Here is a 57,671-nt window from a genome sequence, read left to right on the forward strand (position 1 = left end):
GCTCCCGGCCCACCCCGATGGCGGCGGGCAACTGCAATTCGGTGCAGCGCACGGCCATGTGCGAGTTCGCGCCCCCGTACGCCGTGACGATGCCCGCCACTCCCAGCGCGAGCAGGCCGTCGTAGCCGGGGTCGGCACGCTCCAGCAGCACGATGTTGCCGCGCACGCGCTCCGGATCCGGCAGCCCGTCCGCGACCAGCACCGGCGCGCGCACGCACGCCTTGGTGACGAACAGCGGTTGCTCACCACTGCTCACGTGGAAGAGCAGGTGCGACGTGCGCACCAGGATGTCCGGCAGCTCGATGAGGTTGACGGCGGCGGCGTGCTCGCGAGCCTCTTCCACGGCGTCGCGGCACCACGACCGAGCCTCGTCCGGCGGGAGCGCCAGGGCGGTCTCCACCTGCTCCAGCGACAGGTGCGCGATGTCATCCCGGCCAAGCCCCAGCGGCTCTCCCCACCCGGCGAGGTGTTCGAGCACACCGCTGAGCGTCCTCGTGAACACGTGCTTGCCGTACTCGCGACCCGCGATGGCCGCGCCAAGGTGCCCGAGGAATGCGTCAGGGGTCAGCTTCAGCCCGGCGCTCCGGAGGCCCGCGCCGAGCCGCGCGTGGAGGCTGTGCGACAGGGGCGCCTCGTGCCTGGGCGGCTCCTCCCCTCCCGAGATGAGCGGGCCGAAGTAGCGCTCCGGATCCGCGCCGTAGCGCGGCATGCGGATGTCATAGGTGCCCGGGCGCAGGTGCCCGAACTCCGCGACGAGCGCCTCCAGGCCCAGCTCGCCCCGCCGCACTCGGAGCGCGTCCGCTTGCAGTTGCCCAGCCACCGTCCGGATGCGCTGGAGCACCTCGCGCTGTTCGCTCGCGTCGATCACGCCCTCGCGAACGAAGCTCTTGAGCAGCGCGGTCACCACAAACGCCGTCCGCGCCAGGTGCGCGAACGGAAGGGTGCCCAGCTCCCGCAGGCGCGCGAGGATGGGCCCCAGGCCGCCCTCGAAGCCCGGCGCGAACGGGTGGGCGCGAAGCCGCTCCACCTGCGCAAGCCACGCGGGCAGGTCGCCAAGCCCCTTGAGCGTAATGTCCCGCAGCGCGGTGGCCAGGGCGTCCAGCTCCCCTGCCTCCACCGAGGAAGCGTAGAGCCGCCGGAGCCGCTCGCGCAGGCCGAGGCTCGCGCAGGTGTCGGCGATCTCGAACTCCACCTTGTCGTGCAGCTCCGGGGCTTCCGCCAGCCGGGCGAGCTGGTGGGAGACCAGGACCTCCGCCACGTGCGACGGGGTCACGGCCGGGATGAAGGAGTTGAGCGAGGCCCGGACATCCACATAGGCATGTCCCGCGAAGTCGCGCAGCAGCGGCACGCCCCGCAGGTCGCGGTAGCCGTAACCCGCGCGCTGCTCCGCCCAGGTCCGGTCGGTGATGAGCGTGCCGTAGAGCGTCCGTGCGAGCGGAAGCGGGCGCCGGCCAATCATCTCCGCGGGGTTCCAGTCCGTCATCGTGCTGTAGACGGGCCCCTTTCCGACGACGGGGCCCTTCGGCAGCAGGAGCGCATGGTGGGCCTTGCAGGCCTCCGCGATCAGCATCGCCCGGCGGCCCTCGCTCGCCTCCGGCAGCGAAGTACCCCTGGCGATGGGACGCACCTGGAAGAGGTGGAAGTCGCCGCCCGCCAGCGCGAACTCGATGTCCAGCGCCTCCACCCCGATGAGCCGCACCAGCTCGCGGCCCACGGTGACGACGCGGCGGAGCGAGTCCGGCAACAGCCCCCTGGGCACGCCGTGCTCCACGTACGCGGAGGAGGGCTTCTCCAGGGCTCCGGAGGTGATCTGATCCGTGCGCCCGCTGTGCACGTCCGACGCCACCACCCAGTAGGAGGCCAGCGTCTCCGGGTGCCGCGCCATCAACACGCCGCTCTCGCTCACGGGATGGACGTAGGACTGGAGGAAGACCTTCTCCGACGCCGCCCCCGGGCCGTACGAATCGAACACCTCCGAGATGGCACCGCCGAGGGCCTTGGCGTCCCCCGCGTCCACGTCGAGCACCGACAGGAAGCGCCCGGCGTTCGACTCGGTCCACGCATCCTCCGCGGAGCAGGAGGAACGGACCACGACGCGCTCATCCCCGAAGCGCTCCCGCACGCGCTGGAGCACGTCGCCCCGGTCCCGGGCCCAGTCCTCGCCCCGCACGATGTGCGGTCGGGAGATGCGCCAGGGCCCGTGCAGCTCCGAGAGGATGTCCAGCGTGCGCGCCTTGTCCCCCAGGACGAGCCGTCCCACGGGAGCCAGGGGCTCGCTTGAGACCTCGTCCCCGCCCAGCTCGAAGCTCGCCACGTCTCCGGCCTGGGCGAGGCGGTCCACGGCCTCGTCCAGGTCCCATCCCTCCAGCACCTCGCGCACCGCCTGGGTCCTCCCCAGGATGAAGCGGCACTCACCCCGCCAGGTCGCGATGACGGCGGAGGACGCCTGGAGCAGCACGCGGAGCGCGCGCGGCCGAAGAAGCACCGTCCCCTTGAAGGCGAGCGTCAGCGGGACGCTGCCGTACGTCCGCGCGAGGGTGCCCAGGACGCACTCGGCCCAGACCCGCATGGAGGCGTGCACGGGGCCGACGCCGCGGATGCGGCAGTCGGGAGGACTTCCGACCGGGGAGGTGAGGCGAAGCGTCGCGGCGTCGCGGTCCAGGGCTGTCACGGGCAACCTCGTTCGAGCGGACGGGGTGCGGGGCGCGAGCGCGGCATCGCATTGTGGCCCCTGCCCACGTGTGGTGGATTCGATGCATGAGAACCTTCGCCACGGATGAGCGGCTGGCGTACCGCCGCGCGGGCAATGAGCTTCAGCCCCGCCCGTCCGAGGACCATGTCCTCTCCTACGAGTACCGGTTGATGCAGCTGCCGCTGGTGCGGCCCGACCACCCGGAGGTCGTGCCGTTCGACCTCAAGGCCGGCTACGACTGGCTGGGCACCTACCGCGCACCCCGCGTCTCGCTGGTGGGCTTCGTGGACTTCGGTGCCTTCGCCCAGAGCCCCCAGTTCAACCGCTTCATGAACGCCGTCGCCATGACCGCCGCGGCGCGGAAGATCGCCTGGGACATCGTTGAGCGGCGCAAATACAGACACCACTTCACCATCTGCAACGGACTCCACGAGCGGATGCCCGTGCAGGACATCGTCCCCTTCGTGAAGCAGCGGTTGGAAAACTTCCCCCGCTTCCGCATCCAGGTGAAGGGCGGCTGGTTCTGGGGCAAGAAGAACGGCCGGATCTACTTCCCCGTCTACCCGGAGCTGACGGAGGGCCCCAACCCCGTGGACCACCTCACCGAGGTCCAGACGCGCCTGGGCCACCCGCTCCACCCTGGCTTCTACATCGGCTGTTTGCAGTTGATGGACCACCTGCGCTTCAACTCCGAGCTGGACGTGCACGAGGCGGACGAACTCTTCGGCGTGCTGCGCGGCTTCCGGGAGACGACCCTCGTGGAGCTGGACGTGAGCGAGCTCTCCATCCTGCGCACGCACGACGACCTCATCCTCAAGAGCCGGGTCCTTGAACGCGTGCCGCTGACAGGGTGACGGGTTCATTCGAACTCCTGGAGCGCGCTGCGCAGGAGCACGCGCTCATAGGCATTGCGGACCAGCGCCCCCAGCGGGCCGATGAGCCGCGTGAGGTCCGTCTCGCGGTACAGCGCGGGGTGGTGCAGCAGCTCCAGCACCCCGGCGATGAGCGCCGGCTCCACGCGGTAGTCGAACATCCCGGGCCGACGCGGGTGCGCAAGCCCGGCCTGGACCGCGTCGTTCACCCACGCCGCCTCGCGGGCCACGACGCGCAGGTACACCTCGCGGGACGCCGCCGGTTCGGAGCGAAGCGCCGCGAGCTGGTCCGCGGCCTCGCGCCACGGCGCGGTCAGGTCGTCCGCGAACGGGGCGACGAGCTCCACCTCCTCCGCGAGGCGCAGGCGGAGGTGGACCAGGAACTCCATGGGCGAAGGCCGCCACGTCCGGCCCACGACCGCGCCCGGCAGACGCTGGACGGCCGAGGTGGCGCGCCGGGTGGGCTGTCCTTCCGACTCCAGGAGCCTGCGCAGCTCGCGGGGGTCGAAGGCCGTGGCGGCCTCTTCGAGGGTCGCGCGCGTGTCGTCCGAGGAGTGCATGAGGCTCAGCGCGCGCGTCGGCGCCTGAAGCCGGCTGCGCAGGTGGTGCGGTGAGCGCTTGCGCGGATCCGCGGAGCCCTTGAGCGCCTTGAACTCCGCGCTGGCCGACCGGCCCGGGGTGCGGAGGATGAGCGCGCAGGAGGACTCCAGCAGGTACACCTCGCTCGGGACGGCCCACGTCTTGTCCAGCGCGATGGGACGGTTGGGGCTGTACACCGCTTCGATGCTGCTCTGCGTGTACTGGACGAACCGCCGGTCCACGGCGTGGAAGCCCTCGCGCTCCAGGAACGCGAGCGCCTCCTCGGCGAGCCCCAGCCCGATGGCGTACGGGTCGAAGAACGTGAAGACGAACTCCTCACTCCCTGGGCGCGAGCCGAAGGTCTCCACGAGGTCGGACACACTGGCGGGGTTTCTCATGTGAGCTCTCCACTCCCGGGTTCCACGAGCCACAGCGCCTCGGCCGGCGCGAGCCGCACGTCCCCCCGGCCCTGACGTCCTCCGAGCAGGTCCCTCCACTCCGTCAGCGGCGCGGGGACGGACACGGGCTCCACCCCGAAGTTCACCAGCACGTGCAGGGGCTGACGGCCATGGCCTCGCACCAGATGGAGGACGTGCGGGGCTGGCAGCCGCGCTTCGCAGCCTCCGTCCTCCCGCAGCGCGGGCGTCTCTTCGCGCAGGCGGATGAGGCCCAGGAGGGACTTCAGGATGCGCGCGTGCACCGGCTGCCGGATCAGCGCGCGGAGGGTCTCATACGGGTAGCGGTGCCGGTTCGCGGCGCGGGGATTCGTGGGCTCGACGCCCACCGCGTCCGGCAGTCCAAAGAGCGTGGGGAAGTAGAGACAGGGCGTGGCGGGGAGCGCGAAGAGCAGCGCGTGCGCGGCCAGGTAGCGCTCGACGTCGAGCCCCGCCTCGGTGGAGAAGATGCGGTGCAGGGAGCTGTTGAGTTCGTAGGGCCGTGGCTCGCCTCCCACGTCCGCGTGGGACACCCGGACGTCGGCGCGCTCCAGCCGCGCGAGCACCCGCCCGAGCGTGGGTGCGTCGAGCGGTGGATCCATGGGGCGCAGGTGCACGCCGTCGTGCGTCTGGAGGAAGGCGTAGCCAGCACCGTGGTGCGCATCCGACGCGGACGCATTCACCCAGTCCACCAGGGGCCTGCCCTCGCCCACGAGGGCCGCCGCGAAGATGAGCAGCGGCACCGCGAGGTGGTTGTCGTGCTGCGCCAGCTCCGCGCCCAGGTAGCACCGCTCTCCGGCGCGATGGTCGGTCTCCGCGAGCAGGCGCACCGAGGGATCCACCAGGTCGGCCACGGCGCGCAGCGCTCGCACCAGCACCTTCGCCTCCGGCTGGTGGGGGCCGCCGGGTACGCGCTTCCACACGTGGGGGATGGCATCCAGGCGCACGACCCGCGCGCCCGCCTCCATCAGGCGCAGCAGCGTCCGCGCCATGGACAGGAAGACGTCTGGAGAACCGTGGTTCAAGTCCACCTGTGAGCGCCCGTACGTGCACCACGCCCACACCGGGCGGCCCTGCGTCTCGAAGCGCTGAAGGAGGGAGGAGGTCCGCACCCGCGTGCCCCACTCGATGGCCCGTGGCTCGGAGAAGAGGTGGAAGTCCTCCGGCCGCCCCTCACCTCGCAGCACGTCCCGGAACCCCGGGTGCGAGGTGGACACGTGGTTCATCACCAGGTCGAGCATCAGCCCGCCGCCCACCTCGGACAGCCGCTCCAGGTCCTCCCACCCGCCGAGGCGCGGATGCACGGCCTGGTGGTCCACCACCGCGAAGCCGTCATCCCCATCCGACACATAGGGCGGGAGCACGTGCAGCAGGGTCGCCCCCACGCCCCCTACCTCCTCGTGGAGGAAGCGCCGCAGCGCCGCGAGTGGCGCTGCCCCGCCGTCGAGCACGTGGTCCGGGTACACGGCGATGACCGCGGGCCGCACGTCCCCCGCCGTGCGCCCACGCAGGCTGCGCGCGCTGGCGCCCTCCGCCGCTGCCGCGAGCTCCCGGACGAGCGAGTCCGCGCGCTCAGCTCCGTAGAGCAGGCGCAGCGCGTCCCCCAACCGCGCCCTCGCGGGGGCGCGGTCCGGGATGGCCGTGGTTCCCAAGGAGGTCATCCCTGGTGCTCGAGGACGTAGTCAATGCGGCCCTGGAGGAACTCCACCGCGCGCGCCAGCTCCGGCTCCGCCGACATGCGTTTGGCCATGCGCTGATGGAGCGCCTCGATGCGAGTGAAGCATTCCCCCAGCGGGCCCGCCGCGCAGTCCGCGTGGATGGAGAGCCCTTCCGCCAGCAGGGCCCGGTCCACCTCACCCGAGGTGGCCATCGCCTTGCGCGACTCGATGAGGAGCCACTTGCGCGCCGCGCTGGTCACCCCCTGGGTCGCGAGGATGGAGACGAGCGCCTCCTCCACGGCGATGCGCGCCACGTGCCGGCTGGACTCCTCGCTGACGGCGCGGTGGCTGATGGCGTCCTCCAGGTACTCGTGGACCTCCATGAAGTGCCGCACCGTGAGGTAGGTGGGCAGCAGCTCGACGAGGAACTCGTCCCGCCAGCTCGCGACGAGGTCCGGCTTCAAGAGCGGCAGGCCGGTGCGCAGGCGGTGCAGGAAGCGCAGCTCCGGGCCGTCGATGATGGGGATGAACTTCAGCTCGGACGGCTTGTAGAGCGCCGGCGCGATGGCGGTCATCCACGTCATGATCTCCGCGACGCGGCCACGCTCGGCCAGCTCGATGTTGACCTCGATGCCGTCGCAATACTGGAGCGCCTCGCTGAAGCGGCTGTTCTTGAAGCGCACCCCCTCCTGGCTCGAGATGAGCGACGTGCGGTGCGGGACCAGCACCATCAGGTCCACGTCCGAACTGGGGGTGCCATTGCCGGCCGCGAGCGAACCCGTCAGGAGCACGCCGCACGAGGCGGGGTCGCTGACCAGCTCCGACAGGATGCGTTCAACGTCCACGCCATGGGCGCGGAGCGTCTCCGCAGTGAGCGGTTGACCACTGGAAAGCTGATGCGTGCGCTTCATGATGCCACCTTCCCCCGTCCCTCATGGGACAGCTGCAAGTCCGAGAAAACATCCGCGCACGCGTCCGCGACGGTGCGCACCATCTGCTCCTCATGCGTCCGCATCACGCTCAGGCGCAGCAGGCCGTGGCCCGCCGGGACGGCCGGGTGGATGACCGGATTGGCGTAGATGCCCCGGTTCCACAGCAGCCGCCACGCCTGGAGGGTGTCGAAGTCCGCGCCCACCTCCACGCTGACGATGGGACCATCCGACGGGATGGGCCGCAGCCCGCGTGCCACCAGGGCCTCGCGCAGCGAGCGCACCCGCTCCTTCAACTGGCGCACCAGGTCCGGATCCGCCTGGAGGATGCGCAGGGCTTCGAGCGCCGCGGCCACGGAGGCTGGAGTATTGGCGGCGGTGAAGAGGAAGGGGCGTGTGAGGACGCGCAGGGCTTCAATCTGATCCTTGTCCCCGATGATGGCGCCGCCGCAGGAGCCCAGGCTCTTGGAGAAGGTGATGGTGATGAAGTCCGCGTCCTGGACGACACCCTCCTCCTCCACGGTGCCCAGCCCCCGCTCCCCCACCGTTCCCAGGCCGTGCGCCTCGTCCACGACGAGCGCCAGCCCCGTGGCGCGGCACACCTCCAGGAACCTGCGCAGCGGGGCCCGGTCTCCCCGCATGGAGTAGACGCCCTCGACGACGCAGAGGCCGGAGCTCTTGTCCTCCGTCGCCTGGGCCAGCAGGTGCTCCGGATCGTTGTGACCGAAGCGCTTCATGTTCGCGCGCGCCAGCCACACGCCGTCCAGGACGGAGGCGTGCATCTCCTCGTCCACCCAGGCGCGGTCGTTCTTGCCGAGCAGCGTGCTCATCAGGCCCAGGTTGGCGCCGTAGCCGGTGGAGAACACCATGGCGCCGGTGCGGCCGTAGAAGCGCCGCAGGGCGTCCTCCAGCTCCTCGTGGAGCGCCAGGTTGCCATTGAGCAGCCGCGAGCCCGTCACGCCCGCGCCCCAGCGGGCCGTGGCCTCCTGGGCGGCGGCGATGACGCGCGCGTCGTTCGCGAGCCCCAGGTAGTTGTTGGAGCCGAAGTTGAGGATGTCCCGGCCCTCCATGCGGGTGATGGGGCCGGTGGCCGACTCCACCCGCGTGAAGTACGGGAGGCGGCCAATGCGCCGGCCCAGGCGGGCCTGCGCCACGCGCGGGTCCCCGAGCAGTCGCTGGATGACGGGCGCCCGTGGGCGGCCCGCCGTGTCTTGTTCAGGTCGTGTCATGTTTCTGATCCCGGAAATCGAACGCCAGACTCGCGGCGGTCGCGCAGACAGCGGTGAAGGTGAGGATGACGGCGGTGCTCTGGAGCACGACGCTCCAGCGGCCCTCGCCGAAGGTGGACTCGTTGAGCGCGCGCAGGGCCCAGAAGTGCGGTGTGGCGTAGCCGAGCGTGCGCGACCATCCCGGCAGGGCTTCGGTGACGACGATGGCTCCGCCCACCGCGCTGAACGTCACGAGCACGAGGTAGGAGAGGTTGGAGAGCGTGGCGGTGCTGCGGGTGATGGCGAAGAGGAGGAAGCCCAGGGCCGAACCGCTGGCCACCAGCGCCGCGCCCGTGAGCGCTACCTGAAAGACATTGCCGTTCAGCGGCAGGCCCAGGAACGCCGCCGCGAAGCCCGTGAAGAGCAGCAGCTGCACGAACGACATCGCGCACGCGGGCAGGACCTTGCCCATGGCGAACGCGAGCCTCGGTGGGCGGATCAGCGCCTGCCGGCCATGCGTGTGGTACCAGAAGTCCCGATAGAACGCGTGACCCGAGTACGTCACCACCATGTAGCTGAACATCACCGCGAAGCCGATGGTGGCCCGCCCCATGGCGCCCGGGGCCGAGTCGAGCCCCGAGACACCCGGGCCGAGGATGGCGGAGAGCACGGCGGGCAGGATGAAGATGAACACCATGGCCGTGCGCTCACGCGAGAGCACGCGCCACTCCGTCAGCGCGTAGCACCCCACCACGTTGACGAAGCCCGCCATCCCGCGAGGCGCGGAGGGGGTGCTGGAAGAGATGTCGTGACTCATGGGCCCTCGGACTCCCTGGCGAAGGCGCTGAGCGATGGGTCTCTCAGCAGGATGTCGCGGAGCCGGTTTCCGGACAGGCGCAGCTCGGACAGGCGGACGTCGGAGGGGACCTCGCCCAGCTTCGAGCGGACCTCGTCCAGGCTGCCGGTGGCGAGCGTGAGCTCCCACGACGTCTCCGCGGGCGGGGACACGGGACGCGCGCCTCGCAGCGACAGCGTGCGCGCCTGGTTCGACAGGACGGTCCCCAGCTCCCCCAGGTCCCGCGTCTCCCCGTTCCGCAGCAGCACCAGCTCCGTGGACAGCTCCTCGATGTCCTCGGGGTAGTGCGCGGTGACCAGCACCGCGGCGCCCTCCTCCCGCCAGGCGCGCACCCGCCGCACCACGAGCTGTCGGGCCTCGAAGTCGAGCGCGACGGTCGGCTCATCCAGCAGCCGGATGGGAGGCGCGTGGACGAAGCTCGCCGCCAGGTGCACGAGGCGCCGCTGTCCACCGGACAGGTGATGCACGCGCGTGCGTGCAATGGGACCCAGCGCGAACTCCTCCAACGTCCGGGCGACGGCGGCCTTCGCCTCACCGCGCCCCAGCAACAGGCGGGCGAGGTGCCCGACGTTCTCCTCCACCGTGAGCACGGGATGGAGCGCGATGGCCTGCGTCGCGAAGCCGATGGCGCGGTGGGCGGGAAGTGCTCCCACGTCGAGTCGCACCGAGCCCCCGGTCGTGCCCTGCACGGTGCCGGTGATCGCGCCCAGCAACGTCGTCTTGCCGGCGCCGTTGGCACCGAGCAGCCCCACGGAAGTCCCCCCCTTCAGCCGAAGGGAGACATCGCGAAGCACGGGCGCACAACGGGCGAACGCGAAGGACAACCGCTCCGCGAAGAGCAGGGTGTTTCCGTGAGAGGGGCCCATGGACTGACGAAGACGCCCGGGAGATTTGATTGGATCCTGAAATACCGCTTCTTCAGGAAAAACTAATTTGTCGGTCATCGTCGGGATGACCTTCTACAGAAGCGGTCTGACATCCAGCGTCAGCCCTCATGAGCGCTTCCCCGTCATCACGCATGTCCTCGCTACCTCCGAGGTGCGCTCGCCTGGGCCTGCGGGAAACGGGCGGCGGACGGGATGCGCTACGCTCTTTCGAAATGGCTCCCGCACCCTTCCAGGTGGAGTTCCGCGTGCTCATCGGTCCGGACTGGGTGCCGCTCGAGTTCCTGGAGGGACTGGAAGCCGATGCCGTGGATATGTATCTCCGTCGTCCGTCCGTGACCTGTTGCAGCTTCCAGGGGGGATTCTTCATCGACGTCGGAGGTCGGCCTTTCAGCGATGACGGCTCGAAGGTCGGCCTGGAGCAACCTTGAGCCCGCATGCCGCGCGTCGAGTTCTTCCAGTCCTGGCCCTGGGACTCCTGCTCCTGGACTGCAGGGGTTCCACGCGTGGGCCAGAGGGCACGCCCCGAGAGGAGACCTCCACCGTGTCCCTGACCTGGATGACCGTTCCCGCCACGGACGCGCGGATCCAGTACGTCGGCCGGACGTACCGCTCCAGCACCGGGGTCGTCTTCTCCCACCCGGGCGTGACGGTGCGCGTGCGCTTCTGGGGGGACGCCCTGCGCATGCGGCTCGACGACGCGGGCACGGGCGGCGAGGTGGGCACCAACCACTTCGACGTCTCGATTGACGGCGCCCCGCCGACCCGGCTCGCCGTGCGGAGCGGTGAGGCAATCTACCCGCTCGCCCCGGCGTTGGAGGTCGGCCTCCACACGGTGGAGCTCCTCAAACGCACCGAGTCCATCGTGGGCCCCAGCAAGCTTGTCGCGCTGGAAGTCCATGGCGAGCTTCGGGAGCCGCCCACCCGGCCGGGGCTCCGGATGGAGTTCATCGGGGACTCCATCACCTGTGGCTACGGCACCGACGTCGCGTTCATCCCGGAGTCACGTTCCTGGAGGGCGCCCACCTTCACGTCGAAGCATCAGAATCCCAGACAGACCTATGCGTGGCTCACCGCCATGAACCTGGGCATGGAGCCCGTCCTCGTCTGTTATTCGGGCCATGGCGTCTACCGCAATCTGGACCTCACGACGTCCGGCCTGCTGCCCGCGCTGTACGAACTCGCGGTGCCGGAGCATCCCGCCGCGTGGGAGTTCACGGACGGCTCTCCAGACGTGATTGTCATCAACATCGGCACCAATGACACACTCGCGGGCAGTGGCACCGACGCCTTCCTCCCGGACGAAGCTGGCTTCAAGGCCGCCTACCGCGCGTTCCTCCAGCGGCTGCGGACGCTCCATCCCCGCGCGCACATCGTGTGCACGCTCGGCAGCATGACGGACGGATACAAGAAGCTCGAAAATCACGGCGTGGTGAAATCCGTGCACGTCGGGGACTGGATCACCGGGCTCGTGGACGAACGGCGCCGCGCCGGGGACACCCGCGTCCACCGCCACGTGATGGCCGAACAGGACCCCGCCACCGATGGCGTCGCGGAGGACTGGCATCCTTCCGCCGCCACGCACCGGAAGATGGCGGAGTCCCTGACCCGGTTCCTCCGAGACGTCCTGCGGCCTTGAGCCGGGCCGGAAGCCCCTGTGGGTGTGGCCCATGCGAGTTGACGCGGAGAGATTGGGTCAGGCGTCGTCGTGGGCGAGGGACGAGGACAGCTTGCGGTGGGCGTCGGCCTGTCCAAGCAGGAGCCTGGCCTTGGCCTCGAAGGTCTGCACGGCGTCAGCACCCGCGGCGAAGCGGGCCGGCGGCGCGTCCGTTCCGGCGAGCTGAACGATGGCGCCAGCGAGTCTGGCCGGGTCGCCCCCCTGTTTGCCGTCCATGCTGTTCCAGGCAGCGACGGTCTCCCGGGTGCGTTCCGCGTAGTCGTCGATGGAGGGCCTGGCGTAGGTGGTGGATCCAGCGGTGAGCAGCTCGGTGCGGAAGAAGCCGGGCTCGACGAGCATCGTGCGGATGCCGAAGGGGGCAATCTCAGGCGTGAGCGACTCGATCCATCCTTCGATGCCGAACTTCGCGGCGGCGTATGCCGTGCAAAACACTCCGCCGGCGATACCCGCGGTCGAGGAGATGGTGAGCAGCAGGCCGGAGCGTTGCTTGCGCATCGTCGGCAGCACGGCGCGGGTGACGTTCATCGGGCCGAACAGCAACGTCTCGATCTGCTCGCGGACCTGTTCGGGGCTGAGTTCCTCGAAGAAGCCGGCGTAGAAGTTGCCCGCGTTGTTGACCAGTACGTCAATCCGCCCGAACTTTCCGAGGGTGGCCTCGACCGCGGCCTGGGCATCCTCGGGACGGGTGACGTCGAGCTTGATGGCCAGCAAGTCTGCGTGGTCGCCGATGGCAGCCATGACCTTCCTGGGGTCGCGGCCGGTGGCTACGACGGCGTGGCCGGCAGCAAGCGCCGCCTTGGCGATGTCGACGCCCAGCCCCCGGCCAGCGCCGGTGATGAGCCAGACCTTCTTGTCAGTCATGGGGTGTTCCTCTCTTCAAAGTTCGCTCCATCAACGACACGCATCTGCATCTCATTCATCCGGCCGCCCCGCACTTCGAGTTTCGACAACGCAGTGTGGATTTCACGAAGATCCGCCGGCGTCAGCTGCACGCTGACCGCCATCAGGTTCTCCTCCAGGTGGTTCAGTCTGCGCGTGCCTGGAATCGGAACGATCCACGGCTTCTGCGCGAGGAGCCACGCCAGGGAGAGCTGGGCGGGAGTCGCGTGCTTCTGGATTGCGAAGCTCTTGAGGAAATCGACGAACGGGGTGTTGGCCGCCAGGTTCTCCGGACTGAAGCGGTCAAACCCAGCTCGAAGGTCCGTCTTGGGGTCGAACCTTGTCTGGGCATTCATCGTCCCGGGCAGATAACCCATTCCGAGCGGCCCCCACGGAACAAAGCCGATGCCCAGTTCCTCGCACGCCGCGAGCACGCCGTTTCGTTCGGGACCTCGCTCCATGATCGAGTATTCGGTCTGGACCGCGGTCACGGGCTGTACGGCATGGGCTCGGCGGATCGTTCGCGCACTCGCCTCGGAGAGGCCGAAGTGCAGGACCTTTCCCTCGGCAATCAAATCCTTGATCGCCCCCGCCACATCCTCGATGGGCACACCGGGGTCCACCCGGTGCTGGTAGTAGAGGTCGATGCGGTCGGTCCTGAGGCGCTTGAGCGAACCCTCGACCACCTTCTTGATGTGCTCTGGACGGCTGTTCAACCCAGGGGGACCTTCCAGGTTGAAGCCGAACTTGGTCGCAATCACGACCTTGTCGCGAATGGGCGCGAGCGCCTCTCCGACGAGGTCTTCGCTCGTGTAGGGACCGTAGACCTCGGCCGTATCGAAGAACGTGACGCCCTTCTCATGGGCCGAACGAATGACCTGGATGCCCTGGCTTCTGTCAGCGGGCGGGCCGTAGTTGGCGCTGATGCTCATGCACCCATGCCCCAGCTCCGACACCTCGAGGCTTCCGAGCTTTCGCGTCTTCATCCTGCTCTGCCTTCTGCGCGGGTCGCTGTTGTTCTCCTGGGACTGACTGGACGGCGTGGCGCACGCCCATGAGCCGACAGCCAGCCCTGCCCCGACAAGGGCACTGCTCGCCAGGAAGTCACGGCGACCAAGGGCTCGGCGCTCTGGGGTGTTCGAGTCGGATGCCTGCTTGTTCTTCTTCATGGAGGGTCTCCTGGGGCCAGATCAGAGATACGCCCAGGCTCCGCACCGGACTAGACGCCACCGGCCAAACGGGCTGTTAAGCCCTACTCGACAATCGGCTGCGGACCCGTGCTGGCTTCGGGTGGATTCCTGAAGACCGGGGATGTAGCTAACGCGTCATCATGAACACGGTGCCATTCCCACAGCTCCAGGCGTTCCTGACCGTGGCGCGCCATCGGAGCTTCAGCAGCGCGGCGAGCGAGCTGAGCGTCTCCAGGTCCGCCGTGAGCCAGGCGGTGAGGCAGTTGGAAGAACAATTGCGCGTGGTGCTGCTCACGCGCACGACGCGCAGCGTGGCGCTGACGGATGCGGGAAGGCGCCTCGTGGAGGAGGCGGGCCCGGGGCTCGGTCAGATACGGGCTGCCCTCACCACCGTCTCCGCCCAACCGGGCGAAGCGGTGGGGCGGATACGACTGTCGACTCCCCAGATGGCGGTGCCCTTCGTCATCACGCCCGTGATTCCCGCCTTCCGCGCGCGACACCCGCGAGTGGAGGTGGAGGTCGTCGTCGAGGACCGCTTCGTGGACATCGTGGCGGAGGGCTACGACGCGGGCGTGCGGCTGACCGAGGCCATCGAGCGCGACATGGTGCAGGTGCGTCTCACCGACGCCTTCCGCTTCGTGGTGGTGGGCGCCCCCAGCTACCTCGAGCGCCACGGCACGCCGCAGAAACCCGAGGACCTCCTGCGCCACGAGTGCATCACCTACCGCTCGCAGACGAGCGGGACGATCTACGCCTGGGAGCTGGAGCGAGGCCGCAGGAACTGGCGTGTGCCGGTGCGCGGGGGCGTCGTCGCCAACGACGGCCAGGTGATGCTGGCCCTGGCCGAGGCAGGTGTCGGGCTCATGTACGCATTTGAACCGCAGGTGCAGGAGCAACTGCGCACCGGGAGGTTGACGGTGGTGCTCGAGGCCTATGCGCCCACCGTTCCCGGATTCTTCCTCTACTTCCCCAGCCGGGCGCGGCGCTCCGGGCCCCTGCGCCTCTTTGTCGAGGCGGCACGCGAACTCTCCGTCAAGGCAGTGTGAACCCTGACTCGTTCTGAAAGCGGATGAACCGCGCCCCGGACTTGGAGTAGGACTTCCCCATGGGCTCGGGGCGAAGGCGCGGGGAATGACAGACACGGCGACGACACGGGTCCGCTGGCGACGCGCCAGCCTCGCGGGGTGGCTCGCCTTCGCCCTGTGCGGTGTCACGGCGGGGGTGCGCGCCGCAACCGTCGCCCCGGCGCCGGAGCGCAAGCACCTGTCGGACGTGGAGCGCGTCCAGGTAGGCCGCGCGGCCGCCGCCGAGGAACCCATGTGGCGCGCGCAATCGCTGCACAACTTCCCGGGGGACCACTGGTCGCAGGACGACGACTTCAGCGCCGCCGAGCGCTCCTGGGTCATGGGGGAAGCCCAGCGCCGGGACGTGCCCGTGGAAGAGGTGTTCCGCGCCATCGACGAGGAGCTGCACTCCAGCAGCCCCGTCCAGCCCCCACGCAAGGCCACGGCGGCGCCTTGCAAGCCGCGCGCGTTCTACGACTGACGCACGCATGAGGCCCTCCCCCTCCACGCTGCTCCGGGTCCTGTACCGCATCGCCACCACCGCGGGCCTGCGCCTGGCGTTCTTTGGCCTGCTCGCGCTCGTGGCCGCCTGGGAGCCACTGTCGCAGGTGGGACGGACGAACGACTTCCGCGACGCGCACCTGCTGTATGCCTATGAGGAGGCGGGCGCCCGCACCGTGGCGACGTACGGTCAGGCGCCGCTGTGGAACCCGTGGACGTGCGGCGGCCAGTACGCCCTGGGCAGCCCGCAGACCCGCGTCGCATCGCCCACGGTGCTGCTGTCCGCCGCGCTGGGCGCGCACCGCGCGGAAGCCGTGGTGCTGTGGCTCTTCCTCGTGCTGGGCATGGAGGGCTTCTACCGCTTCGCGCGACAACGCACGGGCTCCGCAGCGGGGGCGCTCGTCGCCGCGCCCTTCTTCGGGCTCGCGGGCTTCACCGCGCATGCGTGGTCGCTGGGCTGGCTCAACTTCGCCGGCTTCCTGCTGCTGCCGTGGCTGCTGTTCGGCACGCGGCGGGCGGCGGAGGGACACCTGGAGGGCGCGGCGCTGGTGGCCGGCGGCTTCGCGCTCCAGTTGGGCTTCGGCAGCTCGTACCCCGTTCCCATGAGCGCGCTCTTCGTCGCGCTGGAGGCGGTGCGCACGCTGGTGTCCCAGCCCGTGCGGCGAAGCGGCCGATGGCGCGCGGGGGTGTGGGCGCTCGGCGCAACGACGCTCTTCACCCTGGGCGCGAGCATGTTCCGCCTGTGGCCCCTGGTGGAGACGATGCGCTCCGCGCCCCGCATCATGGCCGGCACGCCGAGCCACTCGCTGGAGACGGTGGGGCGCGAGTTGCTCCAGTTCCCCAGCAACGCCGACGTGGGGCACTTCTTCTTCGTGCCCGGAGCCCTCGTCCTCGCGCTGGGCGCCGTGCTCGCACGCCGCCGGGCCGCGTACCCCGCCGTGCTCGCGGGCCTCTGCCTCTGGCTGGCCTCGGGCTACGCCGCGAAGCCCTCGCTGTTCGCCGCGCTCCGGCTGCTGCCCGTCTTCGGAACGCTTCGCTATCCCGAGCGCTTCCTCGTCCCCGCCGGACTCTTCCTCGCGGAGCTGGCCGCGCTGGGGTTCGCGGCGCTGTTGCTCCGCTCGACGCGGGGTCGCGCGTGGAAGTGGGCTTCGGGGGTGGCGTGCGCACTGGCGGTGGCGGGCATCGCCGTCCAGGTCATCGGCTTCAGCACGCTCGCCGGTCGCGTGACGCTGGTGCCCACGCCCATCGCCGTGGACCAGCCCTTCGCCCAGACCCGCGGCAACCGCTGGGCCCAGGGCTACTTCCTCCCGCTCAACCGGGGCTCCATCGCCTGCGGCGAGGCGTGGCCCGTCCCCATGTCCGAGCGCCTCCGGGGCGACCTTCCGCAAGAGGAGTACCTGGAGGACCCGGGCGCCGGCTCCGCGCGGCGGGTGACGTGGACGCCCAACCGGCTCGAAGTGGACGTGGACGCGACACGGCCCACCGCGCTGCTCATCAACCAGAACTGGCATCCGGGCTGGAAGTCCTCGGTCGGCGAGGTCGTCTCGCGCGAAGGGCTGCTCGGCGTGACGTTGCCCGCCGGCCACCACCGCGTGGAGCTGCGCTTCCTGCCCCGGTCGGGGCTGGGAGGGACCGCCGTGTCGGCGCTCGCGTGGGGGGGCCTGGCGCTGCTCGCATGGGCCAAGCGACGGCGCGGGGGCGCCTCCCCGTGGCCCGGCCCCAGGGCCGTGGCGGTGGCCGCCCTGCCGCTGGTGGCGATGGGCGCCATGTGGGTGGGCTGGCATGAGCCGGAGGCGATGCCCGTGCTGCGCAACACGGATGGGTCGCTTCTCGGGACGGCGGAGCTGCCCGCGAACGCGCGGCTCATCCACGGGCGCTTCGAGCGGCCCGTGGAACTGGTGGCGGCCCAGGTGCCGTCCGCGCCCGACGCACGCGGCATCGTTCCGGTGGTCCTCTACTGGCAGGTGCGGGGGAAGGTGCCCCGCTCGGTCGGAATCTGGGTGCACGTCGCCGGCCCCGGAGAGCGGAAGACCGCCGACCATGCCGTCGTGGGAGGCACCTTCTTCTTCCGCGATGCGCCCCGCCGCGCGCTGCTGCGCGATGCGTTCGCCCTGTCCGCGAAGGACTGGGAGCCGGGTGAATGGAAGGTGCTGGTGGGCCTCTGGTACGCCGGCGACGACGGCGCCCGCCTCAAGGCCTTCACCGACGATGGCACGCCCGTGCCCGAGGACCGCTTCGAGGTGGGCACCATCACCGTGCCGCCCAAGCCCAAGCCGTAGGCCCGGGCATCGCGCGCGGAGGGGGGCTCCGGCTGGAGGCCCCCTGGCTACCCGCCTCGGTGGGGCTTACTGAGGGGAGAGCGTGGTGAAGGCGGAGCTGCCCGCCGGCCCTACCCGGATGCTGTCCACCCACGCCTTGGCCCGACTGAGGTTGTTGGTGCTGGTGTCCGTGACGGTGACGACGAACTTGAGGGTCACGGTCTTGTTCGCGAACGCCGACAGGTCGAGCTCCGCACGCTGCGTCCAGTTGGCCTCGGAGAGGGTGCCAAGGCCGCTCTTCACCGCCGAGTCCACCACGGTGTCCACGCCATCATTGACGATGACGCGGAAGGCGGCCGAGGCGGTGGTGTTGGCGCAGGACAGGTCCAGCTTGCGCCAGTAGGTCAGCCGGGGGTTGGCCGGCAGCGCCACGCTGACGCTGGCCGTCCGGGTGACGGTGTTGAAGGCCGCGGTGGCCGCGCCCAGGATGGACTTGCTGCCGGTGCTGCCCGTCTGGTCGCTGGCATCCAGCGCCCACCCGGTGAGGGTCCAGCCAGCGTTGTCCGGCCCGTTGGCCGAGAAGCGTTCGGTGAAGCCCACCGGAGCCGGGGCCACCGTCACCTGCACCGACGCGGAGGCGGCCGAGTTGCCCGCCGCGTCGTAGGCGCGCGCCTGGAGCGTGTGCGTCCCGGTCGCGGAGGAGGCGGTGTCCCAGTTGAACTCGAAGAGCCCCGTCGGCCCCGCCGACACATCCTGGCCCACCACGGCGCCATCCACGAGGAACTCCACCTTCGCCACGCCCCGGTCATCCGCCGCGTTCGCGATGAGCGTGACGGTGCCCGAAAGGCTGGCGCCGCCCGTGGGAGAGGTGAGGCTCACGGTGGGGGCGGTGGTGTCGGAGACGCCGCCAGTGACGGTGACCGTGACCGTGCTCGACGTGGCGGTGTTTCCCGCCGCGTCGTAGGCCCTGGCCACGAGCGCGTGGCTGCCATTGGTCGCCGTGTTGCTGTTCCAGGTGAACGCGTAGGGCGCGGACGGGTCGCTGCTGGCCAGCGCATTGTCGATGAAGAACTCGACCCGCGAGACGCCCACGTTGTCCGAAGCGGTGGCGGTCACCTGCACCGCCCCGCTCACGGTGGAGCCCTGGCCCGGCGCCGAAAGACTCACGGTGGGCGCGACCGAGTCGGAGGAATCCAGTCCGAAGAACTTCGCCACGTACCAGGTGGAGCAGATGTCCGTGTCCAGCACGTATGCGCCCGCCGTGCCGCAGGCCACGGTGGTTCCGGGGAACCTGAACGCCGGATCAATGGGCGTGCCATGCCCCATGCCGGTGAGGGAGTAGGACTCCACCAGCGCCTTGCCCGCGGCGTCCGTGTAGACCTTGTGGGGGTAGCCGGCGACCGTCTCGGAGAGGTCCTCCGTCTGGTCGATGCCGTGCACCGCGGTCCATTGCTCCACGCCCTCGGTGAGGTTGGAGTTCTTCACGGTGAAGTCAGAGGTGCCGTGCCAGATGGAGACGCGCGGGTAGGCGCCCGTATAGGAGGGGAAGGCGCCCCGAACCAGGTCCCGCCACGCGGTGGGCGTCTTGTCCACGCCCGGGCTCATGCAACTGAAGCCGCCCGTCATCGACGTGGCGCACTTGTATGGGATGCCCGCCATCACCGCGGCTCCGGCGAAGACATCCGGGTAGGTGGCGGCCATCACGTGCGTCATCGCGCCGCCGGCCGACAGGCCGGTGACGAACACGCGGCCCGGATCAATGGAATAGGTGGCCTTCATGTGGTCCACCATCTGCTTGATGGAGAGCGCCTCGCCCTGGCCGCGCGCGGTGTCTCCAGGCTCGAACCAGTTGAAGCAGCTGGTCGAGTTGTTGCCACTCACCTGCTCCGGATAGACGACGTAGAACTTGAGCGGGTCGGCCAGCGCGGTCCATCCGGTGGCAGCGTAGGCGGCCGCCGACTGGGTACAGCCGTGCAGCGCGACGACCAGGGGCGCATTGGCGGGCATGCTGGCCGGCACGTGCGTCCACATCCGCAGGTTGCCGGGGTTGGTGCCAAAGCTCGTAACCTGCGTCAGCGCGCTCTGGACCTCGGCGACCCCGGGGGCTTCCGTGGAAGGCCCTTCCTCCGGCATCCCCAGGGGTCCGCACCCCAGGACAGTCACCGCGAGGAGCCCACAGCCAAGACGTCCGAAGCGCTGACCCTGCATGGAAAGCCTCCCTTGAAAAAGGGCGCAAGGTATCACCTGGAGGGCAAGCGCCCAGATGATTCCTGAATCATGCATCAACTTCGTCGCATGAGAGCTTTTGCGCATTGCGCCATCCCTGGGCCTCCCCCGCCGAAAGACATCTGTTCACGTGCGGACGCCGGAGCCTCCCCGTCGTCGAGCATGCGGCGCGGGCGAACGCGTCCAGGACGCGGCCGCCATACACTGCCGCACCTCACGACCGGAGGACGTCATGGGATTCCTGCGACCCCACGCTGACCGCATCTACGCGCTGCTCCGAATCATGGCGGGACTGATGTTCATGCAGCATGGGCTGCAGAAGCTCTTCGGCCTGTTCGGCGGTGTTCCCCCCGGGGCCCCGGCGTTCGTCGTCTACGGCGCGGGAATCATCGAGTTCGCGGGTGGCGCGCTCGTCGCGCTCGGTCTGTTCGCCGGCCCCGCGGCCTTCATCGCGAGCGGCACGATGGCGTTCGCCTTCTTTCTCGGGCACGTGGTTCCAAACAAGGGCAACCTCATCCCCATCGCGAACCAGGGCGAGCTCGCGGCGCTCTATTGCTTCGTGTTCCTCTTCATCGCCGCGCACGGCTCCGGCATCTGGAGCGTCGACGCCGCGCGCCAGGGCACGAAACGCGCGTGAGCACTCGGGCGGTGCGCTCCCCACGCACTACGGCGCCCGAGCGCTGACCGTCCAGCAGGCCGCGGTGAAGTGGACTTCCGCCCCCTTCACAAAGGGCTCGAAGGCGGCCCGGACCGTTTCGATGACCTGCGTGCGGGTCCGGTCGTCAGCCTCTTGCAGGCGCATGCCGACGGGACCGAGCCGGGTGAAGTAACGGACCAGCTCCGCCTCGGGCAGGGTGCAGGCGACGTCGATGGGCTGGAGGTCCATCGCGGTCCAGCCGGCCTCCGCCAGGAGGGAGTCGACCCGGCGCCGATCCGCGAACGCGAACTGCCCCGGCGCGTCTGGCCGGCGCACGGGGAGGCTCGGCAGGAGCGGTGCCGCGGCGCGCTCGGCTGTCGTCATGAAGGGATTCTCGGCGGCGCTCCGCCAGGCGATGAACCGGAGTTCGGCGTCGCGCCTCGCGGCACGCCGCAGGTTCGCGAAAGCCCGGACAGGGTCGTCGAAGAACATGACGCCGAAGCGCGAGAGGATCATGTCGAAGCCCGCGGGCTCGAACGCGTGGCTTTGCGCGTTGGCGCGGATGAAGCTTGCTGGCGTGCCCTCGCTCTCAGCGCGGGCCCGGGCGGCGGCGATCATCGGCTCCGAAATGTCGACGCCCAGGCAACGGCCCCTCGCTCCCAGCCGCCGCGCGACGGCGAGCAGCACGCTGCCCGTGCCGCAGCCGACGTCGAGCACCCGACCTCCGGATTCGGCGGACACCGCTTCGACGAGCAGGTCCTCGAACGGCTTGAACATCAGGTCGAGCACCTCCTGGTTCTCGACCCAGGCGCGTCCCGCGGAACCATTCCAAAGCCTCGTCTGCTCGTCGGCCTGACGCGTGTCTTCCATGTCCGTCTCCCTCTACTGACTTGCCTTCAAGAAGTGGAGATTGCACTGTGCCAGTTCAAGTCGACTTGAGGTCAAGCGGGTGGAAGACCTGGACATCACCGAAGTGGCGAAGCGGTCCGGCGTTCCCGCCTCGACGCTGCGGTTCTATGAGGAGAAGGGCCTGATCACCTCCGTCGGCAGACGGGGCCTGCGCCGGCTGTTCGCCCCTGACGTGCTGGAACGGCTGGCGCTCATCGCACTGGGGCGCGCCGCCGGCTTCTCGCTCGAGGAGATTTCGCTCATGTTCGCCTCGGACGGGAGGCCGCGCATCGACCGGCGGATGCTCGCGGCCAAGGCGGAGGAACTCGACAGGACGCTCCGCAAGCTCAGCGCCATGCGGGACGGCCTGCGGCACGCCGCTGCCTGTCGCGCGCCGAGCCACATGGAATGCCCCACCTTCCGCCGCCTCCTGCGGGCCGCCGCGTCGGGAGCAATTGGAGCGCGACGGAAGAAGGCTCCAAGGGCTCCGTGAACCCGGGCCGCCACCGCCTTCCTTCACACGGTGCGGGCCCTGTCCGACAGGAGCGTGGCGATGGCCCGAGCGTCGGCCGGTGAAGCCGGCGTGAAGACAACCATGCGCAGTCCGTTGCCGCTGTCGACAGCGAAGGCCGAGTACTCCAGCGTCAGCGGGCCGGCGAGGGGGTGCTGAATGCGTTTCAGACCGGACCCGTGGCTGCGCATCTCGTTCTCGGCCCAGAGCCGACGGAACTCAGCGCTGGTCTCCTGGAGCTCGGCCGCGAGCGCCGCGGCTTCAGGACAGTCGCCCGCACGCGCGGCGTCGACGCGGAAGGTCGCCAGGGCGAAGCGCGCGTGCGCCTCCCAATCGGGCAGCGAGGCGCGCATGGCGGAGGGGCCGAACAGGCGTCTGATCACATTGCGCTCGTGGGCTGGCATCGCGGCATAGTCGCTCAGCACCACCGTCGCCGCTGCGTTCCAGGCCACGATGTCCCACGCGGGCGTCTGCACATAGGCGGGGCTTGTCGGCAGGGCATCCAGCACGCGCTGCAGGGCGGGCGCGACCGGAGGCAGTGGAGCCGCTCTCAACGGCGGCGGTCGCTGCTGGGCCAGCAGGTAGAGGACCTCCCGGCCGGCAGCATCCAGTTCCAGCGCACGCGCGAGCCGCTCCAGGACCTCATCGGAAGGCGGGCCGCCGCGCCCCTGCTCCAGCCACGTGTACCAGGTGACGCTCACGCCGGCCCGCGTGGCCACCTCCTCCCGCCTGAGTCCCGGCGTCCGGCGCCGGCTCGGAGCGCCCGGCTCCGGCGCCAGACGCGCCCTTCGGTCGCGGAGGAAACCACCAAGGGTCGAGGCCGGGCCCGGTAGGGTGTTGGTGTTCATACCTGTATAACCTCCCGGCTTTTCCATTCCTGAGCCCCCGAAGATAACCCGCGTGAAGACCACGAGGAGGTCCGCATGCGTGTTTTTGTAACAGGAGCAACGGGGTTCATTGGTACAGCCATTGTGCGCGAGTTGATGGGCGCAGGGCACGAAGTGCTGGGACTGGCGCGCAGCGACGAAGCCGCCGCCACCCTGGCGCGGTCGGGAATCCAGGCGCATCGGGGCTCGCTCACGGACACCGCCAGCCTTGTCGCGGGCGCCCGCGCCTGCGAAGGCGTGATCCATACCGCCTTCATCCACGACTTCTCCGCGTATGCGGCCGCCGCCGAGACAGACAGGCAGGCGGTGGAAGCGCTGGCCGGCGCGCTGGAGGGCTCGGGCAAACCCTTCGTCTCCACCTCCGGGACCGCCATCCTCGCGCCCGGCCGCACCGGCACGGAAGCGGATGAACCCGCCCCCGCGAGCGCGGCGACCCTTCGCGCCGCGGCAGAGGCCACAGTGCTCGGAGCCGCCCACCGGGGTGTGCGCTCCAGCGTCGTGCGGCTGCCGCCTTCCGTCCACGGCGCGGGTGACCACGCCTTCGTGCCCACGCTGATCGACATCGCACGCCGCACGGGCGTCTCCGCCTTCATCGGTGAGGGAGCGAACCGCTGGCCCACGGTGCATCGGCTGGACGCCGCACGCCTCTTCCGACTGGCGCTCGAACAAGGAGCCCCCGGAACACGCCTGCACGGCGTCGCGGAAGAAGGCGTGACGCTGCGCGCGCTCGCCGAGGCGATTGGCGCGGGGCTCGGCGTCCCCGTCCGGAGCATCGCCGCGAACGAGGCCCGCACGCATTTCGACTGGCTGGCGGGCTTCGTCGCCATCGACAATCCCACCTCCAGCGCCATCACCCGGAGCACCCTGGGGTGGCGCCCGCAGGAGCCGGACCTCCTGACCGACATGCGGGACAACGGGTACTTCACGCGGCCCGCATGACCCTCCGTCTGGCTGGCTTCAGTCCTGAATCACAGCTTCGGTGCCCACCTATCCCTGATAGGATTTGAGCTGGCGCGTGAGCACCAGCAGGACTGGCCTGGGGGTGCTGGACCGCCGCGCGCCCTGAAATCCCCACTCCCGGAAGAGACAAACGTGATCACCGAACAGGTACGTCAGGCACGTGAGAAGTTGGTGTTGGACCACTTCCACGACGAGGTGAGGCAGGACTGGGACGACGTCCTGTCCACCTTCCCGCATCCCCACTACGAGCTCATCCCCACCCTGACGGTGCACGACGGCAACAGCGCGGTGCGCGACTACTACCGCGACACCCGCATCGCCTTCCCGGACCAGGACCATGAAATCATCGCGCTGCGGCACAGCGACGACGCCGTCATCGTGGAGTTCTGGCTGAAGGGCACCCACCTGGGCCCGCTGGGTAGGATTCCCCCCACGGGCAACCGGTTCCGCTCGCGGATGACGGGGTACTTCATCTTCGACGCGAACGAGACGCTGGTCTGCGAGCGCGTCTACTTCGACACGCTCAGCATCCTCAAGCAGCTCATCGGGGGGCTCGACATGAAGAACCCGAAGAGCTGGCTGCTCGCCGTCCGGTGCATCAAGGGGCTCCTGGCGATGTCCAGCGACAAGCCGGAGCCCATCCTGACCAAGACCGCTCCCTGGACCCCCTCCCAGCAGCCCCGGAGCTGAAACACCCGCCGCGCCTGCGAGGAGGGGGCGGACGGCCCCCTCCCGCGAGCGTCGTTACAGGTTGCCCAGGGCCCTGCGCAGGCCGTCCTGGATGACGGACTGGAGGTCCTCCGCCGTCAGGTCGGGGTTCTTCTTGAGCTGCTCCTTGGCGTAGTTGGACCAGTCGCGAATCTCCCGCGCCGTGGGCTCACGCGGCTTGTCCGTGGGCTGGTTCATGTACAGCTCGAACACCCACTTGAAGGCGTCCTTCACGAAGCGCTCCAGCGGGGCCGACGACGCCGGGCCTCCCACGCCGCGCATGTCGTCGCGCACCGCGTCCTGGATGGCGCTGGCGAGCTGCGAGGGCGTCATGTCCGGGTTGTCCGCCAGCTTCTTCTTGGCGAACTCCTTCCACTTCGTGAGCTCCGCGGGCGTCGCGCCGCGCTCGCCGCCCTGGTAGACCTTGGCCGCCCAGCTCACCGCGTCGTTGATGATCCTGTCCAGGTTCGCGCCACCCGAACCCGTCGACACGCCGGTCACCTCGTCGCGCACGGCGTCCTGGATGGCGGCCTGGAGCTGCGCGGGCGTCATGTCCGGGTTCTCTTCAATCTTCTTGTCCGCGAAGGCCCGCCACTTCGAGAGCTCCGCGGGCGTCGCATTGCGATCAGCACCCTGGTAGACCTTGGCCGCCCAGCTCACCGCGTCGTTGATGAACTTGTCGACGTTCGCCTTGCTGACCGGGCCCGACACGCCCGTCATGTCGTCGCGCACGGCGTCCATGATGGCGCTCGCGAGCTGCGAGGGCGTCATGTCCGGGTTCTCCTCCATCGTCTTGTCCGCGAAGGCCCGCCACTTCGTGAGCTCCGCCGACGTCGCGGAACGTGAGCCGCCCTGGTAGACATTGGAAGACCAGCTCACCGCGTCCTGGATGAACTTGTCGACGTTGACCTTGCCGTTCGCGCCCGCGGACATGCCCGTGGCCTTGTTGCGCACGGCGTCCATGATGGCGGCGGAGAGCTGATCCGGCGTCATCTCCGGGTTGTCCGCCATCTGCTGCTTCGCGAAGGCCGTCCACTCGGCCATCTCGGAGGACGTCGGGCCACGCGGACCGCCCTCGTAGCAGGTCGCCGTCCAACTGACCGCCTCCTCCACGTACTTCTGGATCTTCGCCGGGGTGACCACGTCGCCGCCGTCACGCCGCTTGCGCAGCTCGCCCACGAGGGCCTCGCGGAGGTCCGCCGCCGTGATGTCCGGCTGCTTCTCCCGCAGCTTCGTGGCGAAGGCCAACAGCTCCGTCCGCTCCTGGCCGCTGGGGAGCTTCGTGCCCTGGTAGACCTCGTTGAAGGCCTTGTTGAAGCACTCGGTCATCTTCTCGTTGGTCAGCGGCCCCAACAGGTTGGGCAGGACCTCCCGGCCCACCGCCTGGGGCTGCGCCAGGGCCGCGGTCATCGCCGGCGTGGCGACCATCGCCTGCTTCGCGCTCGTCGCCGTCACGGGCTTCGCCGGCGACGCGGAGGCAGTCGTCAGCGAACCAAACAGGTTGGCCAGTTGCTGCGCGGAGACGCTCTTCGTCGCCGCCTTGTCAGTCGCGGGCTGCTGCTTGGGCGCGGAAACGCCGGGCCTGCCGTCACCGATCTTCGACATGGTTACCCCCAGGGGCATGGACGCCCATTAACCGGATTGCCTCATAACCCCTTAAACGGGTGATTGAGTGGACGATAGGATTGGAGGCTGACCCTTCGTCAAGTCACCAACGATTGGCTCCGGATCCCAAGGAGTTGCGGGCCAACGCGGTGCGCAGTGCGGGCCTTTGACAGCACGGCGCCGCGGGCCCCCCTGGTTGCCTGGACACCAGGCGTCGCGGGGTTCGCGGCGAGCCCGGGCCAAGGTCCGACACCCGGAGTGCTCACGCGTCGTCCGGGGGAACGACGGGGCCTTGCGCCGGCCCGCTGCCGCTTGCGCGAGGGGAGGCGTCCCTAGCTTCAGGGACACCTCAACGGGAGACACGATGATTCTTCATCCAAGATGGCACCGGCATTCCCTCCACTGCGTCCTGCCGCCCTATCTCCTCCGGTCGATCGCGCAGAATGGCTCCAGCGCCCAGCGCGCCGCGGCCCTGCGGACCTCCGCCGTGGACAACACGTTCCGCAGCCTGCGATTCGTTTCGAACCCGCTGGGCCAACGGTCGCCTGGCCGGGTCATCGCGGGAATGATGGCGGAATCGCAGTGCTACCGCTCCATCTACGACGTGGAGGGGCAGGAGACCTTCCCTGGCAAGCTGGTCCGTTCCGAGGGACAGGGCGCCACCGGCGATGCCGCGGTCGACGAGGCCTACGATGGGTTGGGCGCCACGTATGATCTGCTCTGGGAAGTCTACGGGCGCAATTCCATCGACGACAGCGGCCTGCGGCTCAACGCCCACGTCCACTACGGCCGGAACTACGACAACGCCTTCTGGGACGGCCAGCGCATGGTGTTCGGGGATGGGGACGGGGAGCTCTTCAACCGCTTCACCATCGCCATTGACGTCATCGGGCACGAACTCTCCCATGGCATGACGGAGGATGAAGGCCCGTTGGTGTACTTCCGTCAGGCGGGAGCACTCAACGAGTCCATGTCCGACGTCTTCGGGTCGCTCGTGAAGCAGCGAGCCCTCAACCAGACCGCCGACAAGGCCGACTGGCTCATCGGCGCGGGACTCCTGGCCTCCAGCATCCAGGGACAGGCGCTGCGCTCCATGAAGTCCCCGGGGACGGCCTACGACGACCCGGTGCTGGGCAAGGATCCCCAGCCCGGCCACATGCGCGACTTCGTCAGGACCTGGGAGGACAACGGCGGCGTGCACATCAACTCCGGCATCCCCAACCGGGCCTTCTTCCTGGTGGCCACGCAGTTGGGCGGCTACGCCTGGGAGAAGGCGGGCCACATCTGGTACGAGGCCCTGCGCGACACGCGGCTGCGCCCCGACTGCGGCTTCGCCCGCTTCGCGCGCATCACGCTGATGGCCGCCTCCCGGCTCTACGGCGAGGGCGGAGCCGAGGACACGGCGGTCCGCGACGCCTGGAACCAGGTGGGCGTCCCCGTCACCCGCGAGAAGGTCGCCGTGTCGTTCACCCCGCCTCAAGGCGTCCAGGCCTCGAAGCCGTCGACCCGTCGTCCCCAGGCCTGAACCCCATGGGACGTCCTGACGGGCGTCCGGGAGCGCGTGCGATGCGCATCGAACTCAAGCGGGAGGGAGGGCTCGCCTTCATCCCAGGCCTCAACAGGCCTCATGTGTTCAAGCTGGGGGACCTTCCCCCGGCGCAGGCGGACGCCATCGCGCGCAGCGTGCAGGCCGCCTCCTTCTTCGAGCGGCCCGCACGCGTGGGGACCGCTTCGAAGGGGGCGGCGGACCAGACCCGCTACGTCCTCACCATCGAGGACGAGGGACGCCGCAACACCGTCCAGCTGCTCGAACCCGTGGAGGACCCTTCCCTGCGCGCCCTCCTGGACCTGCTCAAGCAGGTGGAGCGCACGGCGGTCCGCGCGGCCCCCCAATCCAGATAGGATGGAAGACCGGGCCGGGCACGCGTGGAGCCCCGAAAGGCAACGGGTTCATCATGACGCTGGAATCGAGGAAGCGCGACGCGTTGAGACTGTCTCCCCTTGATGATGACGATGCGGAGCTGGTGCTGTCCGTCGGAAACGGTCGCTACCCCTACGACGAGACCCACGACGGGACGGAGTTGTTCTGGCACGCGACGGGCTCTGGCAGGACGGTCACCCAGGTCTTCGCGCAGGGGTTCAATACCGCCTGGGCACGTGAAACCCCCGTGAACGCCAACGCGGGCAAGGTTGTCTGGCGTTGCTCCGATGACGACATCGAACTCAGCTCGGGCGTTTGCCTGGCGCGCGACATCCGGGGCGCCGCCTTCTTTCCGCTGACGGACGACCAGAGCGAGGAGATTTCAGACAGCTATTACATCTATGCGGTGGCGCCGCGCTGGACGACGAACACCTACAAGGCGCAGAAGATCGCCGAAGCCGTCGAGACGAACCGGATGGAGGGGTCCTTCCTGCCCAAGAAGAAGGACTTCTGGATGGACAAGGATCGCTGGACGTACGACCCCAATGAGGACGACAGCGACAATGCCTGCTGCGTCTGGCAGTTCAACGAACACGCCACGTTGGTGGTGACTCCGGCGGAGATCGTGGGCTGCTGGGAGGCCACCCGCTCGGTCCTGGTGGATCCCGGGGAAGATCACCGCCAGAAGGCAGGCATCCGCTTTTCGCTTGGGAAGCTGGCACGCGGCAACAAGCGTCACGACCTGTTCAGCGAGGCCGCCGCCGTCGTCGAACAGTACAAGCAGGTCTATCCCAAGAAGGGCGGCCAGTGGCTGAGCTACCACGGCATCGTCACCTGCACCCAGACCTGCGAGAGCAAGGCGGACGCGAAGCTCCTGGCGAAGCAGGTCCAGGCGGTGGTGGCGAGGGAGTCCGCGCTGAACGACCGCGGCGACTACTGAAGCGGGCTCAATGGCTCGCGCTCGTCCCTCCGGAGCCGTGACGGGCGGACGGCCCCGGTGACATGAACGCGCGAAGCTCCGACGCCACCTGGGCGGAGGTGTCCTCGAAGAAGAAGTGGTTCGCGCCGGGAAGCTCCACCGTCCGGTGCTTCGGGAAGGTCTGCTGGAAGCGCTCCAGGTCGGACCGGGGGAAGCCCTGGTCCTGGAGCGCCCACAAGAGGAGGGCCTTCTTGTCCGCCAGACGCGGCAGGCCGGCTTCGACCTCCGCGAAGTACTCCGAGTCCCCGGTGATGAGCCCCGGGTAGAACGCCGCGATGCCACGGCGCTCCAGGGGGCGGAACGGGCGCAGGTAGGCGTCCAGGACGTCCGAAGGCAGCGCACGGACCACGCCGTTCTTGATGCCGAACGAGGCGAAGCCGTTGAAGTTCACCTGCACGAACTCGCCGAGCGGGCCGCCCGCGATGACCGAGAAGATGCCGCGAGGTTCGCTCCTGCTCGTGGGCCACGCCCACGTGCTTCCGAGCACCACCTGCCGCACCCATTCCGGGCGTCTCCCCGCGAGGCCAAGACCGATGGGACCGCCCCAGTCCTGCATGACCAGGGTCACGTCGCGAAGCTGGAGGCGCTCCATGAACTCCTCCACGACCAGGCTTTGCTCGCGCGGGGTGAAGCCATAGCCGGCGGGCGCCTCCGACAGACCGAAGCCGGGATAATCGATCGCGATACAGCGATACGAGCCTCGCAGCTCCCGGATGAGGTCCCTCCACTGGAATGACCACGCCGGATTGCCGTGCAGGAAGAGCAGCGTCTCACCCTCCCCTTCATCCACGTAGTGGACGCGCGCGCCGCTGGGGAGCGTGAGGAAGCGGGAGTCCGCGTCGAACAGCTCGCGGGGGATGTCGAACGCGAGCCCTTCCGGTCCGCGCGGCGCGACACGCTCGCTCGACAGCGCCAGGGCGACACCGAGAACTTCGAGCGCTCCGAAGGCGATGAGCGCGACGGTCCCGACCCGCGAGCGGCGCGGTCGTTCGACGAAGCGTGGGATGAGCAGGGCCAGCGCGGCGGCGCCTCCCAGCAGGGCCGGCAGGGCCGCCGCGACAAGGCCGGAAGGTCCCACCGCCGCCAGCCCGGCAAGCATCAGCAGCGCCAGTCCCCCCAATGCTGCCGCCAGCGTGGCGCGCGGGCGCGGGGACCGTCCCATCAGGGCCCGGTACAGGAAGGCCGAGGCCACCGCGACGAGCACACACGCGGGTGTGACCACCGCGAAGCGAAGCACCGGGAAGAAGCCGATGCCCCGGACGTGCGGCGTGACGTGGAGGGCGAGCGTGACGAGGGCGACGACGGAGACCGAAGCGGCCCACCCGGCCCAGGTCAGGGCGAGCGCCCCCGGTGCCGGCTTCCTGGAGACATCCGTGGTTTGAACGAGGGTCATGCCCCAGGGATAGCCCCGCGACGCCGGACGCCCCATGTGCGAAACGCCGGTTCTCTGGTTCAATCGTCCGACCGGGAGGGCGATGCATGGACGTTCTGACGGACTCGCTCCGCAGCCTTCAATTGAAGACCGAGGTCTATGGCCGCCTGGAGCTGAGCGCCCCGTGGGGACTCAAGCTGGACCTGGGACACCCGGGCTTCTTCCATGCCGTGTCTCGCGGGAGCTGCTGGCTGGAGGTCGAAGGGCGGCGCATCGCGCTGGCCGCGGGCGACTGGGTCTTCATCCTGGGCGACGCGCCGCACCTGCTCCGGGACTCACCCCGGACGCGCACGCAGCCCCTGCCGGAGATCTACGCGGCCCAGGGCGCCCAGTGTGGCGGCGTCCTGAGACACGGTGGGGACGGGCCCCAGACGACCCTCATCTCCTTCAGCTTCGGGTTCGCGGGGACGTGGCTCCACCGTCTCCTCGCGGGCCTGCCCCGGGTGCTGCACATCAAGGGAGATGGCGTCGGCTCCACGCGGTGGGTGGCGTCCATCATCCAGCTCGTCGCCGCGGAGATGGAGGCCGGACGCCCCGGCCATGAAATCGTCGCCACCCGTTTGGCCGACGTGCTGTTCATTCACGCCCTGCGCGCGCACCTGGAAGCGTTTCCCGCCGAGAAGGGGGGATGGCTCCGGGCCCTGGAGGACCCGCAGCTGGGCAAGGTCCTCCAGCAATTGCACGAACGGCCCCGGCATCCGTGGACGGTGGAGTCCATGGCGAAGCTCGCCAGCATGTCGCGCTCCACGTTCGCGGAGCGCTTCCAGAAAGTCATTGGGGAGAGCCCGCTGACGTACCTCACAGGCTGGCGGATGCACACCGCCAGCCGGCTGATGGCGAACCCCGACCAATCCCTCACGGCCATCGCGGAAGCGGTGGGCTACGAAACCGACAGCGCCTTCGGCAAGGCCTTCAAACGCCACGTCGGCAAGACGCCCGGGGAGTACCGCCGCCAGCTCCGTTCCGCCCCGGACGTCACTCCGCCTCACTAACGGATGCGCACGAGGCGACGCGTGGCGACGCACACCACCCGCCCCTCCAGTGCCTGGAGGCCGTGCTGCCGACAGAACTCATCGTAGGCGGAGGGCCGTTCGCTCTCGAGCGTGAAGAGCGCCCGTGGAAGCGGGACCTCCGCCAGCTCCGCCGATGGCGTGAGCTCCAGCACGCCGAGCGTCCTCACGACCAGCTCCTCCAATCCATCCAGCCCTTCGACCGGCGCGCGGGAGAGCACATACGAGAGCGCCCCCACGGTCTGCGTGGGCGCCACCGGACGGATGTTGTCCGCGGCGATCAACTCCTCCCAGAGGACCTCGTGCAGGTCCCTCGCGGCCGCGGCCAGCGTCATGGACACGACGAGTCCACCGCTCACCACCACGCCCCTTCCGTGCCCCAGGTCGAAGCGGTGGTGGTCCAGATGGATGGGATGCGTCACCAGGAGCTGGGTGGACAGCGCCAGGTTGGCGGTGATGCCCAGCGGCCTCGCGAAGCTGTGCAGCAGCAGGTCCCCCGCCTCGAAGGACGGGGCGGTGCCCGCCTCCGCGCGCGGCAGCACTTCATGGGCGCGCTGCGTGAGCGTCGTCCGGAAGGCCAGGGCCTGCGAGCGCTCCTCCTCATCCCTCCGGGCGGCCTCGGGCGAGGGCTCGAAGGACTCCGGCTGGCGGAGGTAGAGCTCACGCTTGTCGAGCGTGAAGACCGGCGTCTCGTCGCCCACGCGCAGGAGCCGGCGGTGGGTCGTCACGACCGAGCGCTTTCCGTCGCCCGTGTTGCGCACCCGCCGGACCTGGATCTCCTGACGGTACGTGTCCCCCACCCGCAGCGGGGCAAGCTGGCGCGCGTTGCGGAAGCCCAGGTGGTAGATGGCGCCGTGGGTGCTCGACATGCAGCACGCCAGATAGAGGCCCATCATGAAGGGCAGCGGGAGCGTGCCCGCCGGGGTGAGCCCGAGCCGGGTCGCGAAGGGCGCGCTCGTCACGACGCGGTCGTGTGAGTAGAAGCACTGGACCCAGAGGTCGCGCATCCCAGCGGTCGCGGTCATCTCGTACGGATTGGGCAGCAGGTCATCGGGCATCGGCGGGCGCTCGAGCGCATGCGTGACCCGTCGTCCCACCACGACCTGGCGCGCATCCTCGACCGGCTCCAGGAGGGGCGCGAGCGCGAGCATCCGGTGCGCGGCCTTCAGGTGGGGCGGGCCAATGAGCTGACCCTCCACGAGGGCCATGCCTTCGTTCACCGAGGCGACGGCGGGGGCCTCGCTCGCGCCAGGAGCCGTGAGACCTGGCACCTTGCGTGTCAGCGTGGACAACGTGCCCTGTCTTTGCGCCTGGGTCACCCGACGGGCCCAGGCCAGTTCGGTGGCCGAGGGGGTCATGCACCGGTTCACGGTCTCGAGTTGATCCGAGTGCAGGCAGCACTTGCCCGTGAAGCCATGCAGGCGCCCCTCGCGGGCATGCGTCTCCAGCCCGATGCGGTCCCCTACATGCGTGTAGGGCGTGTCGAAGGGCTCGATGCCCGCCGCCCGCGCGGCCATGACGACCTCGCTCCGGGGATGGCTGAGCGTGAGCTCCGCGTGGGAGGTCGCGCCGGTGAACCGGAAGAGGTCCCCGTGCCCGAGCATCACCCCCAGGTTGCGCCCGCCGCCCGCGAGCGCCATCCGCCGCGCCTCCAGGACGGCCGCGGGGGTCTCCAGGAGCGGCAGGAACCGGGTGTGCCCCCGGGGGAGGCCCCGAGCGACCTCCAGCAGGGCCACGCGTTCGTGCAGCGCATCCAGTTCCTCCGGCCCTCGGGTCATCGTCGGCATCAGCGCCGTCAAGCCGGGCAACCCCACGCACGCCTCCAGGTCGGCGGTGTGCAATTCAGCGAGGTCCGCCTCGTTGATGCGGACGACCACGGGACGTCCCTCGAAGAGCCCTGACGTCAACGCCTCGACCACGCCCGCGCGCGCGGCGGCCTTGGCGGCCAGCGGCACGGCATCCTGCAGGTCCAGGACGAAGCAATCCGCGGACAGCCGCGCGGCTCGGGTGAACGCGAACTGGGGAACGAACAACAGACTTCGCCAGCCAGAAGGCAGGCGGGACATGCGAGACACGTCTTTCACGAGGAGAGCCTTTCGGAATGATTCGCTCGCTAGATTGCGCGCGCGACTTCCGATTGGATCTCCGTCACCTCATGGGTTCATGGCTCGCACGAATTGACACACACCGAAGTCATGAATGACCGCGACGCTTGAATCTCAAGAATGTATCGGCCCATGCCCCCGGCCCGCGCGCTCAGCGCGGAGGGAGCTGGGCCTTGCGCAGGTCGCCCCAGCAGGCGTCGTAGTCCGCCTGCAACGTGGGGCTTTCGAGCGCGGCGCGCGTGGGAGAAATCACGTGGCGCGTCTCGAACATGAAGGCGAGCGTGTTGTCGATCTTCTTGGGCCCCAGCGACGCGGCGACCGCGGCCTCGTAGGTCTTCCGGTCCGGGCCGTGCGCGCTCATGCAGTTGTGGAGCGACGCCCCGCCCGGAACGAACTGGTCCGCCTTCGCGTCGTAGACGCCGTGGATGAGGCCCATCATCTCGCTCATCACGTTGCGGTGGAACCAGGGCGGCCGGAACGTGTGCTCCGCCACCATCCACCGGGGCGGGAAGATGACGAAGTCGCAGTTCGCTGTCCCCGGCGTCTCACCAGGCGACGTCAGCACCGTGAAGATGGAGGGATCCGGATGGTCGAAGCTGACCGTGTTGATGGTGTTGAACCGCGCGAGGTCATACACGTACGGGACATGGGAGCCGTGCCACGCGACGACGTCGAACGGTGAGTGGTCCAGCGTCGTCTCCCAGAGGTGCCCCTGGAACTTCTGCACCACGCGCGTGGGGCGCTCCACGTCCTCGAAGCTCGCCACCGGCGCGCGGAAGTCCCGAGGGTTCGCGAGGCCATTGGAGCCGATGGGCCCCAGCTCAGGGAGCCGGAACGGCGCGCCGTGGTTCTCACAGATGTAGCCGCGCACGGGGCCTTCGGGCAGCTCCACGCGCATGCGCACGCCGCGCGGGATGAGCGCCACGTGGCCCGGAGGCACGGCGAGCACGCCCATCTCCGTCACGATGCGCAGCGTGCCCTGCTGCGGGACAATCAGCAGCTCGCCGTCGGCGTTGAAGAACGCGGTGTCCACCATCGACGCGTTGGCGACGTACAGGTGCACCGCCGCGCCATCACCCGCCGCCGCGGAGCCGTTGCCTCCCAGCGTGAACAGCCCGTCCAGGAACGTCGTCGGGTCCGTGGGCAGCGGCAGCGGATCCCAGCGCAGGCGGTTGGGCGGAGGCGGCACCTCGTCGAAGGGACCGCTGCGCAGGCGGCGCGCTTCGGTCTTCCGGTACGGCGGGTGCGCCGCGCTGGGACGCAGGCGGTACATCCACGTCCGCCGGTTCTCCGAACGCGGCGCGGTGAACGCCGTGCCCGAGATCTGTTCAGCATAGAGACCGAACGCGACCTGCTGCGGCGTGTTCTGGCCAACCGGCAACACTCCGGAGACGGCCTCCGTTGCGTGCTCGTTCCCAAAGCCCGTGAGGTATTGGAGCGGTTCCATGCCCGGGATGGTAACAAATGAAACCAGTTTGACAACCATCAGGGGTCGCGGGTCAGGGCCTCGCTCGCCGCCTGTTCGACGCGCTCCAGCAATGAGCGCAGGAGCGCGCGCTCACGGTCATCCAGACCGGCGAGCACCTCCGCCTCCGCTTTGAGCGCGGCGGGGGCCACGCGGTCATAGATGCGGCGGCCGGCGGCGGTCAGCGACAGCCTCCGCGACCGGGCATCGCTTTCGCTGGGCGCGCGCCGCACCAGGCCCCGCGCTTCCAGGGCGTGCGCGGCACGGCTCACCGGCACCTTCTCCATCCGCGTGCGTTTGACGAGCTCCAGTTGCGTGCGCTCGCCGTCCTCCCCCAGCACGGCCATCAGCCGCCACTCCTGCGTGCTCAGGCCGTGCTGCTCCGCGTACACGCGCGCGACCCGCTGGCTGACGACGTTCGCGGCGACCGACAGACGGTAGGGGAGGAACGCGTCGAGTCTCAGGCTCGCGGGGCGCGGTCGGCTCATCGGGGTGAGTATAGGGAAGCGGGCTCCCAGGTGACCGGCAGTTCGTGCACGCCGAGCAGGTTCTCATCCTTCTTGAAACGGACCTCCTCCGGCGGCACGGCCAGCCGCAGCGTGGGGATGCGCTGGAACAGCGTCTTGAACACCACCTCGAACTCGATGAGGGACAGCGCCCGCCCCGTGCACAGGTGGATGCCATGGCCGAAGGCGAAGTGGCGGTGCACTTCGCGGTGGAGGTCCAGGCGGTCTGGATCGCTGAAGACCGTCTCGTCGCGGTTGGCCGAGTCCGGCTGGGCCAGGATGCCTTCACCGGCGCGGATGAGCTGGCCGCCAATGGTGACGTCCACCGTGGCGACGCGTTGCCGGGCCAGGTGGGAGACGTTGATGAAGCGCAGGAGTTCCTGGACCGCCGCGGTGATGGCCGCGGGGTCCTCCAGCTCACGGAACTTCTCCAGTTGGCCGGGGTCGAGCAGCAGCGCCAGCGTCCCCAGGCCGAACATGTACGCGGGCGGCCCGTGCCCTGCGTAGAACAGCGAATGGAACATGGAGGCCGCGTCCGGGGCGCTCAGCCTTCCCGTCGCCACCTGCTCGGCCACGACGCGACCGATGAGCGTGTCGGTGGGCTCGCGCAGGTTCGCCTCCACCAGTTCCAGGAAGAAGTCATCCAGGGCGACCAGGGCCTGCGTCGCCTCCTCGCGCGACGAGGCGCGGGAGCCGATCGTCCGACTGAGGACGTGCAGGCGCTCGGCGCCGTCATGGGGCACTCCGAGCAGGTCGCAGATGACTTGCAGGGCGACGGGCAGCGCGAAGGCGCCCATCAGGTCCACCGGACGCGGGCCGGCCAGCATCGCGTCGAGCGCCGCGTCCACGGTGCGCTGGATGCTCGGCCGCAACAGCTCCATCCGCCGGGGCAGGAACTCCTGCACGAGCATGGCCCGCTGTACCCGGTACTCCGCATCCGGCCGCAGGAAGAAAGGCAGGGGCCGCCCCTGCCGGGCCGACGACGAGGGCGAGATGTGCGGGAACCCCGGCAGCGTGGAGTCCAGGACCAGCCGGGGATCGCTCAGGACCGCGAGCACGTCCTGGTAGCGACTGACCAGCCACGGCGTCTTGCCGTCCCACATCCGGACGGGACACACGGGGGCCTCCTGCCTCAACCGCTTGTAGTCGGGAGGAGGATCCAACGGATGCTGCCAGTCCTTGGGCAACGGATAGGAATCGCTCATCGGGATGCTCCTGTGCGCGCGAGCCGGGCAGCGGCGCCCGCCACGGTGGGATGCTGGTACAGCTCACGCAACCCGAGGTCCTGACCCATTTCGGTCCGGACCCGGGCCGCGATTTCGACAAGCTGCAGGGAATGGCCGCCGAGCTGGAAGAAGTCATCGTGCGCGTGGACCGATGCGACCTTCAACACGTCGGCGAAGATGCGGGCAAGGTGTTCTTCCGTCGCGGTCCGAACGGGGCGCAGCCGCGACATCCGGGCACCGGGGGCCGCGGTCCGCAGGACCTCTTCGTAGGCCGCCAGCAGTCCTTCGATGAACGCGAGGTCGAAAAGACTCTCATCGAATTCGGCCCACACGGTGCACAGACCGTCGGAGCGTTCCTCGACCCGGAGGGTGAGCTCGAACTTCGCGGTGGGGAGGTCCAGCAGGGGCTCTGTCACCTCGCAGCCGTGCAGGGCCAGTGCTCCCGCCGTGCCCGCCGGGTGGTAGGCGAAGTTCACCTGGACCACGGGAGACCGCGTGGGGTCTCGCGGTGGAGCGAGGTCCGCGACGAGCTGTTCGAAGGGCAGGTCCTTGTGCGCGTATGCGTCCGCCGTGGCCCCGGCCACCCGGCCGAGCAGCTCGCGGAAGTCGGGGTCGCCGCGCAGGTCCACCTTGAGCACGACGGTGTTGACGAAGAACCCGAGCACGCGCTCCACCTCTGGCAGGTCCCGGTTGGCCACGGCCAGCCCCAGCAACACCTGCTCACGGCCCGCGTGGTGCCCGAGCACGATGCCGCACGCGGCGGCCAGCACCGTGAACACCGTCTGACGCTCGACGCTCGCGAGGGCTCGCACGGAGTGGACGACCGTGGCGGGCAGCACCCGGTGCGCGCGACGTCCCTGCCCCAGCACGGGACGTGGGGGGACGAGGTCCAGGAAGAGGGGAACCCCCGACAGCCGCTCCCGCCACCCGTGCGACAGCGACTCGCGCCGTGCGGCGGTGAGCTGCTCCCGCTGCCACGCGGCCCAGTCCGCGTACTGCACGGGCAGCTCGGACAGGCCGGTGGGTTCGCCCAGGACCGCCGCCCGGTAGGCGAGGGCCAGGTCCTCGGAGAAGACCTGCAACGACCAGCCATCCGCCACCAGCAGGTGCACCGCGAAGACGAGAAAGTGCACCCGGGGCTCCAGCCGAACCACGGTGAGCCGCAGCAGCGGCCCGTGCTCCAGGTCGAACGGACGGGCCACCTCCGCTTGCGCGTGTCGCAGGGCCTCTTCCTCCGTCGTCGCGTCCACGACGTCCACGTGCCCGCGCCCGTCCGGAGACACGCGCTGGTGTGTTCCCAGTGGGAAGACGGTCCGCAGCGGTTCGTGCCGGGCGACCAGCACGTCCAGGGCCTCCCGCAGGGCGCGAAGGTCCAGCGGTCCCGTCACGCGGTGGCAGCGCACCGTGACGTGAGCGGCACCGGAGGGATCCATCCGGTGCAGGAAGCACAGCCGCTGCTGGGCGAACGACATGGGGAACACGGTCGTCATGCGCGCGGCAACCGCTTGATGGTGGTGGCGGCGACCGGCGACGCGGGCAGCGCGGCGGCCAGTTGCGCGACGGTGGGCCCCATGAGGATCGTCGCGAGCCCGACCTCGCGGCCCACCATCCTTCCCAGCCGCGAGGCCAGCCGCATCGCCTGCAACGAGTGCATGCCCAGCGCGAGCAGGCTCTCGTGGACGTCCACCCGGGCCACGCCCAGCAGGTCCGCGACCACCGCCGCGATGCGGACCTCGGACTCGGTCCTCGGCGCGGTGAACGGCGCGTCCGGACTCCGCTGGGTCGCGGGCAGCCGGGCCCGGTCCACCTTGCCGTGCGGGGTCAGCGGCCACGCCTCCAGGACCACGACCTCCGATGGCACGAGATGTCCGGGCAGCCGGCGCGCCAGGTCCTCGCGCACGGCCTGAGCCGACACCGGAGTCCCCGCCTCCGCCACCACGTAGCCCACGAGCCGGGGCTCCTCCCCGCGCGAGTCGACGACCGCGAGGGTATCCACCACGCCCGGATGCGCGGCCAGGGCGGCGCGCACCTCCGCCAGCTCCACCCGGAAGCCCCGGACCTTCACCTGCTCATCGCGGCGGCCCAGGAACTCGATGACGCCCCCGGGAAGCCACCGGCCCAGGTCCCCACTGCGGTAGAGCCGACCGCCAGGATGCGCCGCGAACGGATCCGGCACGAACCGCTCGGCGGTGAGCCCCGGCCTGTGGCGGTAGCCTCGCGCGACCCCGTCTCCCCCGATGCAGATCTCCCCGACCGCCCCGGGCGGAGCCACCTGCCCGCGTTCGTCGAGCACCACGAGGTGCGCATTGAACAGCGCCCGACCAATGGGCGCGTTCGTGGCCTCGGTGTCCTGCCAGTCGTCGAGTTTGAACGCGCTGGCCATGATGGTGATCTCCGTGGGGCCGTAGGCGTTCGTCACCTTCGTGAAGCCCTCGCGCTTGAGCGCATGGAACGCCTCCACGGGGAAGACCTCCCCGCCCACCACCACCCGGTCCAGGCCCGCGAAGGCCTCCGGAGCCTCGGCCACCAACCGGGGCAGCACGACAGGGGGAATCACCGCATGGGTAATGCGCTGGTCGATGAGGCACCGGGCCAGCCCCGGCACGTCCCAGCCCGGCGGCAGGAAGTGGACCGCGGCGCCGTTGAGCAGCGCGGCCCAGACCTCCAGCACCGATACATCGAAGGACACTGACGCCATCGCCAGCATCGTCTTGCCCGGCCCCAGGTCCTCGGCCAGGGCCGTGCGGTGCAGGAGTGACGCGACCGAGCGGTGCTCGATCTGGACGCCCTTGGGCTTGCCGGTCGACCCGGACGTGTAGAGCACATACGCGAGATCCGACGGACTTCCCGAAGGCAGCAGCGGCCCGGACACCGGCGCAAGGTCGTCCAGCACAATGACGGGAAGGCCGCTGAGACGGCCCGCCAGCGCCGCCGTCGTCACCAGGGCTCGGGCCCCGGCGTCCTGCACGAGCGGCTCCAGGTAGGCCGGAGGGGCGCCTGGATCCAGCGACAGGAACGCCGCCCCTGCCTTGAGGATGCCCAACTGGGCCACGACCAGCTCCGCCGAGCGCGGGATGCACACCGCCACCAGCGACTCACGCCCGACACCCAGGCCTCGCAGATGGTGCGCCAGGTGCTCCGCCTGACGCGTCAGCTCGCCGTACGTCAACACGGACGTGCCAGACGTCACGGCCGGAGCATCGGGCGCGAGCCGGGTCCAGCGGGCCAGCAGGTCGGGGACCCAATGCGCGGGAGCTTCCTGCCTGGGGCCCACGCTGACGAGCGCCCGCTGCTCGGCTTCGGTCATCAATGCCAGCCGCGACACGCGGGTGTCCGGCGCGGCGGTGATGGAGCGCAGCAGTTGCTGGTACGCGGACAGCATGCCGGTGATGAAGAAGCCCTCGAAGAGGTCGGAGTCGAACTCCCACGACAGCAGGATGCCGCTCAGGGAAGCGCGAGGACTGGAGCGCACGGGGGTGTCGGAGCGGGGAATGCTCACCAGATCCCCGGCCAGTCGGCGGATGTGCCCGGGCTCGGAGTAGAGGGGTACGGCGACGACGGCCAGCTCGAACTTGGAGGAGCCGTTGCCCAGCCCCTCCACGTAGGTGACGTCGAGCGGTGACGCGTCGAGCGTGCCCACCGACGAATCGTGGAAGTTGAACATCGTCTGCATCAACGGGTTGAACCCACCCTGATGGCGCGCGGGCGACTCCGCGAAGATCTGCTCGTAGGGCAGCTCCTGGTGGTCGTAGACGTCCAGGGTGGTGCGCCGCATCCGCGCCAGGAACTCCTCGAACGAGGGATCCCCGTGCAACCGGCCGCGCAGCACGACCGTGTTGATGAGCATGCCCAGCAGCCCCTCCGTGTCCTGCCAGCGCCGGTTGGCCACCGAGGAGCCCACGAGCAGGTCCTGCGAGCCGGTGTACCGGTGCAGGAGGACGAAGTACGCCGCGAGGAGCGTGGTGAAGAGGGACGTGTTGTTCCTGTCGGCCAGGGCCTGCAGGCGACGCGCGAGGTCTCCGTCCAGCTCCATCCTGGGCGCCACGCCCCGGAACCTTCTTCCCCCAGGCGAAGCGCGGCGGGGGAGCTGGAGCCGGGTCTCCGCGCCTTCCAACTCCTGACGCCAAAAGCGGCGCTGCGCCTGGGCGGCTTCGGTGCCCACCCACTCCCGCTGCCAGCGCGCGTAGTCGTTGTACTGCACGGCCAGCGCCGGACGCCGCACCTGTCCGTGGCGCACGTATTCGGCGTAGCCGTTGATCAGCTCGCGCACGAAGACGTTGAAAGACCAGCCGTCGTGGACGATGTGATGTTCGACGTGCACGAAGACGTGCTCCTCCGCGCCCAGTCGCAGCAACCGCCAACGGAAGGGCCTGCCTTCGGCCAGCGCGAATGGCGCCTGCACCGCGTCGCGAACGGCTTCGCCCACCCGGGCCGCCAGCAGCGCTTCGTCCACGTCGCTGAAGTCCTGGAGCGGGACTTCCACCTCCCAGGGCGGTTCCAGTTCGCACCGCAGCTCCCCATCCACTTCAGGGAAGCGAGTGCGCATCACATCATGGCGCCGGACGATGTCGGTGAGGCACGCGTGCAGCGCGTTGACATCCAGGGCCCCCACCAGCCGGAACACCGACTGCGAGTGGTAGGCCCGCGCATCCGGGTTGAGCTTGTGCATCAACCACACCCGCTCCTGGCCATACGAAGGCGTGAGGGCCGTCCCCGCCGCGCCCGCGCGCGGCCCCTGCTCCACCCCACCCTGCCCTTCCTTCAACCCGGCCGCGAGCTGGGCCACCGTGGGCGACTGGAGCACCGCGCTCAACTCCAACTGCGCGCCCAGCACGCGGCGCACCCGCGCGACGAGCTGGGTGGCGAACAGCGAATGCCCTCCCAGTTCGAACAGGTTGTCATGCCGCCCCACCCGCTCCATCCCGAGCAGCCCCGCCGCGATGGCCGCCAGGGCCTCTTCGCCGGGCGATTCCGGCGGCTGGTAGCCGGCCCGCTCCGTCCGTTGGGGCCGGGGCAGCCGGGCGCGGTCGACCTTGCCGTTCGTGTTCAGCGGCCACGCGTCCACGACGACCACCGCATCCGGCACCAGGTAGCCGGGAAGCCGGCGCCGCAGCTCCGCGCTCACCGCGTCGCCCGACAGCACCGCTCCGGCGACCGGCATCACGTAGCCCAGCAGACGCTCCCCCGTGCCGTCCACGAGGGCCACCGCGTCCCGCACGTCCGGCAGCGCGGCCAGGGCTGTCTCCACCTGCCCCAACTCGATGCGCGCGCCCCGGATCTTCACCTGGTCGTCGCGCCGGCCCAGGAACTCCAGCGTGCCGTCCGGCAGCCGCCGGCCCAGGTCGCCACTGCGGTACAGCCGGCTTCCCGGCTGGCCGCTGAATGGATCCGGGATGAACCGCTCCGCGGTGAGCGCGGGCCGCCCCAGGTAACCGCGCCCGACACCTTCTCCGCCGAGGCACAGCTCGCCCGGCGCTCCTTCCGGGACGGGGCGCAGGTGCTCGTCCAGGAGAACCACGTGGTAGTTGGAGATGGGACGGCCAATGGGCACGCGCTCGCCGTCCACGGCGCCCACCGCCTGGAGCGTGCTGGCCACCGTCACCTCCGTGGGGCCATAGCCGTTGACGAAGCGGTGCCGCGCGCCCCACTGCCGGGCCGTCTCCGGGAGGCACACGTCTCCGACGCTCATCACCACCTGGAGGTCGGGGAAGCCGCCCGGTTGCAGCGTGCGCAGGACCGTCGCGGGCAGCACCGCGTGGGTGATGCGCCGGCGCACCAGCACCTGGGCCAGGGGCTCGCCGGAAAGCTGCGCCGCCTCCACGGTCTCCAGCCGCCCGCCGTTGGACAGCGCCAGCAGGAGGTCGAACAGGGACGCGTCGAAGGACGGGTGGAAGAACTGGAGCACCCGCGTGTCCGGCCCCAGCGCGCCCAGGAAGTCCCGCTGGGCATGCAGGAGGTTGGCGACCCCGCGATGCTCGATCATCACCAGCTTGGGCTCACCCGTCGAACCCGACGTGCAGATGATGTACGCGAGGTCCTCCGGAGCAAGCACCGCGTCCTGCTCCGCTGCCGCGACGGAAACCGCTTCGGCACCCGCCGCCAGGAACGGCACCCCGGGCACCGCGCTGTCCGGCGCCAGGGCGACCACCAGCACCGCACCGGCCCTGCGGACGATGTCCTCCCGCCACGCCTGGGGGTGCGACGGTGACAGCGGGAGATAGGCCGCGCCCACCCGCCAGACGGCGAGCGCGAGCTCGACGAAGCCAGGGCCCCTCTCCAACACGAGCGCGACCACGTCACCCCGTCCGATGCCCCGGGACCGCAGGTCCGCGGCTAGCGCACGGGTGCGCTCTTCCAGCCGTCCATAGGTCGTTTCCGTGGACCCGTCCGAGAGCGCGACCCGGTCCGCGTGCAGTCGGCACTGCGCGACGATGACCTCCACCACCGACCGCCACGGTCCGTGGTCGACCCGTGAGGACTGCCCCAGGCCGTCCAGCACCTCCGGCACCGCCGCCGGAGCGTGACCTTGGAGCGCCCAGGGGCTCTTCAGGCGGAGGCTCGCGAGCAGGCGTTCGTATTCGGTTCCGGTGACCCGGAAGGCAGGGGGCGTGGAGGACACAAGGGCTCCTGGAAGCAATGACACACACTGCGGCTGCCTCGCGGGGGAACACTCCGGCAGCCGCCTCCCCGGACCTCTAACACGCGAAAATCCACCGCGCCGTCCTGGTTGGCGACCGGATGACTCGAAGCGCTCCGTTGCCTTGACCCGTGGACGCAGCGGCCCTATATAACCAATAGGTCATGGAACTCACCGGTTATGGAAGCCCCTCTCCTGGTCACCTGGACGCCACCTTCGCCGCGCTCGCGGACCCGACGCGCCGGGCCATCCTGGCGCGGCTGGCGTCGGGCGAGGCGTCGGTGAGCGAGCTCGCCGAGCCGTTCGCCATGAGCCAGCCCGCCATCTCCAAGCACCTCAAGGTGCTGGAGCGCGCCGGGCTGATTTCGCGCGGCCAGGATGCGCAGCGGCGGCCCCGCCGGCTTGAGGCCGCGCCGCTCGCGGAGGCCACCCGGTGGTTGGAGCACTACCGCCAGTTCTGGGAGGAGAACTTCCAGGCGCTGGACGCCGTGCTCGAGGACTTGAAGGAACAGGAAGCGCGGCGCCCCACTCCGCGCAAGAGGAGGAAGCACCCATGAAGAACACCGGAAACCTGAAGGTCTCCACCCCCAGCGATCTCGAACTCACGATGACGCGGGTCTTCAACGCGCCCCGCCGGCTCGTGTTCGACGCGCACACGAAGCCGGAGCTGCTCAAGCGCTGGCTGGGGGTGCACCGGGGCTGGTCGCTGGCGGTCTGCGACATCGACCTGCGGGTGGGCGGCGCCTATCGCTACGTGTGGCGGGGACCCGACCGGAAGGACATGGGCGTCCGCGGGGTCTTCCGCGAAATCGTGGCGCCCGAGCGGCTGGTGAACACCGAGCGGTTCGACGACGCCTGGTACACGGGCGAAGCGCTGAACACGTTGCTCCTCACCGAGGAGGGCGGGAAGACGACGCTCACGAGCACGATGCGGTTCGAGTCCAAGGACGCCCGCGACGAGGTGCTGCGCTCCCCCATGGAGCAAGGGGTGGCCTCGGGCTACGACATGCTCGAGCAATTGCTGGCATCCCCGCCGTCAGGGATTGCCACACCACAAATCACACAGACGGAGGACCAGCCCATCGCGGTCATCCACGTCACCATTCCCCGCGCCGAAATCCAGCAGGTCATGGGTCCGGGCATCTCCGAGTTGATGGCCACCGTGGCCGCGCAGGGCCTCAAGCCCACGGGGCCGTGGTTCACCCACCACCTGCGCATCACCCCCGACACCTTCGACTTCGAGATTGGCGTCCCCGTCACCACGCCGGTCAAGGCCGCGGGCCGCGTCAAGCCCGGCCTCTGGCCCGCGATGAAGGTCGCGCGCAGCGTCTACCAGGGGCCCTACGAGGGCCTGGGACAGGCCTGGGGCGAGTTCGGTGCGTGGATTGAACAGCAGGGACTCACGCCGGCCCAGGACCTCTGGGAGGTCTACATCGCGGGCCCGGAGTCGGGCCCGGATCCGAAGACGTGGCGCACGGAGCTCAACCGGCCCCTGCTCGGCTGACAGCCCCGCCATCCGCCGCCCCCCTCCTCGCGGCGGATGACGGGAGTCAAAAGGCCCCCGCGCTCCGGACAGGTTCGAGGCTACGGCATGCCGGCGTTGGGCCCGTTGCTGGCGGATTCGTTGAAGACCTTCGCGCCATACAGCCGCTCCGCATCGTCCGCGTTGTCGCAGATGGCCGAGCACCCCTCGGCGCCGCCCGTGGCCTGGCAGTCATTGATGACGTTTCCGTTCGCGTCATACTTGGGCCAGTGCAGGTTGGTGCAGGTGTTGGCATCCAGGTTCTTCCAGCGCCAGTGACTCAGGCACACGGCGCCGTCCGTCGTCCACCCGGCCTCGAATGACATGCTCTGCTGCGGGATGGGATTGGCGGGAGCCGCATTGATGGGCGGCTTCATGCCATCCCACAGGCGGATGGGGGTTCCGTCCTCCGTGTAGTACTGGCCAGCGCCGCAGTAGTCCGCTCGCGCCATGCGCGTGCAGGCCCAGTGCGCCTCCGTCGTCTTGCCGGCCTGGACGCCGTCCAGCCACGGCTTGTAGCCCCAGCGGTAGCACTTGGCGATGACGGCGTACTCACACGCCAGCGTGAAGGCGGTGGAGCTCTCCGTCCGCTCGCCGAGGTTGTCATAGAGCCCCCGCACCGGCACGACCAGGGCGTCCCCGCCGTTCGGATTGGGATTGCTGTTGCAGATGTTGCCCAGGGGCTGCGCGCCCAGGGACTTCACGCGGTACAGGTAGGTGTAGCCACTGGGGTCCCACGTCCCGGGAGACTCCTGGATGACGACATCCTGGGCATTGATGGCGGCCGTCACCTCCAGCATGGGCAGGCCGCTGGCGGAGCGCATCATGAGTCCCACCAACCGGTCGCCCCGCAGCTCCTGATGCGTCGCGGGGAACTCACCCCGGGAGGCGCCCAGGGTCAGGCTCCAGGGCGTCCCCGGCGTGTAGGGGCCGGCGAGCACCGTGTAGACGCCACTCGCGGGGCACTGGACGTTGGCGGAGGGACACGTCGACGACGCACAGATGGGAGCCCCGGTGACGAGGTGGTTCGCGTCCTTGTCCTCACAGGGCCTCTCCCCCGAGCAGACCCGCATCACCGGCGCACCCTGGCAGCTTCCGGGCGGCCGGGTCTGGCAGAGGGCCCCACTGCTCAGCGTGAACCGCGCGCCGGGCGTGCAGGTGCCCTGGCCCAGCACCGTCAGACCACAGGAGCGGTCCGGCCCGGTCTCGTTCGGGGAAGCGCAGCCCACCAGGCTGGGGGTGGTGCCTTCCACATGCAGCGCCAGGTCCGCGACGAGTTCTCCCCGGTCCAACTCCAGCGTCACGCCCCGCCGCTCCCCACTGCGCAGGATGGAGGCGTCCGAGAAGGCGACGCTCCCGTGCGGCGTCCCGTGCAGTTGCTTGCCCTGCGAGTGGGAGCCGTCGGTGCCGTCCGCGAAGTCCTGGGTGACGAGGACGGGTGCTGGTGTGGCCTCCCCCGGCGAGGGCACATCGCAGGCGACGAGGAACCAGACGGACAGACATGCTGGGAGAAGGCGGGAGACGGATTTCAAGGCGGACACCTTGGTCAAGGGGATCGGACGGAGCCCAGAGCAGCCGGCGTGCCAGGGCTCACGTCGAGGGAGGGAAGGCGCCGGGCGACGCTTGCTGGCAGGAGTGGCCGGCAAGACTTGCCGGGGGCTGGCGGTCCTTGCCGCGCCGGAGGCTTTCAGAAGCGCGGGGTGGCGCAGACGCGCATGCCCATGAGGGCCTCGCGCTGGGTGGGCTCCACCACGTCCCGGTTCGCGGAGTGCGCGCTCAGGTCGCTCTGGTACCAGCTTCCGCCCTGGGCGGAGGGATGGCCGGGGACCACGTCCGAACGCGTCCACTCCCACACGTTGCCGGCCAGGTCGTCCACGCCGAAGGGACTGCGCGAGCGCGGGTGGCTGCCCACCTCGTCCGGGCCGAAGCCCTGGGGTTCCCGGCCATAGGTCCGGTCGACGTTGGCGTCATCCGTCTCCAGCCCGTCGCCCCCGGGGTAGCGGCGCCCATCCGCGCCCCGGGCCGCCCGCTCCCATTCCCGCTCCGTGCACAGGCGCGCCCCGGGCACCTGGCCGGTGCGGTCCAGCCACACGACGTAGGCCTGCGCGTCCTCGAAGGAGATGGCGGACACCGGGAAGCGGCGCCAGTCCTGCACCGCGCGCCGGTCCCGCTTCCCGTAGCGCACGGGCTCCCCTTCCCTCACGCGGTAGTGCGCCGAGGCCGGGCTCAACTCCAGCCGCCAGCGCCCGTCGGACTCCTCCACCAGCTCCACCCCGGTGAGGCTCTGGCGGTTGCCGGGGCGGCGCAGGGCGCGCTCCTTCGCGGACAGCGACGCGAGGAAGGCGATGTAGTCACCGAACGTCACCTCGTGCCGCGCGATGAGGTAGCCGTCCGTCCGCGTTTCATGGAGAGGGGCGGCGTAGAAGAAGTTGCGCCGCAGGTATTCGCTCTCCGACGCGCCCTGCAGGAAGCGGCCGGGGGGCACGTAGACGAAGCCCTCGGGCACCGCCGAAACCGGCGGCAGCTTCAGGTCCAGCGTCAGGGCTTCATCGGGCCGCAGCAGCACGGGGGCTCGCACGGGAGCGCGGCCCGGGGCCTCCAGCAGGAGCACGTGCGAACCCGGCGGGATGCCCGCTTCGCGCACGGGGCCCTGCCCGAGCTCACGCCCCGGTGACGTCGCGTCCTCTGGCTTCGGACCGAGCAGTCGCACGCGAGCGCCCGGAGGCGACGTCACGACGGAGAGGCGCGCGGGCGCGGACAGCTCCGCCCTCCGGGCTCCGGAGGCGTCGTACAACGCGAGGCGCTTCAACCACTGCTCACGCGCTTCGGGTTGTTGGTGGAGCGCCGAGCGGGCCACCCTCTCCGCCAGCAGGTCCGCCAGGAAGTCCCTCACGTTGGCGCGGCCGGGGTCCAACCCCCACGCGGTCTCCAGCGCGGACAGGGCCCGCAGCGCTTGGGCTTCCGCGGCGCGCTCCACCTCCAGGGCGTGGGACCACACCTTCTCCGCGGCATCCCGATGCTCGCGCCCGAGCGCATCGAAGTGCGCGAAGGCCTCCGTGCGCAGCCGCTGCGCCTCCACATCCGCCGTGTGCGCGGCGACCACGGCGCTCCGGGCTTCGCTCAATTGGTGCGCGATGCGCGACTCCAGTTGGGCCCTGGCCTGAAGGCGCGTGACGACCACCGCGCCCAGCAGCGCCAGGGGCGCGGCGATGGCGGCGGTCCAGCGCACGGCGCGGCGGCGGCGGGCGACCTGCCGGGAACGGGCGAGGAAGTCCTGCTCCCGCGAGCGTCCGGGCCGCGTGCCCACGTCGGAGGCCTCGGTGAGCTGACGGCCCGCGTAGAGGAGTTCCACCGGACGACCCAGGCGGTCCCACTCGGCGGCGGCGCGCTCCAATCGGTGGCGGACGGCGCGCCGCTGCTCGTCCTCGCCCATCCAGCCGCGCAGCGTGTCCCAGCCGGTGAGCAGGCTTTCGTGGGCGAGCGTGTAGACGCCCTCGCCGCCTTCGCCTTCGCCCGCGGTGAGGAGCCGGCCCTGGACCAGCCCTTCCAACACCGAGCGCCCCGCTGCGTCGTCCGGGCCCCGCAGCAGCTCCGCGACGGTGCGGCGCAGGCGCGTGCCCTCGGGGGTGACGAGCTCCAGGAGCAGTTCGCGGGCGCGAGGGCGCTGCTCCGGCCGCAGTCGGGCCACCACCGCGTCCGCGTGACGGGCCAACGCGCCTTCGACACCTCCGAGGGTCTCCAGCGCGGTGGCGGGGATGAGGCCCCGCTCGCGGTCGCGGGCCTCCCAGAGCGCGGCGAGCGTGAACTGCAACAGCGGCAGCCCGCCTTCCGTGCGGGCCGCGGCGGTGACCAGCGCCTGCTCCAGCTCCGGGGACTCGAAGCGCACGCCCAGCGCGCGGACCGGGCCGACGACGGCCTCGCGCAGTCCGTGTTCGGACAGGGCTCGCAGCAGGTGCAGCGCGCGGGGCACCTCTTCGCCCAGGCCGGGCAGGGCCACCAGGCGGGTGAGACAGTCGCTGCGCGCGGTGGCCAGCACGCGCGTCCGGGGCGCGCGGCGCACCACCAGCGCCAGCTCCTCGGAGAGGCGCGCCGCCTGGGCGGGCTCCGAGAAGGTGACGAGTTCCTCGAGCTGGTCGACGAAGAGCAGCACCTGGGGCGCGTGGGGAGGACGGCGGCGCAGGGCTCGCGCCAGGGCGCCGCCCTCTTCGGTTTCCACGGTCGCGAGCAGGGCTTCGGCCGACACGTCGAGCAACGGGGCCAGGGCTTCCACCAGGGAGTCCAACGGGCGGCGGCCCGGCGTGCAGGAGACGACGGCCCACGCGGGTCCACCCTCCCCGGACTGGGAACCGGCGGCGAGGGCGGGCAGGATGCCCGCGCGGCACAGCGACGACTTGCCCACGCCCGAGTCTCCCGCGAGCAGGACGAAGGCATCGCCTCGCAGGCGGTCCAGCACGTCGCGCACTTCGCTTTCACGGCCGAAGAAGACGCCCCGGTGCGCGGCCTCGAAGGGCTGGAGACCACGGTAGGGATTGCCAGTGGGCAGCGCGCCCACGCGGGCGGGAAGGCTCAGCGCTTCGAGGGCTTCGCGCAGGGCATCGCCGGAAGCGAACCGGTGGGCGGGGTTCGTGGAAAGGCACCGGTCCACCACGGCCGCCAGACCCGGAGGAAGCGCGGGCGCCACGTCTGCGAGCGGGCGCGGTGGATGTTCCTCCACCGCGCGGCCCAGGGCCTCCAGGGGCACGCCGTCGTGGGGTGCCACGCCCGCGCACAGCTCATAGAGCAGCACGCCCAGCGCGTAGACATCACTGGCCCGGCTCGCAGGTTCGCCGCGCCAGAGTTCGGGGGCCATGTAGAGCGGAGTGCCCGCGAGCGCGGCGGGAACCGGCAAGGAGCTGTTCCCACCGGTCGCGGGGGGCGCGGCGACACCGCGCGCGGAAGTCGCGGCGGGCAGCGAGCGAGGGTCTTGCGCGGCTTCCGGCGCCGTGTCACCCGATACGGTGGGCAGCGAACGAGGAGCGTGTGTCGCACGCGAGGCTTCCGGCGCCGTGTCATGAAGCAGGGCGGGCAGAGGCCTGAAACCGTGCGTGTCATGCACCCCGTCCTGCGGCCTGGCACCCGACAGGGCGGGCAGAGGCAGCAAGTCTTGCGTTGCACGCGAGCCTTCCGGCGTCCTGGCACCAGAAAGCGTGGGTAGAGGCTGCATGCCTTGCGTGGCATGCGCCCCGTCCTGCGTCCTGGCACCCGACAGGGCGGGCAGAGGCAGCAAGTCTTGCGTCGAGTGCAATCCCTCCGGCGCCGTGTCACCAGACACGGTGCGCGGAGGCAGCAAGTCCTGCGTCACACGAGTCCCTGCATTCGCCATGTCGTCAGACACGGAAGGCGCCGGCAGGAAGTCTCGCGTTACACCCGTCGCAGCATGCACGGCGGCGTCAGACATGGAAGACGGCGGCAAGAAGTCTCGCGTCGCACGCGTCCCCGGCTGCGCCCCGTCGTCAGTCCCAGTGGGTCGCGGCAGAACGTCTTGCGTGGCGTGCGCCACTGCCTGCGCCAGGGATTCAGATGCGGTGGGCAGTGCTGGAAGGTCTTGCGTCGCACGCGCACCCGCGAGTCCGAGTGCCTGCGCGGCGCGCACCTGAGCCGCCGTGTCGTCCGTCAGCGACCGCGTGCCTGCACCGTCGTCCGTCCCATCCTTCTCCGGCGCAACAGCGGGCTCCGTCCACTGACTCCACTCCGCGAGCCCGAAGTCGAGCAGCTTCACCTCGCCGTCCTCCGACAGCACGGCGTTCGCGGGCTTGAGGTCGCGGTGGAGGATGCCTCGGCGGTGGGCGGCGGCCAGTCCTCTTGCCAGGTCGATGCCGAGCCGCAGCGCCAGCCCTCCCTCCACCGGTCGAGCCAGCCGGTCCAGCGACTCTCCTCGAATCAGCTCGGACACGAGGTATGGCTGCCCGCGCACCTCGCCCACGCGGTGGATGGCCACCACGTTGGGGTGCTGGAGCCGGGCGATGGCCCGCGCCTCCTGGAAGAACCTCGCGCGGGCTGTCGCATCCGGCAGCCGGCCCGCCGGCGTGGCAATGAACTTCACCGCCACCTGCCGGTCCAACAACGTGTCCTGGGCCAGGAACACCTGCCCCATCGCCCCCTGTCCCAGGGGACGCAGCAGCCGGTACTCCTCGAACTCGCGCGGAGGCTCCAACAGCGGCCCGGGAGGCGAGCTCATTCGGTCGTGGGTCCCCGACGGCCGGGACGCACCTGCACGCCCAGCTGCTTCAACTTGAAGGAGAACGTCCGGATCGGCATGCCGATGAGCGCCGCGGCCTTCGTCTGCACGCCGTCCGCCGCGTCCAACGCCTCCATCATCCGGCGGCGCTCCAGCTCACGCAGCTCCTGCGCCAATGGCAACCGCGCCCCTGCCTCGGGCGCGGCGACAGCACGTCCAGCCTCCGGCGCGCTCTCCGCTCCAGCCACCGGGGCAGCCCCCTTGCGTCCCATCATGCGAGGCGGAAGGTGGTGCGGCTCCACCACGTCCCCCGCCACCGCCGCGGCGACGTAGTCCATCAGGTTGCGAAGCTCGCGCACGTTGCCGGGCCACGCATGGCGCGACAGCGCGTGCAGCGTGTCCGCGGCCAGCACCAGCTCCGGCCGCCCCAATGCCAGACACGCGCGCGCCAGGAAGTCGCGCGCCAGGAGCGGCACCTCCCGAGGGCGCTCCCGCAGGGGCGGCAACAACACCGTGGCCGCGCCCAGGCGGAAGTACAGGTCCTCCCGGAACCGCCCGGCCGCCACCTCCGCCTCCAGGTCGCGGTGCGTGGCGGCCACCACGCGCAGGTCGATGGGACGCTCGCGCGTGTCACCCACGCGCGTGATGCGACGCACCTCCAGCGCGCGCAGCAGCTTGGCCTGCGCGGACGCGGGCAGCTCCCCCACCTCGTCGAGGAAGACGGTGCCGCCCTGCGCGCTCTCCAGCAGGCCCGCGCGCGACGTGGTCGCCCCCGTGAAGGCGCCCTTCTCGTTGCCGAACAGCTCGCTCTCCACCAGGCCTTCCGGGAGCGCGGCGCAGTTCACGGCGATGAACGGCCCGGTGCCACGGCGCGACCAGTGATGCACCGCGAACGCCGCGTTCTCCTTGCCCACGCCCGTCTCACCGCACACCAGCACCGGCAGCTCGCTGGCCGCCAGCCGGCGCAGGAGCGCGTAGAGCTGGGACATGGCGGGGTCCGCCACCAGCACCGTGCGCCCGGCCAGGTCCAGCCGCGTCGCCCCTTCCGCCGCCGCCGCCGCCCGTCCCGGCTTCGCGGCCTGCGCCGCCGTGCGCGCGACCGCCACCAGCGTGTCCGCGTCACAGCCATCCGTGGGACAGGCCGCCGTGCCCAGCCGTGCCCGGGGAAACGCCGTCAGCAGCGCCTCCATGCGCTCGCCGAACTCCTCTTCGCCCGGCTCGCCGGACACCTCCGGCAACACGCACAGCAGGTGCGCGGCGTCCAACCACCCCACGGCCTCCGCCGGCCCCGCCTCCGCCGTCAGCAGGGCCTCCACCGACTCACGGCTTGCGGAGGGCGAGTCCGGCAGCGCCAGCACCAGCACCGACAGCGGTCGGCCATAGCGCAGCGCACGGTCCACCTCCTCGCGCAGGTGCTCCATCAGCCGCTCGGACTCCAACGTGCGCCGGGCCGCCACGGAACGGACGCGGGCACGCACCACCGCCACCACCCCGCCAAAGGACAGCACGTCCCCGGACAGGAGCAGGTGCGCCCCCTCCACCTGCCGGCCGTTGACCAGCGTGCCGTTGTGGCTGCCCAGGTCCACGACCCGCGCCCCCTCCTCCGTCACCAGGATGCGGGCATGCCGCCGGGAAACACTCTCGTCCTTCAGCCGCAGGTCCGCCGGCTCGTCCCGGCCCACCAGCACCGTGCCCTCGGCGGGCAGCGTGAAGCGCCACGAAGAGTCGCCCTCCATCACCAGGAGGTAGGCGGCACCGGAGTCCGGGGGCTCCGACCCCACCCTTCCGAGGGGGCGCGTCTCACGGGCACTGGGAATCGGGGAGGACATCGCGCGAATTCCAATGCTGTCACGTTCTCGTCCAGGAGGACAGCCCGGACGGGATGGACGGGTGCGCCCCGGCCCCGGTCGCGGACCGGTCTTCATTGGCGTGACGTCATCGGCAGGTGTTGGCTGGGGCGGCCGTGCGGCTCCAGCAGCGCGAGGACACGGACTGACTCCGACAGGGACGTGCGGCTCTTCATCATGGGAATGGGTCGCCCTCGCGCGGCATCGCGCCATGCGGGCCGGCAGGGCGGGCGAGAACCCGGTAGAGCAACGGCGGTGCCAGGAGGCCCTCCCCCCTGGGAGCCCCCCGGCCCGGCAAGCCTTGCCGTGTCACGGACTGGCAAGGCTTGCCATGGCCCGGCAGGAGTTGCCGGAGCATCACCTCATCGGGGACTGCACACCGTGGCGCCTTCGTTCCAGAGGGTGACGTTGCCCACCGGGGACACGGAGCAGAAGGCCCCACAGCAGTCCTCGTTGGAGCGGCACTGCGAGCCCAGCGGCCGGCAGGTGAAGTGCGGCGGCGTGCTCAGCGCCGTGGTGACGGTCTGCCACGGGATGCCAGGGCCGGACCACGACAACCGCGCGTGGGCGTTGCCATGCCCCTCGAAGAACTCCATCACCAAGGCATGCGGGCTGTTCGCCGTCAGGACCACGGAGACGTCGTGCGTCTGCCCGCCCTCCGCCTCCATCCAGTCATCCACCAGCAGCGAGCCATCCAGCCACAGGCGAACGCCATCCTCCGTGGAGGTGCGCAGCGTGTACGTGCCGGAGGTCGGCGCCGTCAGCGTGGCGGACCAGCGCGCGGACCAGCGGTCCGCGGGCACACCGGACACGGGCGCCGTGGCGCTCCAGAACGTTCCCACGAAGTCCTCCCGCCGAACGACGGCGCGGTTGTAGAGGAACTCGGAGGTGAAATACTCGGCCTTCACCCCGGGCTGCCCTTCCGGCACCTCGGGCGTGCACACCGCGTCGCCTTCGTTCCAGATGGTGACGTTGCCCACCGGGAACACGCTGCACGTCCCCGAGCGGCACTGCGCATGGGCCGTGCAGTGGGCGCCCAGCGGACGGGGCAGGGGCAGCGCCGCCGCCTCCAGGCGCGACACGGGGATGGTCTGCCAGGGCTGGCTGGCGCTCTGCCACTGGAGCAGCACGGAGGCCAGGGCCTCCGCGTCGAAGAACTCCAGCACCACGCTGGCGGGAACGTCCGCCGCGAGCGGGATGGAGCCGGTGCGCTGTTCGACGCCGGCGTGTTCAAACCAGTCATCCACGAGCAGCCGGCCGTTGATCCACAGACGCACGCCCCCGCTGGCCGCGGTGCGGAAGGTGTACGTCTGCGTGAACGCGGGCGTCACGAACCCTTCGAGGCGCACGCCGAAGAAGTCCGCCGGGATGCCGTCCACGGGCGCGCCCGTCCCGGCGTACACGTCCACGGTGGACAGGTGGCGCAGCACCGGCACGCCCTGCATCCGGATGTTGGGGAAGAAGCGCGCCACCACGCCGGGCTCGCTGCCCGTGAACTTCAGGATGACGACGTACTGCGCGTTGGTGCCCTGCGCCGGTGAAGCCATGCCGCCGCCCAGGGTCAGCGTCCCCGCGGGCAGGGACTTCACATACACCTTCATCGGCGTGGAGGAGGCGGGCGTGGTCGCGGAAGGATCATTGGTGGCGAGCACCTCGTCGGTGAGCGCCCACGTGCCGTCCGCGAGCCACGCGGGCAGCACCGTGTTGCGCCAGTCCATGGCCACGTAGACGGTGGCGGCGGAGTTCAATCCCAGCCGCACCTGCGAGGCCCCCGCGTAGAGCTTGTCGTCATTCGCCGCCTGGAGCAGCACTCCGCCCTGGAGTCGCGAGGACAGGCCGGTGAGCGTGTACGTCCGGTCGATGTAGAGCGGGGTGCCCACCTGCGCGGTGGCGAACGTGTAGGGACGCCCGGTGCCCACCGCCTCCAGAGTGACCAGTCCATTGGCGGAGGTCAGGCCCTGTGCGCGGGTCGCGGTGCGGTCGGAAGTGGATTCAGGCACGGGGCCACACGCCACCAACGTGGCGAGCACCAGGGTGCACGGGAGCAGGAGACTGCGCATCGGAACGCCTCTTGGAAAAAGGGGCCGGCAGCCTCCGCTGGCACCTCCTCCGAGGGAAGGGCGGTGACACCCAAGCATCTGATTCCAGGTAATCTCCGCGTCGGCCGGAACCCGTCCGGCTTCCCCGACACAGGACAGCACCATGCACGACGCATCCACCGGCGACTCCCGGCAGCAGCGCATTTCCCCGTTCCTCCGCCTCCCCCTCCTGATGCTGGTGGGAGCACTGACGCTGGGCGCCACGGTCGGCTGTGGGAGCGACGGTCCTCCCGACTGTGACACCGGCTGTCGGATGGAAGGGACGTATGCGCTCACCTTCGCGGCTCCGAGTCCCTTGCCAGCCGGTTGCACCGAGGCAGGCCTGTCATTGCCCACGGGCCCCCTCGTCATCTCCAGCCGGAGCGGAGGCGCGGGCCTCCTGGTCGCGACGCTCCAGGGAGTGACGTTGGAGGGGACCTACAGGGAGGAGTCCGGGCTGGAGATCCTCATGAATGCCGAGGCGACAAGCGGGGCGGGTGTCCGCTACGCCGTCCTCCTCGAGGGCCGCTTCGCCCCCACGCCGACGAGCGTCACCGCGCCCGCGGCCTTCCAGGGCGAGTACAACCTCTACCGGCTGGGCAGTGACGGGGCGTCCTGCACGCTCGCGCGCGAGCTCACCGCGACGCGCCAGTAGGCCGCCAGGCGTCCGGGCCCTCCTGGCATGGCGGATGGACGGGGGTGGGGATCGAAGGTACAAGGCCGCCGCATGGAGGCCGTACCGTGAAGAAGACCCCCCTCATCACCGAAATCTCGAAGGAATACACCTTCGAGGCCGCGCACCACCTGCCGCACGTGCCCCAGGGGCACAAGTGCTCCCGCGTGCACGGCCACAGCTACCGCATCGAAATCACCCTCCAGGGCCCGCTGCACCCGCAGCTCGGCTGGATTGTCGACTTCGCGGAGCTGAACGCCGCCTGGGAGCCGCTCCACGCCCAGCTGGACCACCGGCTGCTCAACGACGTGCCCGGCCTGGAGAACCCCACGAGCGAGCTGCTGGCCGCGTGGCTCTACGAGCGCCTGGACATCCCCGGCGTGCGCGTCTCCCGCCTCAAGGTGGCGGAGACCTGCATGTCCTCCTGCACCGTGTTCCCGGCGCCGGCCTGACGCTTCAGGTCTCCACCTGTCCCAGGTTGGCGTGGAGGACCGCGCCATTCAGGATGGGTGTCCTGGCGCAGGTGTAGAGGAAGTCCGCGACCTCCTCGGGCGTGATGATCCGCCCGAAGGTCGTCCGTGCCGCCACGCTCGCGCGGGCGGCCGCGTCTCCCCCCAGGTGTTCCCGAAGGATCTCCGTGTCGGTGAACCCGGGGCAGACGCAGGCGGTGTGGATCTGCGTGCCGACCAGCTCCTGGCAGGTGGCGCGCATCATCCCCACCATCGCGTGCTTGGTCGTCACATAGGACGCGATGCCCTTCACGGCCTTCTCCGCCAGCGTGGAGCCCACGTAGAGGATGGACGAGCCATCCGTGAGCAGCGGGCGCACCAGGCGGTTGAGCACCAGGGGGGCGACGACGTTGACCTCCAGCACTTGGCGGAAGTGCTCCGCGTCCATCGCCAGCGCCTCGTCATGCACGTAGCGGGCGGCGTTGTGCACCAGGCACACGCGGCCCCCGCCCCTGCCGGGACCTTCCCGCAGCGCCGGGACGAACGTCGCCTCCCAGCCCGGGACGGCGAGGTCCACTTCCACGTTCACGACGTCCGGCACGGTGCACGGGTTGCGCGACACGTTCATCACGCGCCAGCCTTCCCGCTGGAAGCGCTCCGCGGTCGCCCGTCCGATGCCCCGGCTGGCGCCGGTGATGAGGGCCCAGTCAGCCATGCTGTCCCCACTCCCAGGTGGCCCACTGACCGGGGCCCGAAGCGCACTTCACCAACAGGTGCGTGATGCGGTCGCGCGCCATCGCGGTGCCGTCGCCCACCAGATCCTCGCCGAAGACGCGCGCCAGCTCCTCCAGCGTCACGTTGGGCGCGGGCAGCACCGTCACGTCGCGAGCGAGGAAGTACAGCTCCTCGCCGTTGAAGTGCGCCTTGTAGTTGCCCTGCGCGTCCTGCTCCAGGCGCAGGTGCCGTGAGCGGCCGGGCAGGAAGAAGGTCTCATTCCAGGCCTTGCACCGCGTGATGACGGCCTGCTTGAGCGGGCCGTAGTCCGCGAGCAGGCCGTCCTCGGACACCTCGCCCGTCAACGCGACGTAGACGGTGAAGTTGTGCCCATGCAGGTTCTCGCGGTGCGTGGCGGAGAAGATGGTGAAGTGCCCCGCGGAGAACTTCATCTCTTCCTTGTGCAGCTCGATGGTCGTTGTGCGCGCCATGGGGATGGCGCAGGGCTTAGCACCAAGGGCGGAGGGAGCGGAACCACCCTGGCCCCCTCTGCCACCTGCTCCCCTGCCCTCCGTTTCCCAGGCAACCCGAAGACGACTAGAAGAGGAAGTCGGTGGTGAGGAAGTCCGACTCCCGCCGGGTGAGGATGGACTGGACCAGGGTGGTGTTGTCGGGCGTCGTCTTCGTCGCCACCAGCGTCCGGATGGAGAACACCCGGAGCGCGTCCGCGACCGACAGGGTGCCTTCCGCGGAGTCCTTGCGGCCGTTGAACGGGAAGGTGTCCGG

At 70.2% G+C, this 57,671-nt stretch carries 45 protein-coding genes (1 of these 45 running past the window's edge); 18 read left to right on the top strand and 27 right to left on the bottom strand.

What is annotated here, in order from left to right:
- The coding region (locus D7X74_RS01740; RefSeq protein WP_120531145.1) for a PEP-utilizing enzyme at positions 1-2,671 on the bottom strand (2,671 nt) is incomplete at its 3' end.
- An 86-nt stretch (positions 2,672-2,757) separates the two neighbouring features.
- Between D7X74_RS01740 and D7X74_RS01745 the strand changes: the two genes are divergently transcribed.
- Positions 2,758-3,546 (top strand): hypothetical protein, encoded by a 789-nt coding sequence (locus D7X74_RS01745; protein WP_120531146.1) that lies wholly within the window; start codon positions 2,758-2,760, stop codon positions 3,544-3,546.
- A gap of 5 nt (positions 3,547-3,551) precedes the next feature.
- On the opposite strand, the gene D7X74_RS01750 is transcribed toward D7X74_RS01745, so the two are convergent.
- From D7X74_RS01750 to D7X74_RS01775, 6 genes are read right to left on the bottom strand one after another with little or no spacing between them, the layout of a single operon-like run.
- Positions 3,552-4,541: a nucleoside-diphosphate kinase gene (locus D7X74_RS01750; RefSeq protein ID WP_120531147.1), complete on the bottom strand. Its 990-nt coding sequence runs from the start codon at positions 4,539-4,541 to the stop codon at positions 3,552-3,554.
- Entirely contained in the window at positions 4,538-6,238 is a 1,701-nt protein-coding gene (locus D7X74_RS01755; protein ID WP_120531148.1) for an alpha-amylase family glycosyl hydrolase, read from the bottom strand. The genes D7X74_RS01750 and D7X74_RS01755 overlap by 4 nt, the downstream gene beginning before the upstream one ends.
- Positions 6,235-7,146: a nucleotidyltransferase domain-containing protein gene (locus D7X74_RS01760; protein WP_120531149.1), complete on the bottom strand. Its 912-nt coding sequence runs from the start codon at positions 7,144-7,146 to the stop codon at positions 6,235-6,237. Before D7X74_RS01760 ends, D7X74_RS01755 begins: the two co-directional genes overlap by 4 nt.
- Positions 7,143-8,393 (bottom strand): aminotransferase class I/II-fold pyridoxal phosphate-dependent enzyme, encoded by a 1,251-nt coding sequence (locus D7X74_RS01765; RefSeq protein ID WP_120531150.1) that lies wholly within the window; start codon positions 8,391-8,393, stop codon positions 7,143-7,145. Before D7X74_RS01765 ends, D7X74_RS01760 begins: the two co-directional genes overlap by 4 nt.
- Complete coding sequence (locus D7X74_RS01770; protein ID WP_120531151.1) at positions 8,380-9,189, bottom strand: ABC transporter permease; 810 nt, start codon at positions 9,187-9,189, stop codon at positions 8,380-8,382. Before D7X74_RS01770 ends, D7X74_RS01765 begins: the two co-directional genes overlap by 14 nt.
- Positions 9,186-10,172, bottom strand: coding sequence for an ABC transporter ATP-binding protein (locus D7X74_RS01775; RefSeq protein WP_120531152.1), 987 nt, complete (start codon positions 10,170-10,172; stop codon positions 9,186-9,188). Before D7X74_RS01775 ends, D7X74_RS01770 begins: the two co-directional genes overlap by 4 nt.
- Before the next feature lie 155 nt (positions 10,173-10,327).
- Here D7X74_RS01775 and D7X74_RS01780 point away from each other — a divergent pair, with 155 nt between their 5' ends.
- Together D7X74_RS01780 and D7X74_RS01785 are read left to right on the top strand one after the other, a co-directional pair.
- A complete protein-coding gene (locus D7X74_RS01780) occupies positions 10,328-10,543 on the top strand; it encodes a hypothetical protein (RefSeq protein WP_120531153.1) in 216 nt (71 codons plus the stop codon).
- A gap of 113 nt (positions 10,544-10,656) precedes the next feature.
- Positions 10,657-11,751: an SGNH/GDSL hydrolase family protein gene (locus D7X74_RS01785; protein ID WP_233601929.1), complete on the top strand. Its 1,095-nt coding sequence runs from the start codon at positions 10,657-10,659 to the stop codon at positions 11,749-11,751.
- Between the two features lie 57 nt (positions 11,752-11,808).
- Here the strand turns inward: D7X74_RS01785 and D7X74_RS01790 are convergent, their stop codons facing one another.
- Positions 11,809-12,651 (bottom strand): SDR family oxidoreductase, encoded by an 843-nt coding sequence (locus D7X74_RS01790; protein ID WP_120531154.1) that lies wholly within the window; start codon positions 12,649-12,651, stop codon positions 11,809-11,811.
- Positions 12,648-13,655 carry an aldo/keto reductase gene (locus D7X74_RS01795; protein ID WP_158620248.1) on the bottom strand — a complete coding sequence of 336 codons (1,008 nt, stop codon included), beginning with the start codon at positions 13,653-13,655 and terminating at the stop codon, positions 12,648-12,650. Before D7X74_RS01795 ends, D7X74_RS01790 begins: the two co-directional genes overlap by 4 nt.
- Before the next feature lie 344 nt (positions 13,656-13,999).
- Between D7X74_RS01795 and D7X74_RS01800 the strand changes: the two genes are divergently transcribed.
- The 3 genes from D7X74_RS01800 (at position 14,000) to D7X74_RS01810 (ending at position 17,703) form a co-directional block, all read left to right on the top strand.
- Complete coding sequence (locus tag D7X74_RS01800; protein ID WP_120531156.1) at positions 14,000-14,905, top strand: LysR family transcriptional regulator; 906 nt, start codon at positions 14,000-14,002, stop codon at positions 14,903-14,905.
- 85 nt (positions 14,906-14,990) lie between these two features.
- Entirely contained in the window at positions 14,991-15,404 is a 414-nt protein-coding gene (locus tag D7X74_RS01805) for a hypothetical protein (RefSeq protein ID WP_120531157.1), read from the top strand.
- A gap of 7 nt (positions 15,405-15,411) precedes the next feature.
- Complete coding sequence (locus D7X74_RS01810) at positions 15,412-17,703, top strand: hypothetical protein (protein WP_120531158.1); 2,292 nt, start codon at positions 15,412-15,414, stop codon at positions 17,701-17,703.
- A gap of 66 nt (positions 17,704-17,769) precedes the next feature.
- Here D7X74_RS01810 and D7X74_RS01815 read toward each other — a convergent pair whose 3' ends face one another.
- Positions 17,770-19,890 carry a PHB depolymerase family esterase gene (locus D7X74_RS01815; protein WP_120531159.1) on the bottom strand — a complete coding sequence of 707 codons (2,121 nt, stop codon included), beginning with the start codon at positions 19,888-19,890 and terminating at the stop codon, positions 17,770-17,772.
- 250 nt (positions 19,891-20,140) lie between these two features.
- Between D7X74_RS01815 and D7X74_RS01820 the strand changes: the two genes are divergently transcribed.
- Positions 20,141-20,545, top strand: coding sequence for a DoxX family protein (locus tag D7X74_RS01820; protein ID WP_120531160.1), 405 nt, complete (start codon positions 20,141-20,143; stop codon positions 20,543-20,545).
- 27 nt (positions 20,546-20,572) lie between these two features.
- On the opposite strand, the gene D7X74_RS01825 is transcribed toward D7X74_RS01820, so the two are convergent.
- Positions 20,573-21,415 (bottom strand): class I SAM-dependent methyltransferase, encoded by an 843-nt coding sequence (locus D7X74_RS01825; RefSeq protein WP_120531161.1) that lies wholly within the window; start codon positions 21,413-21,415, stop codon positions 20,573-20,575.
- Between the two features lie 79 nt (positions 21,416-21,494).
- Between D7X74_RS01825 and D7X74_RS01830 the strand changes: the two genes are divergently transcribed.
- Positions 21,495-21,926: a helix-turn-helix domain-containing protein gene (locus D7X74_RS01830; protein ID WP_120531162.1), complete on the top strand. Its 432-nt coding sequence runs from the start codon at positions 21,495-21,497 to the stop codon at positions 21,924-21,926.
- Positions 21,927-21,949: 23 nt separating this feature from the next.
- Here the strand turns inward: D7X74_RS01830 and D7X74_RS01835 are convergent, their stop codons facing one another.
- Positions 21,950-22,819 (bottom strand): helix-turn-helix transcriptional regulator, encoded by an 870-nt coding sequence (locus tag D7X74_RS01835; RefSeq protein WP_370450702.1) that lies wholly within the window; start codon positions 22,817-22,819, stop codon positions 21,950-21,952.
- A gap of 48 nt (positions 22,820-22,867) precedes the next feature.
- Between D7X74_RS01835 and D7X74_RS01840 the strand changes: the two genes are divergently transcribed.
- A complete protein-coding gene (locus tag D7X74_RS01840) occupies positions 22,868-23,770 on the top strand; it encodes an SDR family oxidoreductase (RefSeq protein ID WP_120531164.1) in 903 nt (300 codons plus the stop codon).
- Positions 23,771-23,923: 153 nt separating this feature from the next.
- A complete protein-coding gene (locus D7X74_RS01845; RefSeq protein ID WP_120531165.1) occupies positions 23,924-24,481 on the top strand; it encodes an ester cyclase in 558 nt (185 codons plus the stop codon).
- A 54-nt stretch (positions 24,482-24,535) separates the two neighbouring features.
- Here the strand turns inward: D7X74_RS01845 and D7X74_RS01850 are convergent, their stop codons facing one another.
- The gene (locus D7X74_RS01850; RefSeq protein ID WP_120531166.1) at positions 24,536-26,104 is read right to left on the bottom strand and encodes a hypothetical protein; all 1,569 of its coding nucleotides are present in this window, start codon (positions 26,102-26,104) and stop codon (positions 24,536-24,538) included.
- A 364-nt stretch (positions 26,105-26,468) separates the two neighbouring features.
- Between D7X74_RS01850 and D7X74_RS01855 the strand changes: the two genes are divergently transcribed.
- Genes D7X74_RS01855 through D7X74_RS01865 form a run of 3 tightly spaced genes read left to right on the top strand, consistent with a single transcriptional unit; the run spans position 26,469 to position 28,965 of the window.
- On the top strand, positions 26,469-27,629 hold the full coding sequence (locus D7X74_RS01855; RefSeq protein WP_199741743.1) for a M4 family metallopeptidase: 1,161 nt from the start codon (positions 26,469-26,471) through the stop codon (positions 27,627-27,629).
- A 41-nt stretch (positions 27,630-27,670) separates the two neighbouring features.
- Positions 27,671-28,006, top strand: coding sequence for a protealysin inhibitor emfourin (locus D7X74_RS01860; protein WP_120531167.1), 336 nt, complete (start codon positions 27,671-27,673; stop codon positions 28,004-28,006).
- Between the two features lie 53 nt (positions 28,007-28,059).
- On the top strand, positions 28,060-28,965 hold the full coding sequence (locus D7X74_RS01865; RefSeq protein ID WP_120531168.1) for a hypothetical protein: 906 nt from the start codon (positions 28,060-28,062) through the stop codon (positions 28,963-28,965).
- A 7-nt stretch (positions 28,966-28,972) separates the two neighbouring features.
- On the opposite strand, the gene D7X74_RS01870 is transcribed toward D7X74_RS01865, so the two are convergent.
- Positions 28,973-30,397 (bottom strand): alpha/beta fold hydrolase, encoded by a 1,425-nt coding sequence (locus D7X74_RS01870; RefSeq protein WP_147446432.1) that lies wholly within the window; start codon positions 30,395-30,397, stop codon positions 28,973-28,975.
- Positions 30,398-30,483: 86 nt separating this feature from the next.
- Here D7X74_RS01870 and D7X74_RS01875 point away from each other — a divergent pair, with 86 nt between their 5' ends.
- Entirely contained in the window at positions 30,484-31,428 is a 945-nt protein-coding gene (locus D7X74_RS01875) for an AraC family transcriptional regulator (protein WP_120531170.1), read from the top strand.
- Here D7X74_RS01875 and D7X74_RS01880 read toward each other — a convergent pair.
- From D7X74_RS01880 to D7X74_RS01905, 6 genes are all read right to left on the bottom strand, one after another.
- The gene (locus D7X74_RS01880) at positions 31,425-33,512 is read right to left on the bottom strand and encodes a CoA ester lyase (RefSeq protein ID WP_120531171.1); all 2,088 of its coding nucleotides are present in this window, start codon (positions 33,510-33,512) and stop codon (positions 31,425-31,427) included. The genes D7X74_RS01875 and D7X74_RS01880 overlap by 4 nt on opposite strands.
- A 190-nt stretch (positions 33,513-33,702) precedes the next feature.
- Complete coding sequence (hmgA, locus tag D7X74_RS01885) at positions 33,703-34,998, bottom strand: homogentisate 1,2-dioxygenase (protein ID WP_120531172.1); 1,296 nt, start codon at positions 34,996-34,998, stop codon at positions 33,703-33,705.
- Between the two features lie 38 nt (positions 34,999-35,036).
- Positions 35,037-35,504: a MarR family winged helix-turn-helix transcriptional regulator gene (locus tag D7X74_RS01890; protein WP_120531173.1), complete on the bottom strand. Its 468-nt coding sequence runs from the start codon at positions 35,502-35,504 to the stop codon at positions 35,037-35,039.
- Positions 35,501-36,727 carry a cytochrome P450 gene (locus D7X74_RS01895; protein ID WP_120531174.1) on the bottom strand — a complete coding sequence of 409 codons (1,227 nt, stop codon included), beginning with the start codon at positions 36,725-36,727 and terminating at the stop codon, positions 35,501-35,503. The genes D7X74_RS01890 and D7X74_RS01895 overlap by 4 nt, the downstream gene beginning before the upstream one ends.
- On the bottom strand, positions 36,724-38,238 hold the full coding sequence (locus tag D7X74_RS01900; protein ID WP_120531175.1) for a condensation domain-containing protein: 1,515 nt from the start codon (positions 38,236-38,238) through the stop codon (positions 36,724-36,726). Before D7X74_RS01900 ends, D7X74_RS01895 begins: the two co-directional genes overlap by 4 nt.
- The gene (locus D7X74_RS01905; RefSeq protein WP_120531176.1) at positions 38,235-43,367 is read right to left on the bottom strand and encodes a non-ribosomal peptide synthetase; all 5,133 of its coding nucleotides are present in this window, start codon (positions 43,365-43,367) and stop codon (positions 38,235-38,237) included. The genes D7X74_RS01900 and D7X74_RS01905 overlap by 4 nt, the downstream gene beginning before the upstream one ends.
- A 182-nt stretch (positions 43,368-43,549) precedes the next feature.
- Between D7X74_RS01905 and D7X74_RS01910 the strand changes: the two genes are divergently transcribed.
- Positions 43,550-43,942 (top strand): helix-turn-helix transcriptional regulator, encoded by a 393-nt coding sequence (locus D7X74_RS01910; RefSeq protein WP_120531177.1) that lies wholly within the window; start codon positions 43,550-43,552, stop codon positions 43,940-43,942.
- The gene (locus D7X74_RS43565) at positions 43,939-44,889 is read left to right on the top strand and encodes an SRPBCC domain-containing protein (protein ID WP_199741744.1); all 951 of its coding nucleotides are present in this window, start codon (positions 43,939-43,941) and stop codon (positions 44,887-44,889) included. Before D7X74_RS01910 ends, D7X74_RS43565 begins: the two co-directional genes overlap by 4 nt.
- A gap of 80 nt (positions 44,890-44,969) precedes the next feature.
- Here D7X74_RS43565 and D7X74_RS01920 read toward each other — a convergent pair whose 3' ends face one another.
- From D7X74_RS01920 to D7X74_RS01935, 4 genes are all read right to left on the bottom strand, one after another.
- Positions 44,970-46,439, bottom strand: coding sequence for an ADYC domain-containing protein (locus D7X74_RS01920; RefSeq protein ID WP_147446434.1), 1,470 nt, complete (start codon positions 46,437-46,439; stop codon positions 44,970-44,972).
- Positions 46,440-46,594: 155 nt separating this feature from the next.
- Complete coding sequence (locus tag D7X74_RS01925) at positions 46,595-51,124, bottom strand: SUMF1/EgtB/PvdO family nonheme iron enzyme (RefSeq protein ID WP_120531179.1); 4,530 nt, start codon at positions 51,122-51,124, stop codon at positions 46,595-46,597.
- The gene (locus D7X74_RS01930) at positions 51,121-52,953 is read right to left on the bottom strand and encodes a sigma 54-interacting transcriptional regulator (protein ID WP_199732653.1); all 1,833 of its coding nucleotides are present in this window, start codon (positions 52,951-52,953) and stop codon (positions 51,121-51,123) included. Before D7X74_RS01930 ends, D7X74_RS01925 begins: the two co-directional genes overlap by 4 nt.
- Positions 52,954-53,333: 380 nt before the next feature.
- Positions 53,334-55,031: a PA14 domain-containing protein gene (locus D7X74_RS01935; RefSeq protein WP_158622156.1), complete on the bottom strand. Its 1,698-nt coding sequence runs from the start codon at positions 55,029-55,031 to the stop codon at positions 53,334-53,336.
- Between the two features lie 142 nt (positions 55,032-55,173).
- Between D7X74_RS01935 and D7X74_RS42865 the strand changes: the two genes are divergently transcribed.
- Both D7X74_RS42865 and queD read left to right on the top strand, forming a co-directional pair.
- Positions 55,174-55,704, top strand: a complete 531-nt coding sequence (locus D7X74_RS42865) for a hypothetical protein (RefSeq protein ID WP_158622157.1) — start codon at positions 55,174-55,176, stop codon at positions 55,702-55,704.
- An 86-nt stretch (positions 55,705-55,790) separates the two neighbouring features.
- Positions 55,791-56,174 (top strand): 6-carboxytetrahydropterin synthase QueD, encoded by a 384-nt coding sequence (gene queD, locus D7X74_RS01945; RefSeq protein WP_120531182.1) that lies wholly within the window; start codon positions 55,791-55,793, stop codon positions 56,172-56,174.
- A gap of 4 nt (positions 56,175-56,178) precedes the next feature.
- On the opposite strand, the gene D7X74_RS01950 is transcribed toward queD, so the two are convergent.
- The 3 genes from D7X74_RS01950 to D7X74_RS01960 form a co-directional block, all read right to left on the bottom strand.
- Positions 56,179-56,886, bottom strand: a complete 708-nt coding sequence (locus D7X74_RS01950; RefSeq protein ID WP_120531183.1) for an SDR family oxidoreductase — start codon at positions 56,884-56,886, stop codon at positions 56,179-56,181.
- Complete coding sequence (locus D7X74_RS01955; RefSeq protein ID WP_120531184.1) at positions 56,879-57,376, bottom strand: 6-carboxytetrahydropterin synthase; 498 nt, start codon at positions 57,374-57,376, stop codon at positions 56,879-56,881. Before D7X74_RS01955 ends, D7X74_RS01950 begins: the two co-directional genes overlap by 8 nt.
- Before the next feature lie 106 nt (positions 57,377-57,482).
- Positions 57,483-57,671, bottom strand: the 3' end of a protein-coding gene (locus D7X74_RS01960) for an NADP-dependent glyceraldehyde-3-phosphate dehydrogenase (protein ID WP_120531185.1). Its footprint extends 1,431 nt past the window's final position; the window shows 189 of its 1,620 coding nt (coding positions 1,432-1,620); its start codon lies off the right edge, out of view; its stop codon occupies positions 57,483-57,485.

Origin of the sequence: Corallococcus sp. CA047B (assembly GCF_003612065.1) — a bacterium.
GTDB classification, from domain to species: Bacteria; Myxococcota; Myxococcia; order Myxococcales; family Myxococcaceae; genus Corallococcus; species Corallococcus praedator.

Bases quoted from the DNA above. Each gene is read 5' to 3' on its own strand.
- D7X74_RS01955 (WP_120531184.1), bottom strand. From the start codon at position 57,376: ATGGCGCGCACAACGACCATCGAGCTGCACAAGGAAGAGATGAAGTTC.
- D7X74_RS01890 (WP_120531173.1), bottom strand. From the start codon at position 35,504: ATGAGCCGACCGCGCCCCGCGAGCCTGAGACTCGACGCGTTCCTCCCC.
- D7X74_RS01790 (WP_120531154.1), bottom strand. From the start codon at position 12,651: ATGACTGACAAGAAGGTCTGGCTCATCACCGGCGCTGGCCGGGGGCTG.
- D7X74_RS01770 (WP_120531151.1), bottom strand. From the start codon at position 9,189: ATGAGTCACGACATCTCTTCCAGCACCCCCTCCGCGCCTCGCGGGATG.
- D7X74_RS01775 (WP_120531152.1), bottom strand. From the start codon at position 10,172: ATGACCGACAAATTAGTTTTTCCTGAAGAAGCGGTATTTCAGGATCCA.
- D7X74_RS01875 (WP_120531170.1), top strand. From the start codon at position 30,484: ATGGACGTTCTGACGGACTCGCTCCGCAGCCTTCAATTGAAGACCGAG.
- hmgA (WP_120531172.1), bottom strand. From the start codon at position 34,998: ATGGAACCGCTCCAATACCTCACGGGCTTTGGGAACGAGCACGCAACG.
- D7X74_RS01795 (WP_158620248.1), bottom strand. From the start codon at position 13,655: ATGAAGACGCGAAAGCTCGGAAGCCTCGAGGTGTCGGAGCTGGGGCAT.
- D7X74_RS01745 (WP_120531146.1), top strand. From the start codon at position 2,758: ATGAGAACCTTCGCCACGGATGAGCGGCTGGCGTACCGCCGCGCGGGC.
- D7X74_RS01805 (WP_120531157.1), top strand. From the start codon at position 14,991: ATGACAGACACGGCGACGACACGGGTCCGCTGGCGACGCGCCAGCCTC.
- D7X74_RS01865 (WP_120531168.1), top strand. From the start codon at position 28,060: ATGACGCTGGAATCGAGGAAGCGCGACGCGTTGAGACTGTCTCCCCTT.
- D7X74_RS01895 (WP_120531174.1), bottom strand. From the start codon at position 36,727: ATGAGCGATTCCTATCCGTTGCCCAAGGACTGGCAGCATCCGTTGGAT.
- D7X74_RS01840 (WP_120531164.1), top strand. From the start codon at position 22,868: ATGCGTGTTTTTGTAACAGGAGCAACGGGGTTCATTGGTACAGCCATT.
- D7X74_RS01750 (WP_120531147.1), bottom strand. From the start codon at position 4,541: ATGAGAAACCCCGCCAGTGTGTCCGACCTCGTGGAGACCTTCGGCTCG.
- D7X74_RS42865 (WP_158622157.1), top strand. From the start codon at position 55,174: ATGCACGACGCATCCACCGGCGACTCCCGGCAGCAGCGCATTTCCCCG.
- D7X74_RS01850 (WP_120531166.1), bottom strand. From the start codon at position 26,104: ATGTCGAAGATCGGTGACGGCAGGCCCGGCGTTTCCGCGCCCAAGCAG.
- D7X74_RS01765 (WP_120531150.1), bottom strand. From the start codon at position 8,393: ATGACACGACCTGAACAAGACACGGCGGGCCGCCCACGGGCGCCCGTC.
- D7X74_RS01880 (WP_120531171.1), bottom strand. From the start codon at position 33,512: ATGTCCCGCCTGCCTTCTGGCTGGCGAAGTCTGTTGTTCGTTCCCCAG.
- D7X74_RS01800 (WP_120531156.1), top strand. From the start codon at position 14,000: ATGAACACGGTGCCATTCCCACAGCTCCAGGCGTTCCTGACCGTGGCG.
- D7X74_RS01930 (WP_199732653.1), bottom strand. From the start codon at position 52,953: ATGTCCTCCCCGATTCCCAGTGCCCGTGAGACGCGCCCCCTCGGAAGG.
- D7X74_RS01900 (WP_120531175.1), bottom strand. From the start codon at position 38,238: ATGACGACCGTGTTCCCCATGTCGTTCGCCCAGCAGCGGCTGTGCTTC.
- D7X74_RS01910 (WP_120531177.1), top strand. From the start codon at position 43,550: ATGGAACTCACCGGTTATGGAAGCCCCTCTCCTGGTCACCTGGACGCC.
- D7X74_RS01820 (WP_120531160.1), top strand. From the start codon at position 20,141: ATGGGATTCCTGCGACCCCACGCTGACCGCATCTACGCGCTGCTCCGA.
- D7X74_RS01835 (WP_370450702.1), bottom strand. From the start codon at position 22,819: ATGGAAAAGCCGGGAGGTTATACAGGTATGAACACCAACACCCTACCG.
- D7X74_RS01810 (WP_120531158.1), top strand. From the start codon at position 15,412: ATGAGGCCCTCCCCCTCCACGCTGCTCCGGGTCCTGTACCGCATCGCC.
- D7X74_RS01825 (WP_120531161.1), bottom strand. From the start codon at position 21,415: ATGGAAGACACGCGTCAGGCCGACGAGCAGACGAGGCTTTGGAATGGT.
- D7X74_RS01815 (WP_120531159.1), bottom strand. From the start codon at position 19,890: ATGCAGGGTCAGCGCTTCGGACGTCTTGGCTGTGGGCTCCTCGCGGTG.
- D7X74_RS01780 (WP_120531153.1), top strand. From the start codon at position 10,328: ATGGCTCCCGCACCCTTCCAGGTGGAGTTCCGCGTGCTCATCGGTCCG.
- D7X74_RS01925 (WP_120531179.1), bottom strand. From the start codon at position 51,124: ATGAGCTCGCCTCCCGGGCCGCTGTTGGAGCCTCCGCGCGAGTTCGAG.
- D7X74_RS01860 (WP_120531167.1), top strand. From the start codon at position 27,671: ATGCGCATCGAACTCAAGCGGGAGGGAGGGCTCGCCTTCATCCCAGGC.
- D7X74_RS01755 (WP_120531148.1), bottom strand. From the start codon at position 6,238: ATGACCTCCTTGGGAACCACGGCCATCCCGGACCGCGCCCCCGCGAGG.
- D7X74_RS01855 (WP_199741743.1), top strand. From the start codon at position 26,469: ATGATTCTTCATCCAAGATGGCACCGGCATTCCCTCCACTGCGTCCTG.
- D7X74_RS01950 (WP_120531183.1), bottom strand. From the start codon at position 56,886: ATGGCTGACTGGGCCCTCATCACCGGCGCCAGCCGGGGCATCGGACGG.
- D7X74_RS01935 (WP_158622156.1), bottom strand. From the start codon at position 55,031: ATGCGCAGTCTCCTGCTCCCGTGCACCCTGGTGCTCGCCACGTTGGTG.
- D7X74_RS43565 (WP_199741744.1), top strand. From the start codon at position 43,939: ATGAAGAACACCGGAAACCTGAAGGTCTCCACCCCCAGCGATCTCGAA.
- D7X74_RS01760 (WP_120531149.1), bottom strand. From the start codon at position 7,146: ATGAAGCGCACGCATCAGCTTTCCAGTGGTCAACCGCTCACTGCGGAG.
- D7X74_RS01870 (WP_147446432.1), bottom strand. From the start codon at position 30,397: ATGACCCTCGTTCAAACCACGGATGTCTCCAGGAAGCCGGCACCGGGG.